Raw genomic sequence first — 57,671 nt, forward strand, 5'->3', positions numbered from 1 at the left:
GCGCAAATTGCGGCGCGTTACTGGCTGCATTACGCCGAGGGGTCGTTGATGCCCCTGCTGGTGATGAAACTGGTGTTCGGGCAGTTGGGTAAAAAACCGGTGCCCTGGCTGTTGCGCCCGGCCGGTAAGGCTCTGAGCGCCGGGATCCAGAAAGCCTGGCTGAACAAGCAGTTGAGATTACATGGGGATGTGATTGAACAGCACCTGAGTCAGCACCCTTACTTCGCCGGTAATCGTTTTAGCATCGCCGATATTCAGATGAGTTTTCCGCTGCTGGCGATGCGTGCGCGTACCGGCCTGCGTGATATGCCTGCCAGTCAGCACTGGCTGGAAGGGCTGGAACAACGCGCCGCCTGGCAGCGGGCGATTGAGCAGGGTGGCCCGATCAATTTCAGCCAATAATCATGTTGCGCAACCCGGCTATCATTTGGTTGCGCAACAAAAATGCGCATAAAAATTCCTATAATTTCCAGTCTGTTCCACTGAAACTCGCGCACGCCGGGGCAGCGAAACTACGTTGCATTTCTGTTATGCAATGAGGATTATCCTGTATCGATGCAGATTAGCAGTTGAAAATCTCAGGCCAATCACCGGATAATCGTTTGCCTTTTTTCTGAGTTCCCCCTTTTACGACCAGAAATACGCGACTACGTAAACGTTTGCGTTGTTTCTCCGTTGGAGAAACGTGCACCAGGATGGCAGGCAAACGTCAGTCGTGCGGCCACTCACAACAGCAAAAATTCAGAGGATTAATTATGTCTGGCGAATCTCGCCCGGCCAGTGGAAAACTGGACGGCTGGTTCAATATTTCAGCACGCGGCAGTAGCGTGCGTCAGGAAGTGCTGGCGGGCTTAACCACCTTCCTGGCGATGGTCTACTCCGTCATTGTGGTACCGGGTATGCTCGGCAAAGCGGGCTTCTCACCGACCGCGGTATTCGTCGCTACCTGCCTGGTGGCGAGTTTCGGTTCGATCATCATGGGGTTGTGGGCCAACCTGCCGATGGCGATTGGCTGCGCTATCTCGCTGACGGCGTTTACCGCCTTTAGCCTGGTGCTAGGTCAGCACATCAGCGTGCCGGTGGCGCTTGGTGCGGTGTTCCTGATGGGGCTGCTGTTCACCCTGATCTCGGTGACCGGCATCCGAGCATGGATTCTGCGCAACCTGCCAATGGGCGTAGCGCATGGTACCGGCATCGGTATTGGCCTGTTTCTGTTGCTGATCGCGGCTGACAGCGTTGGCCTGGTGGTGAAAAACCCGGCGGCGGGTTTGCCGGTTGAACTGGGCCACTTCGCCTCCTTCCCGGTGATTATGGCGCTGGTGGGTCTGGCGGCGATCTTCGGGCTGGAGAAGCGCCGTGTCCCTGGCGGCATTTTGCTGACCATTGTGGCGATCTCGATTGTCGGACTGATTTTTGATCCGGCAGTGAAATATCAGGGGCTGTTTGCCATGCCGAGCCTGAAAGATGCCAGCGGTCAGTCGCTGGTGTTCAGCCTCGATATCATGGGCGCGCTCAAACCCGCGGTGCTGCCGACGGTGCTGGCGCTGGTGATGACGGCGGTGTTTGATGCTACCGGCACCATCCGGGCGGTGGCCGGCCAGGCTAATCTGCTGGATAAAGACGGCCAGATCATCAATGGTGGCCGCGCCCTGACCACCGACTCTGTCAGCAGCCTGTTTGCCGGTCTGCTGGGCGCTTCCCCGGCGGCGGTCTATATCGAATCGGCGGCCGGTACGGCGGCGGGCGGTAAAACCGGTCTGACGGCGGTGGTAGTGGGTCTGTTGTTCATGGTGATTCTGTTTATGTCGCCGCTGGCGTATCTGGTGCCGGCGTATGCTACTGCTCCGGCGCTGATGTATGTCGGTCTGCTTATGCTCGGCAACGTGGCGAAAATCGATTTCAATGATTTCGTTGATGCCATGTCCGGCCTGCTGACGGCGGTGTTTATCGTGCTGACCTGCAACATCGTCACCGGCATTATGCTCGGCTTCGCGGCATTGGTGATTGGTCGCCTGTTTGCCGGTGAGTGGCGCAAGCTGAATATCGGTACGGTGGTGATTGCTGTGGCATTGGTGGCTTTCTACGCCGGTGGCTGGGCCATCTGACCTGAAATTTTCCTGAAATCCGAATTATTCGCTTTCCTTGTACTGCCGCACGTCGGGTTTTCCCGTCGTGCGGCGTTTTGTTTTACACTTTCCTGCGCAACAAACATCGCTTTAACGAAAATGATTCGCCTAAGGAAAGCATGGAAATCTTCTTTACCATTCTCATCATGACACTGGTTGTGTCACTCTCTGGTGTTGCGGCACGTATCTTGCCGTTTCAAATCCCGCTGCCGCTGGTGCAGATCGCGGCCGGTGCAATGCTCGCTTGGCCGACCTTTGGTCTGCATGTCGATTTTGATCCCGAACTGTTTCTGGTGCTGTTTATTCCGCCCTTGCTGTTCGCCGACGGCTGGAAAACACCGATTAACGAATTTCTGCATCACGGTCGTGAGATCATCGGACTGGCGCTGGTGCTGGTGCTGATCACCGTGGTGGGTATCGGCTATCTGATTTACTGGCTGGTGCCGGGTATCCCGCTGATTCCGGCCTTTGCGCTGGCGGCGGTGCTGTCACCGACCGATGCGGTGGCGCTCTCCGGTATCGTTGGGGAAGGGCGCATCCCGAAAAAAATCATGTCGATTGTGCAGGGCGAAGCCCTGATGAACGACGCATCCGGCCTGGTGTCTCTCAAGTTTGCTGTCGCCGTGGCGATGGGCACTATGGTCTTCACCTGGGGCGGTGCCAGCGTCGAGTTCCTCAAAGTGGCGGTTGGCGGCCTGGTGGCCGGGGTCGCGGTTTGCTGGCTGTATGGCCGCTCGCTGCGTCTGCTGAGTCGCTGGAGCGGTGACGATCCGGCAACGCAGACGGTGTTATTGCTGCTGCTGCCGTTTGCCTCCTATCTGATTGCGGAACACCTTGGTGTCTCCGGGATCCTCGCGGCAGTGGCGGCCGGTATGACCATCACCCGTTCCGGTATCATCCGCCAGGCTCCGCTGGCGATGCGTTTACGCGCCAACAGCGTGTGGCAGATGCTGGAATTTGTCTTCAACGGCATGGTGTTCCTGATGCTCGGCCTGCAACTGCCGGACATTATTGAAACCTCGGTGGCACAGGCCAACGCCGATCCCAATGTCGAGCTGTGGATGCTGTTCACCGACATCGTGTTGGTGTATGCCGCGCTGATGGTGGTGCGTTTTGGCTGGCTGTGGATGATGAAACGCGCCAGCCTGCGTTTCCTCAAGAAAAAGCCGCTGGAATTTGCCAGCTACTCCCTGCGCGAACTGCTGATTGCCTCGTTTGCCGGGGTGCGCGGGGCGATTACCCTTGCCGGTGTGCTGTCAATTCCTCTGTTCCTCAGCAACGGTGACCCGTTCCCGGCGCGCTACGAGTTGGTATTCCTCTCTACCGGCGTGATCCTGTTTTCGCTGCTGGTTGGTGTGGTGCTGTTACCCATCCTGCTGCGCGGCATGGAGAGCACCGATAAAGCAGGCCATCGACGCGAAATTCAAAGCGCGCGTGCCGCGATGGCCAGCGTGGCGATCGAAAGCCTGCAAAAGATGGAAGCCCGGCTGGAAAAAGACACCGAAGAAAACATCGATCCGGAGCTGTTGAAAGAGGTCAGCCTGCGGGTGATTGGCAATCTGCGCCGTCGCGTGGTCGGGAAAGAGGAGCTGGAGCAGGCGCTGTTTGCGGAGAACCTTGAACGCCGCTTCCGTCTGACGGCGATCCGCGCCGAGCGCGCCGAGGTGTATCACCTGCGCGCCACCCAGCAAATCTCCAACGAAACCATGCAGAAATTGTTGCGCGATCTCGACCTGCTGGAAGCCTTGCTGATCGAGAAAGAAGAGTAACCGCTGCGCCGCGAATCAGACTGAGATTCGCGGCGCATTATCCGGCCAGTGCTCACGACAGCAGGCAATCCACGCCTGAGCGCTACGTGACAAATAACTGCCTTCCCGCCAGATCAATCCCAGGCTCCACTTCAGCTCTGATTCCAGCGGCAGCCACAGCAGTGATTGCTTATCCAGCCGTTGGCAAATCGGTTCCGGCAGGATCGCCAACCCCATTTCCGCCTGCACCATCGCGGCGAGGAAGTCCCATTGACCGCTGCGCACCGCGATATTTGCCGTCAACCCAAGACGATGAAAGGCCTTCATTAACTGGCGATTGAGCGAAAATTCTTCGTTGAAAATCAGCAACGGATGTTCCGCCAGCTCACCCAGCCCCAGATGGGTACGATTGAGCCAGGGCGCGGTGCGCGGCAGCAAAACGCATAACGGATGGTGCATCAACTCCAGTGTATTCAGTGGCAAATCGGCGTCGACCGGCAGCGCCGTCAGCGCGATATCGAGGCTGCCATCCAGCACCGCCTGCTGCACCGTCAGGCCGCCAAACTCGGCGATTTTCAGTTCCACACCCGGATAACGACGGCGGAAGGCAGAGATGGAACCGGCAATTTGCATCCCCACCATTGGCGGAATGCCCAACCGCAGCTCGCCGGTCTTCAGTTGGGTGATGTCACCGATCTCAGCTTCCAGTTGGTGAAACTCCTGCAAAATCGCCAACCCACGCTGATAAACCGCCTGGCCGCTATCGGTAAGATGCAGCTTGCGACCGTCGCGCAGCAGCAGCGTGCAGCCCAGCTCCTCTTCCAGTTGGCGCAGCATTTTACTGATGGTGGGCTGTGTGACGTAAAGCTTCTGCGCGGCGCGGGTGAAGCTTTGTTGGCGCACCACTTCGGTAAAGTAGCGCAGGGCGCGGACGTCCATAGAAGTATTCCTGATTGGCATAGTTTGAATAATATTAATTCATTTTTTTCACACTCTGCCTGCGTTTTATACTGAACACCTGATTTATTTACGGGGGAGTGAGGAAAATGGCGTTCGCATTGAGTCCGCGCAGAACGGACATCCTGCAACGTATTTTCGTCCCGCTACAGTTGGTGCTGTACGTGGGATTGTTTATCGCCAGCGATAAACTGGTGGGTTGGCTGCATTTGCCGCTGCCTGCCAATGTCGTCGGCATGTTGCTGTTGTTGGTGTTGATTATGACGCGCGTGATACCGCTGCGCTGGGTGAAGGCGGGCGCTAACTGGCTGCTGGCCGAGATGTTGTTGTTCTTTGTCCCGGCGGTGGTGGCGGTGGTGAACTACAGCGATTTGTTGCGCAGCGAGGGTTGGCGCATCTGTCTGGTGATTGGCATCAGCACCCTGTTGGTGTTGGCGGCGACCTCGCTGGTGGTTGATCGCGTTTACCGTTTTGAAATGGCGCGTGCAGCGCGTAAGCAGGCGCATCATGAATGATCTGATCATTAGCCTGCTTTGTCTGGCGCTGACGCTGCTGGTTTATTACCTCAACAAACGTTTGTACCAGCGCTGGCGCACTTTGCTGCTGATGCCGTTGGTGATGACGCCGCTGGTGTTGGTGGTACTGCTGCTGATTACCCATGTGAGCTGGAAAGATTACATCGCCGAAAGCCACTGGCTGCTGTGGCTGCTTGGCCCGGCAACGCTGGCCTTTGCGGTGCCGGTGTATGAAAACCAGGAGATTATCAAACGCCACTGGTTATCGCTCAGTTTGGGGGTGGCGACCGCGACGCTGGTGTCGGTGTGCAGTTCGGTGTGGCTGGCGCGTTTGCTTACTCTGCCGGAATCTATTCAGCGCAGCCTGGCCGTGCGCTCCATCACCACGCCGTTTGCACTGGCGGCGGCGAAACCGATTGGCGGTCAGCCGGATCTGGTGGCGCTGTTTGTGGTGATCACCGGGGTGTTTGGCATGGCGGTAGGGGATTTTCTGTTCCTGCGTATCGCGATCAAACAGGGTGTGGCGAAGGGGGCCGGTTTCGGCGCTGCCTCGCACGGTGCTGGTACGGCGCGCGCTTACCAGATAGGTCAGCAGGAAGGGGTGGTTTCCAGCCTGGTGATGATGCTTTCTGGTGTGGTGACGGTGATCCTTGCCCCCTTGCTGGGGCATCTGATGTGGCAGGCGTAATCTGCCAAATTAACGGCCCGCAAGGGCCGTTTTGCATGTTGCTGTCATTCCTGTTTACGTAAAGCTTGCCAAATAAAGTTGTTTCCTGCCGCCTGGCTGTTTACCCTTTCCGCCGAATTGATTGTCCTTCATGGAGTGGAATTACATGTTAAAGCAACTTGTTACAGGAAGCGTACTGGGTCTGGCTCTGCTGAGCAGCGGCGCGCAGGCGATTGAGGGCAGTGTTGACGTGGGTGAACACACCACCAACCTCAACCTTGGCCTCGGTACCAACTCACCGGGTCTGTTCCTTAATGGCAACTGGCTGCGCAGCGATCATGATGGCAGCACTTACGGTTTGGGTCTGGGTTACAACGTTGATTTTGGTAACCTGCGTCTGGCTCCGACGGCGAAAGCGCTGTTTACCCACCCGGAAGATGGTAAAGACGGATTTGCCGTGGCACTGGGTGCGGGTGCGCAGTACAACTTCAATAGCATGTGGGGCCTGTATGGTGGCTACTACTATGCACCGGAATCCTTCTCTGATCATCTCGACAGCTACCAGGAAGTGTCTGGCGGCCTGAGCTTCACCCCGATCTCGCTGTTGAACGTACGTGTGGGTTATCAGTATATCGAGCTGAACAACAAAGGCAGCCGTAAAGACAACGTGCTGGCCGATGGCCCGTATGTTGGGGCGTCACTGCGTTTTTAATCCTCTGCGGTTAGAGTCATCTGCGCGTTGTGACCCTCACCCCGGCCCTCTCCCATAAGGGAGAGGGAGGTGTGCGATATGCCAGTTTTGCACGGACCATTCCCTCTCCCATAAGGAAGAGGGAGGGGTACCATATATTCCCTCTCCCATAAGGGAGAGGGAGGGGTACCATATATTCCCTCTCCCACTTGTGGGAGAGGGCTAGGGTGAGGGCGTCAGTGCGCTTTCCCCTGTGAAATCCCCACACCGGTTTGAGAACGAATAAACTGTCCACGGAAGCGTTGACGTTCAATGGCCCCCTGTTCCGAATGATCAGTAATGGAAAACAGCCAGGTGCCGATAAACGCGGCCAGTATTGAGAACAACGCCGGATACTCATACGGATAGATCGGCGCAGCATGCCCTAATACCTGCACCCAGATGGTGGGTCCAAGAATCATCAGCACCACCGCCGTCAGCAAGCCCAGCCAGCCTCCAATCATTGCGCCGCGTGTGGTCAGCTTCGACCAGTACATCGACAGCAAAATAATCGGGAAGTTACAGCTGGCCGCGATAGAGAACGCCAGGCCGACCATAAAGGCGATATTCTGCTTCTCAAACAAAATCCCCAACGCAATCGCTACGATGCCAAGCACCAGCACCGTGACTTTCGAGACATGCAGTTCCTCGCGTTCGGTGGCCTTGCCTTTGCGGATCACGCTGGCATACAGGTCATGAGAAACCGCAGAAGCCCCCGCCAGCGTTAACCCGGCCACCACCGCCAGAATGGTGGCGAATGCCACAGCAGAGATAAAGCCAAGGAACAGGCTGCCACCCACTGCATCCGCCAGATGGACTGCCGCCATATTGGTGCCGCCAATCAGCGCGCCGCTGGCATCTTTAAAGGCGGGATTGGCCCCTACCAGCAAGATCGCGCCGAAGCCGATAATAAAGGTCAGGAAGTAGAAATAGCCCATAAAGCCGGTGGCCCAAAACACGCTCTTACGCGCCTCACGAGCATCGGCTACCGTAAAGAAGCGCATCAGGATATGTGGCAATCCGGCAGTACCAAACATCAGGGCCAGTCCGAGCGACAGCGCTGAAATCGGATCTTTCACCAACCCACCAGGCTGCATAATGGCTGAGCCTTTCGGGTGTACTGCCATCGCTTCAGTAAACAGCGTGTTGAAGCTGAAACCTGCGGTTTTCATCACCATGACAGCCATAAAGGTGGCACCGAACAGCAGCAGCACCGCTTTGATAATCTGCACCCAGGTGGTCGCCAGCATGCCGCCGAACAGCACATACATCACCATCAGGATGCCCACCAGAATGACCGCGACATGGTAATTGAGGCCGAACAGGAGCTGAATCAGCTTACCGGCACCAACCATCTGCGCAATCAGATACAGCGCCACCACCACCAGTGAACCACAGGCGGAAAGGGTGCGAATGGGTTTTTGCTCCAGACGATAGGAGGCCACGTCAGCAAAGGTATAGCGACCAAGGTTGCGTAAACGCTCGGCAATCAGAAACAGGATCATCGGCCAGCCCACCAGAAAGCCGAGCGAATAGATCAGGCCGTCATAACCGGAGGTGTAAACCAGGGCGGAGATGCCGAGAAACGAGGCTGCGGACATATAATCGCCTGCCATCGCCAGCCCGTTCTGAAAACCGGTGATATTGCCGCCTGCGGTATAGTAATCGCTGCGAGAACGGGTACGTTTGGAAGCCCAATACGTAATCCCGAGGGTCGCGGCGACGAACACCACAAACATAATAATGGCGCCGTAATTGATGGGTTGTTTCTGCACCGCACCGGTAATGGCATCGGCGGCAAAGGCGCTGATGGGGGCGGCGGCGAGGAACAGTGGGAGCAGACGCTTCATGATTTCACCTCGCGCAGAATTTGTTGGGTCAGACGATCAAATTCACTGTTGGCACGCCAGACATAAATTCCCGTCAGCACAAAAGAGATCACAATCAGGCCGACGCCGATGGGGATACCTCGCGTGACGTTAGTGCCGGGATGGAGTGGCGTACCGAGCCAGGCGGGGGCGAAGGCGATCAGCAGGATAAAACCGACATATAACACCAGCATGATCAGGCTGAGCACCAGCGCAAAGGACTGGCGTTTATGCACCAGCTCCTGAAAGCGCGGATTGCTCTCGATTTGTTGCCACACAGCTTCCTGTTGGTTTACGGCTTCGTTCATCACAGTTTCTCCAGAGGCAAGGCAGGCAGTAACCTCACCGGAAAGTGATGTTAACTGACTGAATGTTCTAATTATTTAGTAAATGCGATGTTGACGAGTACGACGGAGGGCAGGGTTGACGATGCGGAGCCTGTGGGGACAGGCTGAACCGCATTGCCGGGTTATATTCGTAGCGGCGCGATTATCAGTACGGCGCGCGATAAATTGCGCCGCTACGTATTTATCAGATGACTATTTACGGCATTTTTATCGACTGTTTCTCTTCCAGTAATTTTTCTACCACGCCTGGATCGGCCAGCGTCGAAGTATCGCCCAGATTACTGGTATCACCGGTGGCAATCTTACGCAGGATACGGCGCATGATTTTGCCGGAGCGGGTTTTCGGCAGCGAGTCGGTCCAGTGCAGCACGTCCGGGGTGGCAATCGGGCCAATCTCTTTACGCACCCAGTTACGTACTTCGGTGTAGAGCTCTGGCGACGGCTCCTCGCCGTGATTCAGCGTAATGTAAGCATAGATCGCCTGACCTTTAATGCTGTGTGGAATCCCCACCACCGCCGCTTCAGCAATCTTCGGATGTGACACCAGCGCTGATTCAATTTCTGCGGTGCCGAGGCGGTGACCGGAGACGTTCAGCACGTCATCAACACGCCCGGTGATCCAGTAGTAACCATCTTCATCCCGGCGTGCGCCGTCACCGCTGAAGTAACGGTGCTTGAAGGTGGAGAAGTAGGTCTGCTCGAAACGTTCATGATCGCCAAACAAGGTACGTGCCTGGCCCGGCCATGAATCAATAATCACCAGGTTGCCTTCCGTCGCGCCATCCAGGGTATTGCCTTCGTTATCGACCAGCGCCGGTTGCACACCGAAGAACGGTTTAGTGGCGGAACCTGCTTTCAACTCGATAGCGCCCGGCAGTGGGGTGATCATGAAACCACCGGTTTCGGTCTGCCACCAGGTATCGACAATCGGGCAGCGGCCATCACCAATCTTGTTGTAGTACCACTCCCAGGCTTCCGGGTTAATCGGCTCACCCACCGAACCCATAATGCGCAGGCTGCTGCGGTTAGTCCCTTCAATCGCCTTGTCGCCTTCGGCCATCAGCGCGCGAATCGCGGTGGGGGCGGTGTAGAGCAGGGTCACTTTGTGTTTATCGACCACTTCCGCCATGCGGCTCGGCTTCGGCCAGTTCGGCACACCTTCAAACATCAGCGTGGTAGCACCACACGCCAGTGGACCATAAATCAGATAGCTGTGTCCGGTAACCCAGCCGACATCGGCGGTGCACCAGTAAACGTCTTCCGGATGATAATCAAAAACATACTTAAAAGTGGTAGCGGCATACACCAGATAGCCCCCGGTGGTATGCAGCACGCCTTTTGGCTTACCGGTAGAGCCGGAGGTATAGAGAATAAACAGCGGATCTTCGGCATTCATCGCTACCGCTTGATGCTGGTCGCTGGCACCTGCCATCAGGTCATGCCACCACAGGTCACGGCCTTCGCGCCAGCCGGTATCTTTACCGGTGCGTTGGAATACCACCACGTTCTTCACGCTGGTGACATTCGGGTTATTCAGGGCATCATCCACGTTTTTCTTCAGCGCAATGCTGCGTCCGGCGCGAATGCCTTCATCGGCGGTAATCACCAATTTGGCGTTTGAATCGATGATGCGTCCGGCGACGGCCTCTGGTGAGAAACCGCCAAAAATCACCGAATGCACCGCTCCGATGCGCGCGCAGGCCAGCATGGCAATCGCGGCTTCCGGCACCATTGGCATATAGATGGCGATCACATCGCCTTTCTTCACACCCAGGTTGCCGAGCACGTTGGCAAAACGACACACCTCAGCGTGTAACTGACGGAAAGTCAGGGTTTTGCTTTCGTTGGCGTCATCACCTTCCCAGATGATGGCAGGATGGTCGCCACGGGTTTGCAGGTGACGATCAAGGCAGTTGGCCGCGAGGTTGAGCGTGCCATCTTCATACCAGCGAATGGCGATATTACCCGGCGCAAAGGAGGTGTTCTTCACTTTGCTATAGGGAGTAATCCAGTCGAGAATTTTGCCTTGCTCGCCCCAAAAGGTTTCGGGATCGTCAACCGACTGTTGGTACATCGCTGCATATTGCTCTGCATTAATCAGGGCGTTCTCGGCAATCGCAGCAGGAACGGGATGCTTGTGAATTTGGCTCATGGCTGACCTCCTTGAAGATGTTAATCATATGTCAATCAATGGTTAATTGAAGCCCGGCCCTGCGGCTTTGTTTCGGTTTTGCAGACTGGATCACGGCCTAAGCCTGTGGGTATTCGTTTGGCAAATATCATGGAATCATCAGGCGCAGCAGGTGCTAACTCTGAGAAATTTCTGAACAAAATATCAGCAAACGCGCCCGGCTGCTTTTTACGCGATTTTGCATAGCTATGCGGAAAATTATCGAATTAAAACTTTTCATAACAGCGGGTTATGGTTTTCTCCCCGGATCAGCATTTTATGCTACAGCGCAGGATAAGAATTAAGCGAACCCGCCAGGGGTTGCATTTACCGTAGTGAAAATGGTACTTATCTCGCCCCTGGCAAGCCAGTATCCACTCAGGCTGCATCACAGGACACGTGCAAAATGTGCGCAAGGTAGTATCGGATGCAGTCCATAATAACCCTCTATTTTATCGGGCTTTTGCTCACTTCCCTGTGTGTTTCGTCTTCTGCTCCTTCGCAGCAGAGCAAAGGGGTTTTAACTGAGGAAAGTAACGCGTTATGAAAGGTTTTAAACTCAGCCTCGCCTGGCAGATATTGATTGCGCTGATTCTGGGCGTCGTGGTCGGTACGGTGTTGCATAATCAACCGGACGATCGTGAATGGTTAATCACCAATATTCTCAGCCCGGCGGGCGACATCTTCATTCATCTGATTAAGATGATTGTGGTGCCGATTGTGGTTTCGTCATTGATTGTCGGCATTGCTGGCGTGGGCGATGCGAAAAAACTCGGACGTATTGGCGTCAAAACCATTGTCTATTTTGAAGTGATCACCACCATTGCCATTGTGGTCGGCATCACGCTGGCCAACGTATTCCAACCCGGCAGCGGCATTGATATGTCAACGCTGGCAACGGTGGACATCTCTAAATACGAAGCCACAACGCAGGCGGTGCAGGGGGCACCGCACAGCCTGGTCACCACCATTTTGTCACTGATCCCGCAGAACATTTTTGCCTCGCTGGTGAAGGGTGACATGCTGCCGATTATCTTCTTCTCGGTGTTGTTTGGTCTGGGGCTGTCGTCTCTGCCTGCGGAACATCGCGATCCGCTGGTGGGGCTGTTCCGTTCGGTTTCTGAAACCATGTTTAAAGTGACGCATATGATCATGCGTTACGCACCGGTCGGCGTATTTGCGTTGATTGCCGTCACCATTGCTAACTTCGGCTTCGCCTCACTATGGCCGCTCGCCAAGCTGGTGTTGTTGGTGTATGTGGCGATTCTGTTTTTCGCCTTTGTGGTGCTGGGGGCGGTGGCGCGCTTCTGCAAACTGCGTATCACCACCCTGATGCGCATTTTGAAAGATGAACTGATTCTGGCTTACTCCACCTCCAGCTCAGAAACCGTGTTGCCGCGCATCATGCAGAAGATGGAAGCCTATGGCGCGCCGAAGGCTATCACCAGCTTTGTGGTGCCAACCGGTTATTCGTTCAACCTTGACGGCTCAACGCTGTACCAGAGCATTGCGGCGATCTTCATTGCTCAGTTGTATGGCATTGACCTGTCGCTGACCGATGAAATCATCCTGGTGCTGACGTTGATGGTGACCTCCAAAGGGATTGCAGGCGTACCGGGCGTCTCTTTCGTGGTGCTGCTGGCAACGCTGGGGAGTGTCGGGATTCCGTTGGAAGGTCTGGCGTTTATTGCCGGTGTTGACCGTATTATGGATATGGCGCGTACCGCGTTGAACGTGATCGGTAACGCGCTGGCGGTACTGGTGATCGCCCGTTGGGAAAACCAGTTCGACACCGAACAAGCCGCCGCTTACGAGCTTAAGTTACGTACGCAAAACGCTGCGTAACCTGCCTCTCATAAACCCGCCATCTGGCGGGTTTTTTTATTCCTGCGCCGGGCAAAACGGAAAAATTTCCCTTTCCACCAGGTGAATTAACAATTCAGTTTGATATATAGTTTCAAGAATAAATTATTCTCTTAGCGGAACCTGTATGAAAATCGATCTCAGCCAGATGATTACTGAGGGGCGTAACCCGGCCAGCCAACAGATTGATGAGCTGTCGACGGAAGCGATGCTGCGCGTTATCAATGACGAAGATAAGAAAGTGGCGCTGGCGGTAGAAGCGATTGTGCCTCAGATTGCCGAGGTGGTGAATGCCATCACCGCCGCCTTCAGTCAGGGTGGTCGTCTCATCTATTGCGGAGCGGGTACCTCAGGTCGTCTCGGGATCCTCGATGCCAGTGAATGCCCACCTACCTTTGGCACCCCGCGCAGCCAGGTGGTAGGGCTGATCGCCGGAGGTCACACCGCAATTTTGCAGGCGGTGGAAAATGCCGAGGATAATAATGAGCAAGGTGCGCAGGATCTGCGTGATATCCAGTTCAGTAGCAAAGATGTGTTGGTAGGCATCGCCGCCAGCGGTCGCACGCCTTACGTGCTGGGCGCCCTCGATTATGCCAAACAGGTGGGAGCTTTTAGTGCCGCCTTAACCTGCAACCCGAACAGCGCGATGGCGCAGGTGGCCGATGTGGCACTGACCCCAGTGGTGGGGCCGGAAGTGGTCACCGGTTCTTCGCGTATGAAAGCGGGCACAGCGCAAAAGCTGGTACTGAATATGTTGACCACCGGCGCGATGATCCGTAGCGGCAAGGTGTACGGCAACCTGATGGTGGATGTCGAAGCGACTAACCAGAAGCTGGTACAGCGGCAGATTAATATCGTTAAACAGGCAACCGAATGCGATGACGCTACTGCGCAGCAGGCGCTGGCGGCCTGCCAGGGACACTGCAAAACCGCGATTGTGATGGTACTCGCCGGTTTGCCGGCGGCAGAAGCACAAGCGCTGCTCAGCCACAACAATGGCTTTATTCGCCAGGCATTGCGCGAGGTGCCGTTGCGTTAATGGAAGGGGGCCAGCGTTACTATGCTGGCACCCGATCATTGCAACGTGGTGTGGATATCGACCCAACTGTCAGCCGGAATGTCGGTGTAGTCACCGAGGGCGGCGGTTATGGTGCCCTCAGAACCGTTCAGGGTGTATTTCAGCGCCCTGACACCAATCACAATCGTGTTGTAAGAATCAGACTCGATAGTCGCCGCCAGATTCTGGATGCCTGCTCCGCCTGCAATCACCGGATTACTGATTTTCCATAAAGATTTTTTCGTGACGATTGATGTGCCGATGATCTTATATTTTCCCGTCGCTTCTTTTGTCGCGGTCAACTTGCCGGACTGCGCGTAACCTCGATTAACCGCGCTAAAGTCATCGTTCTGTTTAAACGCATCCTGCACCGGCGATCGGGTCGCGGCGGCTATGGAGTCAGAGATGCGGATTACTGCCCCGGATGTTTTCACCACACGGCCATCATTAAGGGGGATATAGGTATTTGAGGTTAAAGAATTTTCTTCCTCAACATACACAATACCTTCAGGCTCTCTGTTCAGTGGCCCATCGCCCGCTTGATGAAGAACGACTTTCTCTTCCCCTGAATTTCCTGCCTCGGCATAGCGAAGTGGAATGAAGGTCGCACCTTCGTTACGGGCGGCAATTTTTGCGTAGACCGTTAACGTATTGTCTGACGTGTTGTAGACGTAGCCAAATTGCGTCAGGTTTGCGGTGTCGTGTCGGTAGTCCGAGGGATCGCGTAAGTTAGTGATGCGCAAGACATGCTTCACCGTCGCGGCATTGAGTGATGAGACAAAAATATCATTGCATTGAATCAGATAGGTATAGATTGACTCTGCCAGGGTTCCCCCGGAGATAAAAAATCCGGTGAAGTTCGGGCCTGAATTTCTTACACCGGTTTTCAGGGTGAATAACGTTACCCAACTGGGTTGGCTGAGCCAGGTTGTAGACTGCACATTTCCCTTCCTCAACGGCGCGATTAAATCCTTATCCGTTAAGGCACGCGGAGCAACCACGCCCGATCCCGCATAGGGAGTGCCGTAGTCGGTATATTGCCCCGGTCCGGCAATATACATGTCAGCTGAACCGTCGGCTTTGGGCAGAAAGATTAACGAGGAATGCAGCGTGTCATCTTCGGCACCGGAGAAGGGTAAGCGCAATATGCTGCCATTCCAGCCAGCGATACCTTGTCCATAGGGTTCACTGAACGGGATGGCCACTCTGGCCGCCGTGGGCTTTCCCTCTTTCGTGGCATACGTCTGGAGACGCCCACGTTCATCAATAATTAACGCCCCCCGGTTATCTGGCCCGCCAAACGTTAATCCAGCGATCCCTTTAGGGTCCGAAACGCCTTGTACGATATCAAACTGCCCGCGTTGCTTGACCCGGTCAAACACCGACGTTGTTCCACTGCCCGCCACTTGCTTGCCTTCGCCGGTAAAGAAACCGCCAACCAGTTCGAATCCATTCTCTTTGCCAATCTCAGTACGTAATGTGTCTGGCGCTGCCGTCGCGGGTAAGGGAGGGTGATTTATCCTGACATCACTGGAGTTGGATGCAGAACTGCGGTTTGAGAACAACGCCAGTAGTGTCGAAGGCACAATCCAGTTCAAAAGACGTCTTCTTGATAGAGTCATGATGTCTCACCGTCTGTTTATTATTACAACGCCGTCGGTTGCTGCTGCCAGCCAATGTTGTTGCCAGTGTTTCCCCATATATCCAGGCCGGTATTGGTTGTCCCGGTTTTAAGGGCGGGTGAATCGCTGGCGAGTTGCAGGATATTTTTTGCTTCCTTCATACCCGCCGGCGGCACGAGGGGGAGGGTAAAGCGGAATTTAGGATCGACATATTGCAGCTCGCTGGTGGAGACACCCGCCAGGGCGGCGGGAGCGGCGGATGACCAGGCTTCAGAGTAGAAGATGCAGTTTTTGAAGGCGTATTTGGTCAGCAACGTGCCAAATTCGGACACTTCCGCAGGGCTGATCAGATTGGAATTGTCACGGTGTTTCCAGTAAAAAATACAATTCTCCAGCGTCATGGCAAGGGCGGCTGGATTGTCCTCTTTGCGTGGGTTGCAGAAAAGAACATGGTCATTGGCCTGAGAAACGGTGTCAATAAACAGGCAATTTCGCACGACATTGTTATAGCAATACCAAAAACAACAGGCTTTTTTCCAGTAAATATCCTCGCTGCGTTGTGTTCGCGCGACGCCATCGTTATAGGAAACAATGTATTCAATCACGTTATTCACACAACCCAGGCCAAGGGTATGGTAGAGCGTATAGATGTCATCATTGAGCGGCTTATAACCGTTAGCATGATACCAACTGTTGGAGAAGGGACCCTGAACGAACATAAACGGTTTGGCATTATTGGTCAGATAACCCCAACGTAACAGGCAATGATTGCAGTGATAATCCAAATCTAACGCATAGCGATCGGGCGCGGCTGGCCCGGACCCATGCACCTCAAAATTCTGCCCGGTGGCGTAAGCGCACATGGTCATCCACAGCGGGACATCCGCACGGGCGGTGGTCCATGCATGGGGATCTTTTATCGGGTTATACACATTGGTACGGTAGGACGAGTAATAAATATTATCCCAGCCAGATTCCCATTCATCTCCACGAACATCACGGTTTTTATTTTTACTGGCCGCACCAGACAATAAGACACCGTAATTAACAATGTTGGTGAAAGAAACATCAAGAATACGTACCCCATAGCTTTTTCTTTGATCACCATAATAGGTATCAGGCTCTGAAAGATGGGGGTTGCCACGAATGAATATGCCGCAATTAATGTTATCGCCATAGATATCATGAATAAAAACTTTGTGGGCGATGTTTGTTGTGTCTTTAACGGTCAGGTGGATACATGCCACTTCTTTGGCGGGAGCGGAACCTGCTATCGCGGCCGGATCACCAATAAAGTTAATATGGTGAATTTCCAGATTGCAAATCCCATTGGCATCCCCTCTGAGCGAACCATACAAATAGCCACCGGTATGTTGTTCACCAGGGGTAGAGGAAAGCTGTAACGAGTTGATATTAAAATTCTGGAAAAGGGTATCAGTGTGACGTGTGGCAGCGTCTTTAGGATACCAAATCGGGTAAGCACCCTCACCATAGGATGTCAGAACACTCTGCGTGCCAGAACGATTTAAGAAAAAAGCCATTACATTCTGGCTGATATAGGACCAGTAGAAATGTGTGCCACGTTTAATTGATACGGTGACAGGATGGCTAACTCCGGATGAAATTACCTCATCCATCGTGCGATAAGGTTTTTCCAGGCTCCCGTTACCCGGAACCGTCGCTGAAGGATCAACATAGATAAACTTCATTCTGGGATACCTTTCAGGCTACACGCACCGCGTCTGATTGAAACTTACGAGTTTTAATAAAAGGTTTCTGTGCGACCACGTAGTGGTCATCAGCAATATTGGTCATGACAATGGCCCCTGCGCCAATCATGACATTGTGGCCAATTTCAATATCATCACCGAGGATGCAGGAGTTCACGCCCATAGAAACATTATCACCAATGATAAAATGTTTAGGGTACGGCAATCTATTCCCTCCGACGGTGCAGCATTGTCGAATATTGAAGTTTTTTCCAATCACGCAACCGCTGTTAATGATGACGGAGTAAGCATGCCAGATAACAAATCCATGACCGATCCTGGTCCGATAGGAGATCTCCACACCAAACATAAACTCGTTAAAGAACTTATGCAGAATAACAAAAGCCAGCGTGATGGGATAAAACACCCGCACCCGTTTAGCATGTAAAGAAGCCAGGCGGTACAGCAGTACAACCAGCTTGGATTTGATGCCAGGATTCATTTTAACTTCAGATAATGTCAGTTTGAGGCTACGAATGATGTTCGTCATGATTCACCTTACGCCGGATAGTCATTAATCCTGTTCACAGCAATATCCTGTAAGAACAAAATTTTATTATTTAAAAAATAAGTATGATGGGATGAAATTAAAAAATTAAATTTTGGCTCTGTCTACACGATACAGAAGCTCAAGAAATTTTTCTGGTGCGACGCGGGTAGATACCCTAACGAGAAAAGCCGCAAGGTTGTTAACTACCGAAGCCGTTTTCAATTTGCGTTTCAAATTAAAAAGAGAGACTTCACTTTTGATGTAGTTCAAACCCCTGCGTTTCTTTAACATGCCAGAGCCTGCCCGCACGTTCAACAGAATATCTGTTAAATTATGTGTTGTGTAATTTTCTGCGATTATTCTTAACCACAGATTGTAATCCTCCATAAATAGATGATGTTGATAACCTCCAACGTGATCCACTACGGATTTTCTAAACACGACACTCATATGATTAAACGGATTTTTGAACCGTGAGAAATGTTTAATGTCAGCGTGCAGTTCAGGTAAGCGTTTAAGCCGATGTTGACCTTCTTCATCAAATTCAATCACTGCGGAACCCAACAAGGCCACATCATTGTTTTCTGACATAAATGTCATTTGCCGCTGGAAACGGTGCGGCAGGCATATATCGTCGGTATCCATTCGGGCAATATATTCATATGAGCAATGTTTCATTCCTTCAGCCAGTGCTAATCCCAGACCAATATTTGTTTCCAGTTGCACCCGGTGGATGGGGAGTTTATCTTCCCAGCGTGAAACCACCTTTTCCAGTAAGGGTCCAACAGGTCCATCCATAACCAGAACTATTTCGGTTGGCTGAAGAGTTTGCTGTTCCAGACTACGAAAACAACTATCCAGGTTTTCAGCACTTTCTTTATAATATAGGGACATCAACACGGAAAAATGTTGTTGTAACATAAGTCACCTTTTGCTATGTGTAGAATAATTTAGATTTTTTGGTAAAGTTCGCTGTAGCTAAGTGCCATTTTTTTGGCTGAGTAATTTTTTAAATAATTATTTTTGGCGTTATCCGCCAGACTGGCTTTTTCATCGGACAGGTAGTACTCGTTGAGGCAGCAGATCAAACCATGCGTGGTTTTGTTAAATAAATATCCGCTTTTTTGTTCAAAGGCGTTATGTACCTCTTGATGAGGTTCGATATCTGAACAGATAAAGGTCTTTCCTGAAGCCATCGCCTCAATCAATGCTAATGGCAGCCCTTCGGCATGAGACGCTGAGATAAAACAATCAAAATCTTTATACACCGCATGCGGCTGGTCGGTACTGCCATGAAAAATAATTTTCTCATTGTTGAATTTTTGGCGCAGAAACGTTTCATCGCTACCTGCTCCAATAATATGCAGCTTTGCCATTTTCCCCTGGCACCAGCCACTGAAGGCTTCAAGAATTTGCTGAACATTCTTTCTTTTGTTAAGTACACCTAAATAAAAATAGTGGACCTCATTGTCATGATTCTGATGTTGTAGTGGACGCGGCTGCTCAACCCCATTGGGAATGGCGGTGACGTTATGCATCGCATGGTAATTGACGCAATGTTTCATCACCGCATAAGAACAGGCGACTTTATGAAAGTGGCGAATCATATAACGCCCGACCAGGCCTTCGAGCATGCCTTTAACGAATCCCTTGGTCTGGACAAAATCCACTTCGAAATAGTTATGTATCGTGGTGACTTGTGGTACAGAGGGGAACGATAAATAGTTAAATATATCCGAGACGGTACAGTGGCTATGAATAACCGAAAAGCCACCTTTACGGATAAATCTCAGTATCTGTAATATGGCGGTACGTTTGAAGACGGTGATTTTAGCCCGCGTGGCGAATTCCTCTTCCCTTTCACCACCATTCAGCGCCAGAACTTCAATATCATAAAACGCAGGCAGGTTTTTGATGATATTAAGGCATACGTTAACTGGTCCCGCATTTTTCAAACTTGGGACAATAAAAAGGATTTTATTTTTCATTTTTTGGGTCTTTTAATAGGGTAGTAAGGTTATCTGTGTTTTATCCAGTAGCCGTCATAATCAATATCATTGAGATATTTCTCAAAGTCCTGTTCATTGTAATTCAGCAGAAAAACCGGGCTGGTCCAGGCGTATGACCAGAGTCCACCCATCGTTAACGTCCTGCGTTGGGTATAAATATTGATAATCAGCAAGCTAAGTAACGCAAATACGACAAGATAGTTTCTGAGTAGCAGGCGAAATCTTGCCGAGTCAACTCCGGTTGAGAACAAATACACATAACAAATGCGGATCGCCAGCAAATATTGTGCAATGTTGAGATAACGCCCCATTGCGGTATATGAGACAGACATGATGAAACAGCAGGGAATGAAGAGGTTTAAAAACCGATCAAAACCTTTCACCTCTCCTTTGCTGAAAAGATAGAAAACGAAAGAAGCCAATCCGAGTGAACGGGTAATAATGGCGACCATAATGGTGTTGCTGTCATTGGGCGTTGCGCTAAAGCTACCATCAACATAACCCCCCATAGCATAGTCACCAATGCCCATAAACCCGATGCTGGGCAGAATTGAACGCAGTGCCACAGAACTCAGCAGCCAGAAGAAGATGCTTAACGGTAAGACAAATTTCTTTTCAACTTTAAAGAACAGGCTTGCCACGAAGACAAGAGAGACAAACACCATCGAAAAGTGCATCAGCAATGCAAGCAGCACAAATACACCGCAGCGCAGTTTGCTTCTGCTGAAGTAACAGGTAACGGCATAAATCATAAACACCAGTGCCGTACCGTAGCGGATACCCAGCACGAGGTTCAAAATATTCAGCGCCGAAAAAACCGTAAAATAGGTGAGGGCCAACCTGGTCGATGAGATCTCCCTGTTTTCTCTTTCCGAACTGTCTATCAATGTCACATTACGGAATGCAGCGAGTAACAAGTAACACATCACGCCACCGTAAAATGCCGGGATAAAAAAGAACGGAATATTCAGCAGCTGGAAAATCCAGCCATTAACATAAAGCAGGATATCGGTATGGGCACTGGCAATATCAGAAAAATGCGTACCTGGACCATAAGCATGGATTTCCAGATAGCGCCTGTAGAGATCCCCTAATGGCGGTATCTTGATCAGCAGAAAGAAATAGAACATCGACATCACCAGAAAGGGCAGTCGGTTCATCCCTTTTTTATCCAGAGATAAAAAGGAAAGTATCAACCCACCTATTGGAATGGTCATGCTCATTGCTAAGCTCAGCGGCATTAGCTTATTCATTCTCATCATCATAAGCGGACCTTTAGTGATTGTTTCTGAATGCTAATAAGCTTTCTGATTTTATGTCTGGCAAGGATCAGAAGATTATCAATGCTGGGGTGGTAGAAGAATTCTCTGAGATTAATTTCATCCTTTCTGTTCAGTTTGTCCTGAAAATAGAGCGAGTTCAGGTGCTGACGGCTCAGAGAAGGTTTATGTGTCGTAATAAATTTTTGATAACCCTGCCATGCCTTGCTGCCAGTGGTAATACGTGGGCGATCATCTTCAATATTAACGACATAGCTGGCGTCATCAATTCTGTAACATGAACCATACTGCATGATCATGCGATACCAGAGGTCATAATCTTGCCAGGCAGGAAAGTTGATATCAAAGCCACCAATGTTTTTCATCATGCGGGTTTCGATGAATACCTGGTTACCCACCCAATTTTTAAATCCCATCATATTTAGTGTGATGTCACCGACATAACTCTTCCATTTTTTCTCAATGTGACGATTTTTGAAGATCATGTTGGCGCAAAGAAATGATTTATTCAGTCTCTGGCTGGCAGTGACAAAATTCGCGATTCTGCTATGCAGAAAATAGTCGTCATCATCCAGGCCAGTAATAAATTCACCTTTGGCGATGGCTATGCAACGATTACGCGCATAACAGGCTCCCATCGGGACATCATTTCTAAGATAGATAATGCGGCCATCCCGTTTTTTCATCTCCGCAATCACCATTTGGGTATTATCAGACGAACCATCATCACAAATAATAATTTCCAGGTTTGTATAGGTCTGGTTTTGAACCGATGCTATGGCACGTTTAACCAGTGACGAGCGATTGTGGGTTGGAATATAAATCGTCACTAAAGGTCGTGCTGCGTACTTAGCATTCATAATGCTGATCTCCTGGGGAATAGAATGGACATTCCACTTCGTGTGAAATGTTAAAGTTAATTAAGTGCGTAGCTACGCGTGAATAATTATTTTATCCTTGCCTGGCGGACTCATAAGTATATTGGATATTGCTGTAACGGTAATATCCATAGGAACGAAGTTTGGTCCCATTCAGAATACATCCATTAATATGAATACCGTTGCGTTCAAAACGACGCTGACTGATTTCAACTTCCTTGAGGGTATTTTTTTCGCAGCGTACTACCAGCATGGTCGTTCCGGCGTAGGCACCAATAATCTCCGCGTCCGTAACGGCCAGCACCGGGGGCGTGTCTACCACCACTAAATCGTAATTTTTCTCAGCCCAGCGCATCAGATCACCAAACCGTCGGCTCATCAGGAGTTCGGTAAAACCCTGGTCAAGGGTGCCACGACCAATAAAGTGCAGATCATCGCTGATGGTTATTGGCTGGATTGATTCAATGGGATACTTCGCCGCCAGAATATTTGATAATCCTGCTTTTTCCTTAACATTGAAAATATGATGCGCGGTGCCTCTTCTTAAATCAGCATCAATCAGCAGCACTTTCTTCCCTGTTTGCGCCATCACCGCACTGAAATTGGTGCTGATGAAGGTTTTCCCCACACTGGCGCTGGCGCCTGAAATCATCAGAATGTTGTTACGTGCTTCCAGCATGGAAAAATGTATATTGGTTCTCAAACTACGCAACGCTTCAATCGCCAGATCCGTGGGGTTTTCCCGCAGAAGAAAGGCTTTTGCCATTTTGTAGATGTTCTTCTTATTACTTTTTTCCAGCCAGGGTGAAAACGGAATGCTGGAATAAACGGTCATTCCCTGTTCTTCTAATTCCTCTGATGTTTCCACCGCTTTATCCAGTACAAATCGGATAAAAATCACATTTATCGACACTAAAAGGCCAAGCAACAAGCCTTGAATAATGATGAGGTATTTATTCGGTGAAACCGGTTCAGGATCATCAAGCGGATGGTCAAGCACGCGCGCATTGCCAATTGCACTGGATACGGCGATGTTCAGTTCCTGTTGTCTGCTCAGCAAGTGCATATAAAGTGTTTGTCCGGAATCAACATCACGGGTCAGGCGTAATATTTCCTGCTGCACGGCGGGCATCGCCGCTATCTTCTCTTTCAACCCATCTCTTGCTGCCAGCAGCGTCTGGCGTTTATCCAGCAGCGTTTTATACATCGGATGATCTTTGGTATAGAGCTGTGAGATGTCAGCTTCGTTGATGGTCAACTCATTGAGTTGATTATCAATATCTACCGACTGGTCAAGCACCGATTGCGCTTCCAGCGGCAGATCGACGGTGCCGTTTTTTTCTCTGGCAGCATTCAGCTTATCTTCATTACGGTCTAACTCACTGCGCACTTCGGGGAGCTGCTGGTTCAAATACACCAGGCTGCGACTATCCTGCGCAACCTGCTCGCTAATATTCTGGTGAAGATAATGTGAGGCGATATTATCCAGCACCCGCATGGTTTCGTGTTGATCTTCTCCGGTCAACGTCAGTCTGATCATGCTGCTATTGATATCCGGGTCCTGCGCGCTCAGCTGATGTTGAAGCCTGTTGATTGCGTTCAGTCTGGAGAGATAAGTCGCAGTGAATTGCGTCCCCGGCAGCGCGTTGATGCTGGCAACCAGGATTTGCATGCCTGCGTGCGCAAAAACTTTGCCGGTTTCAGCCACAAAGGAGGCATTGCCCCAGTTAATCTGATAATGGCGGCTATCCAGCACCGTTAATGTCACCTGCTCGCTGTTGTCGTCAGTGGTGCCGGGTAAAAAAAGTTGGCTGACGTCAATTTCACCCGAAGATTTTCCTGTCAACGTTGCCAACGCTGAACCAATAATCGGCATGTGCTTCGGCTCAACCACCACCTGCAAATTAAGGTCGTCAACCGTCGCACCGAGGATATGGCGTGATTGCAGTAATTTCACATCGATAGCTGACACCGGTTTGCCATCAGGCAGCGGCGTACTGTTCTGATTAGCCAGAATAGCGTTGGCACGTTGCGGCTCTAACTGAATCAGTGCATTGGCCTGATAAACGACGGGCGTCAGTAACGTATAGACCCACGCCATCAGCATAAAACTGACGGTGATAACCAGTATCAAATAGCGGGACTCGAGCAGTTCCGCGAACAGTCGACTGGTATCGACCCCCTCTTCGTCATCCATTAGCATGTTTACAACCGGTTTCATGGGCATGGTTTTTATCCTGTTATCTTTGTACAGAAGTTACAGGCATAGCCCGCGCCAGATGATCGACGGAGAGAGACGACACTCAGATTGAATGTGTATGCGCTGCTGTAAAGTAGTCATATAAAATAAATCCAAAAAATAAAAAATGGGCTATTGGTTTTACGTTCTTGATACAAGGATTTTAAAAATTAAAAATTTCCCGGAAAATTTTCTGTCGTAAGTGTTATTATTTTCTTTCATCCATATCAATAGCGAAAACGACTCATTTTTACCGATAAGAAACTATCGCGCAGTTTGTCCAGCGCGCGCCATTTACTGGTTATCCCTTGCGACTGCACCAGGGCATAATTAAGTGAGTTAACAACCTGTATGGCAATATTGATCTGCTCCGTTTTCAACAAGTCGAGTCGACTGAAAAAACCAGTATCACAACCGTTTAATGCAAACTGGCTGTCGAATACGCCCATATTTCTTGCTGAAAACTTCTCGATTAATGAGCGATAGATCACCAGACCTAACCCCAATGATTTAACCGTGCTCTCGGTGTTGATGTTGAAACCGTCGGCGGCTTTACACACCGCTTCATTAATAATTGGATAATAAACCCGGCCATCGACACGCCCACGAATACTTGGGATTTGTAAGTCCACGCCTTGCTTATGGTAGCGATCAAGACGTTTTATATATTCTTTGTTCAGAACACTGTCATCATCGCAAAAAATAAAGCGGTCATAGCTTGCATTTTTGCTGATAACATTATTGCAGACTTCGCCCAATGGCAGATCACCAATTGACTCTTTAATGTCGACATTATTGACACAAAAGCCCAGGGTATGAATGAAGTCTTTATCAAATCGCAGCGGATTCGGTCCCCGATTGATGATCAGGAGATCGGTATCGGCACAAGATTTATTCATCATGCCATTAAGAACGCGTGAGTCTTTATAATTTTTACCGCTTAAAATTACAACGAAGATTGTTTTACGCATAGGAAAACCTTTAACCATTGAGTTTAGCGTTTAAAAACACCCTGGTTACACAGAGGGCATTTTCATTGACTCAGTCTTGTTATCCTTTTTTTCATCTGCATAGGCGTAATTATATTGACTATATCCATAGACATAATAATTGCTTGCCTTATTGAGCACGCTATTAAGAATGCATCCTTTGATTTCCACCCCCACATGTTCGAAGCGTTTGATACTGACCTGCACTTCTTTGATGGTGTTGACCTCAAATCGCGCAACCAGCATGGACGTGCCTGCATAGCGTCCAATGATTGCGGCATCGGTGACTGCCAGAATCGGCGCAGTATCAACAATCACCAGATCATAATTATTCGATGCCCAGGTTAATAAAGCTTCAAATCTCTTATGCGAGAGCAATTCTGCCGGGTTCGGAGGAATGCTTCCGTGTGATATAAAATCGAAGCCAACACCAGGGACTTTCTTATCTAAGTCAACCACGTTGACCTGACCAGAGATAATGTCTGACAACCCTTTATTCCCACGATGATTAAACAGCTTATGGGCATAGCCTTTACGCATATCGGCGTCAATAAATAACACCCTCTGACCTGACTGAGCGACCACTGCCGCTAAGTTGCTGGCAATAAATGTCTTACCGACGTTTTGCGTGGCGCCAGAGATCATTAACACGTTGTTTCTGGCTTGCAGCATCGCAAAGTAAAGGCTGGTGCGCAGACTGCGCAATGCCTCAATCGCCAGGTCAGCAGGGTTTTCAATTGCCAGGAACTTGCTCCCCACAACCGACTTTTTGCTACCGAAGCGTTTCACGCCTTGATTCTGCTTATTCAACCATTCGGACACCGGCACATTGGCATACACACTCACCCCGATGTGCTCCAGTTGCTCAGCTGATGCAATTGTCCGACGCAATAACATCTTCCCGGCAACCAGTATCAGCGAGAAAATAAATCCGGCGACCAGGGCCGTCACCACCATATTTGTTCTTTGCGGCAGAACAGGAGACGGCTGCGTCACAGCGGTGTCAATAATATGCACATTACCGATGATGCTTGATCTCGCCACGCCCAGCTCTTGCTGACGGTTAAGTAGCTGCATGTAAATAGCACGTCCGGAGTCCACATCGCGGCTCAGACGTTCAACTTGCTGCTGGGTGGCCGGCATCGTGGAAATACGCTTGTTCAGATCGTCGCGCTCCTGTAATAACGTCTGGCGCTTGTCCAGCAACGTTTTATAGGTCGGGTGATCTTTGGTATATAACTGTGAAATTTCAGATTCACGAAACGTCAGTTCATTCAGCTGACTATCCACATTCACCACTTGATCAAGCACGGCTTTCGCCTCCAGAGACAAATCCACCGAGTCTACCTGGCGACGGTAAAGATTCATTTTGTCTTCTGCTGCATCGAGATCACTGCGTACCTGTGGTAATTGCTGATGCAGAAAATCGAGGCTGTTAGTATCCTCAGCCCGTTGCCGGGCAACGTTCTGTTCTAAATAGTTCTCGCTGATTACATTCAGGATCGATGCGGCTCTGGCTTTGTCATCACTGCTCAATGTCAGCAGCAGGATCCCGGTTTTCTTGCCCTGATCCTCGACATCAAAGTTATCCAGCAGGCTGGCAATAGCCGCCTGGCGTGAAATATATTTCACGGTGAATTTCGTCCCCGGTTGGGCATGCATGCTATCGACATTCAGTAACATGCCATCGCGGGTGATCGGGCTACCGACGTTGCCATAGAACTGGACATTGCCGTTCTCGACAAGGAAACGCTCGTTATCCACAACGGTTAAGGTAATGCGCGGCGGGGTTTCATCTGTACGTGGCAGATACAACTGACTGATGCTGAGTTTTCCCGGCACCTCTCCCGTCAACCTTGCCCATCCACGGCCAAACAGCGGAAAATATTGCTGGCTAATGACAGCCTGTAAGTTCAAATCATTAACGGTCTTGCCGAGGATCATGCGCGATTGCAGCAATGCGATCTCGGGCGCGGAGACGGGCTCGGTATCCGGCAGCATTGGGCTGATGTTATTCAGCAACGCATTCCCCTGCTTTTGCTCAATCTGAATCATCGCATTCGCCTGATAAACCGGCGTGACGAACAGTGCATAAACAATCGCAAACAGGGTAACGACACTGGTCACCGCGATAATCAATTTACGATGATCCAGCAGCCCACCGTAAATGCGCCCCAAATCGATCTCTTCTGATTTGGCGGTGACGATTTTATGTTTAATAGTGGTTGTCATGCCATGATTCCCGTGAAATCCACCAGTGGGCCTTGCAGCCCAACAATTACCGGCCTGAGCAATAAATTGATAAACAGCATCAAAAGCTCCGCGATAGCAGTACATCATTACTGCCAGTACGGTATGGATATTTTCAATTTCGTCTTATCTGCCAGTGGTACGTCCCTGTTGGAGAACCATGCTGTTGTTGCAGTGGTTAAATAAATAAATTTTAATTGCTCGCTGTTTCTCTATTTATTAATGGCCCTGAATGTGGCTAAGCGAACAGAATATCATTTAATAATAATCCATTAATATTCATCATATTACACAAAAACGGCCTCTGGTGTGTGTCTGTAGCCATAAATCGCTAACTTAACGTAAAAATGTGATGCATCGTTATTATTTTTTTGATGAATGTAAATCTTAATTTGGTCTTTAGGCAGTTAAAAAACAGCTGCTGCCCGGGTGAATTTCTTACAAGAAAACATCTTTGTCATGCTTAGTAATATCTTCCAATTGGGGGCAAAGGAATATAGCTAATTTCCTAAAATGCGCGTGGCTTTGATTGAATGACAATCTCATCTAAGATTTTGGCTATTCATTTTAGATTGGCATATTATTTCTGCTAAAGAATAAAAATATTACCAGGCGATATAGTTAAATTAATAAGCTGCCGTTTTTATTGAGATGATTTTTTTCCTGCGTGCGTGGTCTTAGGATTTTAGCCATTTGGTCGGAAGGCATTAAAGGCATTTTCTCACGGCCGTATTGCACTCCGCACGGCGGTTTCGTGTGTTGGGAGTTCAGTAATTATCTTATAGAAATTGTGATGCAGAGGTGTTAGGCCGTGTTTTAACAGGAACTTAAAGCCAGGGTTGGCAGAGGCCAGGTAATATGACCAGCCATAACCAGTGATCTGAACCTGAATGATTAACCTGACGACTGAGTCTGTTTATCGGGTTCAGGGGTATTCGCTATTCCTGACTGGACCGGAAAATAATGTTTTTTGCCGGGAGCAGAAAAACATAAAGGGGAGTGGCACTGGAACTACGCGATTTATCGTCCGTCTTTCTGGCGAGGGGGCTGTCAATATCAGCGCGTGGCCAGGAGGGGAAACTGATTTTTATGATAAAACATTGATTTTATTTACTCTAAATAAAATTTTATTGATTTATCCCTCTGTTAAAGCACACCGCAGCGCTTCTCCCCCGTGGGGTCTGACTCTAAAATTATAAAGCCACGCTAAAGTCAGGACCATTACCTGCCGAAAATATAAAAAAGCGTTATCAATACTTCACCCTCTGCGGGCCTTGCAAGGACTGACTCATGCGTAACAACCAGCCCATCACTCAGCGCGAATACGTCTTCGACGATCATGCCACATTGATGTCCACCACCGATCTCAACAGCTATATCACCTACGCCAACGACGCTTTTATTGAAGTCAGCGGGTTTAGCCCGGAAGAGGTCAATGGTCAGCCACATAATATGGTGCGCCACCCGGATATGCCGCCAGAAGCCTTTGCGGATATGTGGGCAACGTTAAAGCAGGGAGAACCCTGGACTGCGCTGGTGAAAAACCGCCGCAAAAATGGCGATCATTATTGGGTGCGTGCCAATGCCATTCCGGTGGTGCGTGAGGGGCAGGTTCAGGGTTATATGTCGGTACGTACCAAACCGACATCCGAGGAGATCCGCCAGACAGAAGCGCTGTATCGTGATTTCCGCGAAGGGCGTGCCAAAGGGCGGCGCTTCCATAAGGGTTTGATTGTGAGCCGGTTTAGTTCGGTGCTGAAAACCCTGCCACTGCGCTGGCGGATTCGTTCCACCCTCGCGGCGTTGTTGCCGCTATCGGCGTTGAGTGTCTGGTTACTGGGGATGGCCCCGCTGGCCATCGGTTGTTTTACCGGCGGTATGGCGGTGTTGCTGCTGCTGGCTTGTTTGTGGCTGGAACAACAGATTTCCCGCCCGATAGAACGCATGTGCCGTCAGGCATTGAGCGTGGCGACCGGTGCCAGCCATAAAGTGGAGCAGATGGATCGGGTAGATGAAATCGGCGTCACGTTGCGTGCCATCGGCCAATTGGGGTTGATGTTCCGCTGGTTAGTGGATGATGTCAGCGGTCAGGCGATTAATGTACTGAGCGCCAGCGACGCCATCGCGCGCAGTAACGATGAATTGAGCCGTCGTACCGAACAGGCTGCGGCTAACGTGCAGCAAACTGCCGCCACCATGAACGAGATGACTGCGACGGTAAAAAGTAATACCGAGACTGCCAGCGAGGTGAATAACCTCTCCGTCAACACCAGCCAGTCGGCGGTGAAGGGCGGCCAGGTGGTTCAGGAGATGGTGGGGATGATGGCTGAAATAGCGGACAGTTCGAAGCGTATCGCCAATATCACCAGCGTGATTGATAGCATTGCCTTCCAGACCAACATCCTCGCCCTGAACGCCGCAGTGGAAGCGGCCCGAGCCGGTGAACAGGGGAAAGGGTTTGCCGTGGTAGCCGGTGAGGTGCGTAATCTGGCACAGCGTAGTGCCACCGCAGCCAGTGAGATTAAAAATCTGGTGGAAACCAGCGCCAGCCGCGTGCAGTCGGGAAGTGCGCACGCTGATGCTGCCGGGCGCACCATGCAGGACATTGTTGAACAGGTGCAGCACGTTACCACGCTTATCGCGCAAATCAGTGCCGCCACCGCAGAGCAATCCACCGCGCTGAGTGAAGTGAGCGGGGCGGTAGAAGATCTTGACGATATTACCCATCAGAACGCAGCGCGGGTGCAGGAGGGGGCGGAAGCCTCGGGCCGTATGGCACGTCAGGCGAACCGCCTGGTGGAAGCGATTAGCGTTTTCCGTTAGACATCGGGCAGCATCTCCCGTCGGGCGCGCAAAGCGCCTGGCGGTTGTCCGACAATCCGTTTAAACGCCCGGCTGAAGGCCGCCAGCGAACCGTAACCCAGATGAAAGGCGACGCTTTCCATCGCCTCGCCCTCGTTGACGATACGCTGCACCGCCAGCCGCATACGCAGTTCGGTGAGGTAGCGCAGGGGCGTCATTCCGGTCGCCGACTGAAAGCGTGCAGCAAACACCGAGCGTGAACTACCGGATTCACGCGCCAGTCGTTCGACAGTCCAGTTTTCCCCCGGCGCACGATGCATGGCGGCCATCGCCAGGCTGAGACGCGGATCGCGCAACGCCTGCACCAGGCCGCTGCCCTTACCACAGCCATTCTCCACCCAACCACGCACAATCTGCGCCGCCACCACATCCGCCAGCCGGGACAAAATCCCGGCAAAACCCGCCTGGCGTTGGCGCGTTTCCCGCTCCATCGCGTCGAGAATGGGCTGGATTTCCGGGTATTGCGCCAACAGCGTGCTGACCAGCATCACATCCGGCATGGTGTGGACCAGTGGCTGCATGCCGCCCAACTCAAACGCCATGCAGGCACTGAACAGCACGACATCGGTGTTGTCCACGCACTCCCCTTCAGCGCCGTCAATGGCACACACGCTGGCGCAGATCGGTTTGCTGGTAAAGGTACTGATCGGTTCGCACTCTACCTCTTCGCTGGAGATCAGCGCATGCGGTCGGCCATGTGGGATCAACAAAGCGTCACCCGCCTGAAGGGGATAGATCGTCCCGGAGGCAGAACGGATCAACAGCGATCCACGCCCGACAAAATGCAGCTGCGCCCGACCCGGCGCGTCGTCATAACGCAGACCAAACGGGGCGTTAAGGGCGATACGTTGGTATTTGACGCCATACAGGCGCATGCCCATCAGCAGTTCGCTGGTCAGATCTTCATAGCGGCTCATACGATTCCAGACGAATTATCAAAAAACAAAGTTTTTGTATCATAGATCGTCTTGCTGTTGCTCACTATGCTCACATTTTAATTTTTTGTGATGGGGATCGCAGATGAGCCTGAATAGTGATGTCGTCGAACAGAGTTTGCCGGTAGAGAAACCGGCCTGGGGGGCGGTATTTGCCATGGCTTTTGGCGTATTCGGCCTGATTACCGCCGAATTTTTGCCAGTAAGCCTGCTCACGCCGATTGCCGATGCATTGCAGGTCAGCGAAGGGCAGGCCGGACAGACGGTGACGGTCACTGCGCTGGTGGCGCTGCTGACCAGCCTGGTGATCGGCAATATCACCCGTCGTCTCGATCGCCGGATGGTGATGCTGGCGTTTACCCTGCTGCTGATTGCCTCGGCGTTGCTGGTGGCGTTTGCTCAGGACCTTACCATGATCCTGCTGGCTCGCGTGCTGTTGGGGATGGCGATTGGCGGTTTCTGGACGTTATCAACCGCCATCACCATGCGTCTGGTGCCAGGTGAGCAGGTGCCGCGTGCATTGTCGATTGTGTTTAGCGGGATTTCACTGGCGACCATTATCGCGGCCCCGATGGGTAGCTACCTGGGTGGGCTGATTGGCTGGCGTAATATCTTCCTGCTGACCGGGGCGTTGGGGATACTGGCGCTGTTCTGGCAGTTCTTTACCCTGCCTGCTATGCCGCCGGAGAACAAGGCGCGTAGCGGTGGCGTGCTCGACCTGCTGCGTCGTAGCGTGATGCGCTGGGGCATGTTGGCGGTGATCATGATGTTTACCGGTCACTTCGCCTTCTTTACCTATCTGCGTCCGTTCCTCGAAAGCGCGGCCCAGCTCAACGTCAACCAACTGTCTCTGGTGTTGCTGGCGTTTGGCGTAGCAAACTTTTTTGGCACATCGCTGGCGGGTTATCTGGTGACGCGCAGCGTGTCGTTGACGTTGAGTGGCATGGCGCTGGTGATGAGTGTCACCGCGTTGGTGCTGGTGAGTTTTGGCGGCGTGTCCTGGCTGGTGGGGGCGGGTGTCGCGCTCTGGGGCCTGGCGTTTGGCTCGATGCCGACCGGCTGGTCCACCTGGATTTCACGCGCTGTGCCGGATGATGCCGAATCCGGGGGCGGATTACTGGTCGCCACCATCCAACTGGCGATTACCGTCGGTGCTGCCGCCGGTGGCTGGATGTTTGATTTACAGGGAGCTGGCGGCGTGTTCCTCTCCAGCGGTGTACTGATGCTGCTGGCGGCGATCACCATTTTCACCCGCGTGCGCCATCACGGTTAGGTAATGAAAACCACGCGATACATCGCGTCGCTACAAACTGCACCTGTCTGTAGCGGCACGATGTATCGCGCACGTTAACCTTCACCAATCACAGCGATAAATCCTGCCTTTTAACCAAAAGGCAGATTATTAACACTCTGCATAAAAGCTAATCATATCGTGCTTTTTATATTCAGTTTATTTGAATGATATCCGCAAATCTCTCCGCTTTTTGTTGATCAATTTCCCGCCTATTATATCTCTCAACAAGGCGATGATGCCTTACCTAATCAAACGTTGACCGAGGAATTGACCATGAAATCTATCAAAACTTTTGCTGCTGTTGTTGCCCTTTCTGTTCTGCCGTTCGCCAGCTTTGCTCAGAGCGTGACCGCTACCGCTTCTACTCTGGACGGTGCTGAAGCGAAAATCGCTGCTCAGGCACACGAAGCTGGTGCTTCATATAAAGTGACCGAAGCCAACTTCAACAACGGCGTGCACATGACCGCTGAACTGACCAAATAAGTCGGTTAACAATCTGTGCTGACAGGGCGCCTCCGGGCGCCCTGGCCGCGTTTAAGCAGATAAAATCCTGTCACTTTCCCTCGCAAATGATTACTATTCGCAAAAACTAATATCCTTCGTCGCCCGCCTCGGGCTGCTTTTAACTATCTGGTTGCAATGTCGGGCTTTCATTCACTGCCGTGAGGCGGTGGTTTTGCTATGGAGAAGTCATGAAAGCGAATAAAACTGTGCAGTGGGTGCTGCGTCCACTGTTTCTGGCAACGGCTCTGTTCTCTGGTTCTGCTGCTCTGGCAGCTGATGCGCAGGAACTGAATCAGCCGATTTCTAAAGGTGCGTATGAACTGGCGTTCAGCAACAGCGATAACGCGCTGTTCCTCGCGACGTCACAAAATGCCACCAATGAAAAAGGCGGCACTGTCTATCGTCTCGACCCGCAAAATCTGGCGGTGAAGCAGACCATCGACACCGATCTGAAAGCCTTCGGTGCCACCATCAATACCAAAACCAATACCCTGTATATCGGTAATACCGTGAATGCGGCGGTGACGGCTATTGATGCCAGCACTGGCAAGGTGCTGAACACGTTGGTGCTGGATGCGCGCAAACGCAGTGAAGATGTGCGCCCGCTGCAACCGCGTGAGCTGGTGGCCGATGCGGCAACCGACCGCGTGTATATCACCGGCCTCGGACCGCAAAGCGTGGTATGGGTGGTGGATGGCAAAACCTTGCAGTTAGTCAGCACTGTGCCGAACACCGGCAAAATGGGGACCGGTCTGGCGCTGGATTCCGCTGCACAGAAACTCTACGTCACCAACGGTGATGGCGAGCTGGTCACCATCAATACCCGTCTGAATGCGATTGAAAAACGTCAGAAAATTGATGCGGAGAAGGATCACTTCTTCCTGAATATCGCGCTGGATACCAAAGGCCATCGCGCCTTCCTCAGCGACTCCAAACAGCCGCAGGTGCTGGTGCTGGATACCCGCACTCAGCAGGTCATCCACAAGATCGATGTACCGGAATCGCTGGCGGTGCTGTTTAACGCTGACCGTGACGAACTGTATGTGACGCACCGTAAAGCAGGTGAGATCAGCATCATCGACGCCAGCAGCTACAAGGTGAAACGCACCGTGAAAGCACCGGGCCTGCCGAACAGCCTGGCGCTGTCTGCCGACGGTAAAACGCTGTTTGTCAGCATCAAGCAGCCGGGTTCCCGTAAAGAGCCACCGAAAAATCCGGACAGCGTGCTGCGTATCGCATTGTAAGAAGGATCCGTAGCGGCGCGATAAATCGCGCCGCTACAAGGATGTTATTCAGACTCCGCCGCTTCGCGCATCATCTCTTCGTGCGGGATATCCTGCAAAATCTGCTCAAAACTGCGCAGACGTTTGTAGATCGACATCAGCTCAACCAGCGTTGACCATGAGGTGATCAGATACTGGAAAGATGAACGTACCTGGTCAAACACGTTGGTGATTTGGTTGAGTAAACCGAGCGTGATGGTGCCCGCGACAATCGACGGAAACAGCAAAAACAGCCCGAACACATTATCCACCTGCAAGTAGAGAATGCGGGTAATGTTGAAGTACAGATAGTGGAAGTAGAGGCGGAAATAGTTGAAACGCACGCGACTAAACAACTCGGTTACGGTTGGCGGCGAGGCGCGCGAGGCGTCATCTTCGCCGTAGACCAGTTCCTTACGATAGGCGGCTTCCACTCGTTGGTTACGGAACTCCAGACCTGGCAGCTTAATCCCCACCAGTGCCAGCAGGCCGGTGCCGAAAATTGACCACAACACGGCGGCGATCACCAGCGCATAAGGGATATTGCCCAACAGCGGAATATCTTTCACATGATGTGACAGGGCGATCAGCACCGGCAGGAAGGCAATCAGCGTCATGATCGCCTGAATAAAACTCACCCCCCAGTCTTCAAGCGTGCTGGCGAAGCGCATGGTGTCTTCCTGCACACGCTGTGCGGCACCTTCTACATGACGCAGGCGCTGCCAGTTGTGCATGTAGTAGTTGTTCATCGCGGTGCGCCAGCGGAACACCCAGTGGCTGATAAAGAATGAGTTCATCACGCCAATCACCACGGCGATTAATGCAATGCCTAAAAAGGCGATAACCTGCTGGTAAAACTCACCGATCTGCACCGATCCCGCTTTAGTTAACGCTTTCTGGATCAAATCGTAAAACGGACCGTACCAGGCATTCACCGCCACGCCGACCTGTACGCCAAACCAGGTGACAAAGATGATCAGCGCGGAACCCCACACCGACCAGCGTTGCCACGGGTGGTTATCGACGATGCGCCAGGCAATGGCAAACAGCGCCACCACCAGCCAGTAATAGCCGTAAAACCACAGTTGGCTGGCGGCGATAAAACGCAACGCATTATCGGGCAAAGGTTTACTCATCGCTGCGGCGATGTTGGGCCACATTGCCGGTAAATCGCTGGCGAAGCCAAACCAGGCAAAAATCGCCATCAAACTCCAGATGGCAGCCGAGCTGAAAAACAGCGCTGGCCGGGGAAAATAGGACTTAAACATAGACACTCCGCTGTGATCAGATCCCTTTATACCGTTTTGGGGACTTAACTGTCTGTAGGCTGTTGTATCAGACAATGACAATGTCGCGCCTGCGGTGTAAAGCAGCTGCGCAAAATGTTAATTAATTTGTGCGAATTTGTTTCCTTCCGCTAAATCTTTGTCAGCATCGGTGTTACACTGCGCGCAATGTTACCGGTAACGGTGGCGCTGTATCCTTAAGCCCGCACATAAAAATCATTACAACGCAATTAGTTAACCTTTCATGCCACATTATATGCGGCACTGAGGCAATGTCATGTCAGAACACAAAAATGGTCACACGCGCAGGGACTTTCTGCTGAGAACCATCACTCTGGCGCCAGCAATGGCGGTTGGAACCACAGCGATGGGCGCACTGGTTGCGCCAATGGCTGCCGGTGCAGCAGAGCAACAGGGTGCGCCGCAAAAAGCGCGCGATTATCAGCCCACCTGGTTTACCGCAGAAGAGTTCGCGTTGATTACCGCCGCAGTGGCGCGGCTGATCCCCAACGATGAACGGGGGCCTGGCGCGCTGGAAGCCGGGGTGCCGGAGTTTATCGATCGCCAGATGAACACCCCGTACGCCACCGGCAGCAACTGGTATATGCAGGGGCCGTTCAACCCCGATCTGCCAAAAGAGCTGGGTTATCAGCTCTCGCTGGTGCCGCAGCAGATCTACCGTCTCGGTCTGGCGGAAGCCGATAACTGGAGCAAACAGCAGCACGGCAAAGTGTTTGCTGAGCTGAGCGGTGAGCAGCAGGACGCGCTGCTGAGCGACTTCGAAAGCGGCAAAGCGGCGTTCACGCAACTTCCGGCCAAAACCTTCTTCTCCTTCCTGTTGCAGAACACCCGCGAGGGTTACTTCAGCGATCCCATCCACGGTGGTAATCAGGGCATGGTGGGCTGGCAGCTGATCGGCTTCCCGGGTGCCCGTGCTGACTATATGGATTGGGTGGAACGCGGTGAACGCTATCCGTTCCCGTCGGTGGATATTCGCGGGGAGAGAGCGTAAGCATGGCAAATGAACTGAAGAAAGTGGATGCGGTGGTGGTGGGTTTTGGCTGGGCCGGTGCGATCATGGCGAAAGAGCTGACCGAAGCCGGATTGAACGTGGTGGCGCTGGAGCGTGGCCCACACCGCGACACCTATCCGGATGGCGCGTATCCGCAATCCATTGATGAACTGACCTATAACATCCGTAAAAAGCTGTTCCAGGATCTGTCGAAAAGCACCGTCACCATTCGACACGATGCCTCACAAACGGCGGTGCCGTATCGCCAACTGGCGGCGTTCCTGCCGGGCACCGGTACCGGCGGCGCTGGCCTGCACTGGTCCGGCGTGCATTTCCGTGTCGATCCGGTCGAGTTGAATCTGCGCAGCCATTACGAAGCGCGTTACGGTAAAAAATTCATTCCGGAAGGCATGACGATTCAGGACTTCGGCGTCAGCTACAACGAGCTGGAACCGTTCTTCGATCAGGCCGAGAAGGTGTTTGGCACTTCCGGCAGCGCCTGGACCATCAAAGGTAAGCTGGTGGGTAAAGAGAAAGGTGGCAACCCATACGCGCCCGATCGTTCCAGCGACTTCCCGTTACCGGCGCAGAAGCGTACTTACTCCGCACAATTGTTTGCTCAGGCGGCAGAAGCGGTGGGATATCACCCTTATGATATGCCGTCGGCCAACACTTCTGGCCCGTACACCAACACCTACGGCGCGCAAATGGGGCCGTGTAACTTCTGCGGTTATTGCAGCGGCTATGCCTGTTACATGTACTCCAAGGCTTCGCCCAACGTGAACATCTTGCCTGCGCTGCGTCAGGAGCCGAAGTTTGAGCTGCGCAACAACGCTTACGTGCTGCGCGTCAATCTGACCGACGACAAAAAACGCGCCACCGGTGTGACATACCTCGATGGTCAGGGACGTGAAGTGGTACAACCCGCTGATCTGGTGATCCTGTCGGCGTTTCAGTTCCATAACGTGCATCTGATGCTGCTGTCCGGTATCGGCCAGCCGTACAACCCCATCACCAACGAAGGCACGGTAGGCCGTAACTTTGCTTATCAGAACATCTCGACGCTGAAAGCGCTGTTCGACAAGAACACCACCACTAACCCGTTTATCGGTGCCGGTGGCGCAGGGGTGGCGGTGGATGATTTCAACGCCGACAACTTCGACCACGGTCCGTATGGTTTCGTTGGCGGTTCGCCGTTCTGGGTTAACCAGGCGGGCACCAAACCGATTTCGGGTCTGCCGACGCCGCAAGGCACTCCGACCTGGGGCAGCAAGTGGAAAGCGGCGGTGGCGGATACCTATAACCATCACATCTCGATGGATGCCCACGGTGCGCACCAGTCGTATCGCGCCAACTACCTCGATCTCGATCCTAACTACAAAGATGCCTACGGCCAGCCGTTGCTGCGTATGACCTTTGACTGGCAGGACAACGACATCAAGATGGCGCAGTTTATGATTGGCAAAATGCGCAAAATCACCGAAGCGATGAACCCGAAGATGATCATCGGCGGCGCGAAAGGGCCGGGTAGCCACTTTGACACCACCGTGTATCAGACCACGCACATGAGCGGCGGCGCGATCATGGGTGAAGATCCGAAAACCAGCGCAGTGAACCGTTATTTGCAGAGCTGGGATGTACCGAACGTCTTTGTCCCGGGCGCGTCTGCGTTCCCGCAGGGACTGGGGTACAACCCGACCGGAATGGTGGCAGCGTTGACTTACTGGTCAGCTAAAGCCATCCGTGAACAGTATCTGAAAAACCCCGGTCCACTGGTGCAGGCATAAGGAATTCATTGATGTTTAAAAACATTTTGGCCCTGGTGCTGGGCACGCTGTCGTTCGCCGCGCTGGCGGATGATCAGGCAAATGATGCCCTGGTGAAACGGGGTGAATATCTGGCGCGTGCCGGTGACTGCGTGGCTTGTCACAGCGTGAAAGGTGGCCAGCCTTTTGCCGGTGGTCTGCCGATGGCGACCCCGATTGGCACCATTTACTCCACCAATATCACCCCGGATAAAACCAGCGGGATTGGTGACTACAGCTATGACGATTTCCAGAAAGCGGTGCGTCATGGTGTGGCGAAAAACGGTGATACGCTGTATCCGGCGATGCCGTATCCGTCTTACGCGGTGGTGAGCGATGAAGATATGCAGGCGCTCTATGCCTACTTTATGCACGGTGTGGCACCGGTCGCGCAGGCCAATAAAGACAGCGACATTCCGTGGCCACTGTCGATGCGTTGGCCACTGGCTATCTGGCGTGGCATGTTTGCGCCGGATGTGAAAGCGTTCCAGCCTGCCGCGCAGGAAGATCCGCAGCTGGCGCGTGGGCGTTATCTGGTGGAAGGGTTGGGCCACTGTGGTGCCTGCCATACGCCGCGTAGCATCACCATGCAGGAGAAGGCGCTGAGTAACGATGATGCCCACGATTATCTCTCCGGCAGCAGCGCACCGATTGACGGCTGGACGGCCAGCAACCTGCGTGGTGACAATCGCGACGGTTTAGGCCGCTGGAGCGAGGACGATCTGCGTCAGTTCCTGCGCTATGGTCGCAACGATCACACTGCGGCTTTTGGCGGCATGACCGATGTGGTTGAGCACAGCCTGCAATATCTGAGCGATGAGGATATCGCGGCGATTGCCCGTTACCTGAAGTCGCTGGGGGCGAAAGATGCCAACCAGGCGGTGTTTAAGCAGGATGACACCGTCGCGCAGGCGTTGTGGAAAGGGGATGACAGCCAGCCTGGCGCGTCGGTGTATGTCGACAGCTGTGCGGCCTGCCATAAAACGGACGGTAGCGGCTATCAACGCTTCTTCCCGGCGTTGCGGGGCAACCCGGTGGTATTGGCGCAAGATCCCACTTCGCTGATCCATATCGTGCTGACGGGCGGAACGCTGCCGGGCGTGCAGGGTGCGCCAACGGCGATCACCATGCCGGCCTTCGGCTGGCGTCTCAACGACCAACAGGTGGCGGATGTGGTGAACTTTATTCGCGGCAGTTGGGGGAATGGTGCCAAAGCCACGGTGACGGCGAAGGATGTCGCGTCGTTACGTAAGGATGAGACGGTGCAGGCTCATCAGGGTAATGCGGATATTAAGGTGCTGGAGCAGCAGTAGCAGCGAAGGTGCTGATTTCGTTCGCCATAGGCACCGGCAGTTGCAGCTCGCCGGTGCGGCGACCGAGCAAAGGGTGCCTGGCCGCACCCTTTGCAATCCCGGGCCTCGCGCCAGCCTCCCTCGCCGCTACGCGGTGCTTTTTGCGCGATAAATCGCGCCGCTACAACTGCCGACGGACCGGCGGCGATTCGCTCCTGCTCAACGCCGCCTTTCGCCGCATCCATGCGGCTCATCCTGGCAGCATTCACTCGCTCAGCGAGTCCGGATGGCGCCCCACCCGCTGCTGTACACCTTTTCTTCTCGGTAAAATCATCACTGCTGTCTGCGCGATAAATCGCGCCGCTACGTTACGTGCGGTTATTTGTAGCGGCGCGATTTATCGCGCAATGAGCCAGGGATGGCGAATCCGCGCGGTCCGGGTGGCCTGAGTGATAAGCGAGGGGACAGCGCGATGCGCTGCGCGAGGACGGCGCAGGGCGCGGATTGTTAAGGCCCGCGCCTTCGGGCCTTAACCCGTCCGCCTGCACGGCGGTGCTGAAACTGCCAAATGCCTGGCGGGCGGAACCTCCCCTTAAATATTCTCCAAATCAATCCCACGCGTCTTCGGACCGTAAATCCCCACCGACAGCATCACCATCAACATACTCAACACGATAAAGGCAATCACCCCTTCGCTTCCGGCATATTGCAGAATCATGCCAATCAGAATGCTACTGAACGCGGTTGACAGGCGGCTGAAGGAGTAGCAAAAACCCACCGCGCGGGCGCGAATGTGCGTCGGGAAAATCTCAGTCTGATAAGCATGGTAACTGAAGGTCAGCCAGGCGTTGCTGTAGGTAATCAGGAAGCCACAGATAATCATCAACACCGGGTTGGTCATAAAGGCGAACAGGGTGCCGAACACCACCGTCATCAACGACGACAGAACAATCTGCCACTTGTTCTCCAGCTTATCGGCGTAGCGGCTGCAAATCAGCGAACCCAGCGGGTACGCCAGGGTAATGAAAAACGCATACAACAGGCTGTGCGTCACCGTGGCCCCTTTGCCGGACAGCAGCGCTGGCAGCCAGTTGCCAAAGCCAAAGAAACCAATCGCCTGGAAGAAGTTCATCACCACCAGCATCAGGGTGCGCTTACGATACGCCGGCGCCCAAATCTCACTGAAACGGCCTTTCTTCGGCAGCTGCGCCGCCGCATCGCTGTCGGAAAAGTCTTCTCCCGGCGCAATGCCGCAGCGTTGTTCCATTGCACTCAGGACGCGATGCGCTTCCTGATGCCGTCCCTGTTGTGCCAGCCAGCGCGCTGATTCCGGCAGGTTCTTACGAATAAACCAGATCACCAGCGAGCAGAGCGCGCCAGCAATCACGACCCAACGCCAGCCTTCCAGACCGAGAATGGTTTGCGGCACCAGCCACCACGACATCAGCGCCACCGCCGGAACCGAAAGAAACTGAATAAAGAACGAGAAGGCGAAAGCACGGCTACGCAGCTGGGTCGGCACCCACTCGGAAAGATAGGTATCGATGGTCACCAGCTCAATGCCGAGGCCAATCCCCACCAGAAAGCGGCACAGGATAATCATCTCGGCGCTCTGCTGGAACGCCATCAGCAGCGAAAATGCACCGTACCATGCCAGTGCACACATAAAGGTCAGGCGGCGGCCAAAGCGGTCTGCGTAGGGCGCGAGCAGGCTGGCACCGACAAACAGGCCAAGGAACGTGGCCGAGGCAAAAGCGGCCTGATCGGCAATGCCGAACACGCCCGCGCTACCGGTGTGGAACACGCCCGCCGCCAGTAGCCCGGAGCTGATATAGCCGGTTTCGAACAGATCGTAGAGTTCAAAGAAGCCGCCCAGTGCCAGCAGCGTAATAAAACGCCACAGGCCAGCGGAAGAGGGGAGCGCATCAATGCGTCCAGCTAAGGTGCGGCGATCCGCAGCGATAAAATCGCCAGCCATCCCTGTGGTGCAGGCTGTTGTCATTTTTGTGTGAACCTCGGTATGACGGTGTTTGCAAAACTCGCGAACGGCGGAGATTGGTTTTAAAAATAATTAACCGTTAGCAAGCGAAGGAATAGCAGAATAATCAATTACGCCCAGGTTGCCGAGAGGTGAGGCGGTGAGATTTTAGCAACGTACGTTGCAAATCACGTAAGTGTGATCGCCGTCCCTGGCGATGCGATTAATGCAGGCTGGGATAGACGCCCGGACCGATCGGTAAACCGAGTGCGTACCAGACCACCAGCAACACAATCCAGGTGGCGAAGAACACCAGCGGATAGGGGAAGATCAGCACATAATAGGTGCCAAGTTGCGCATCTTTCTGGTAGCGCTGGAGGAAACCCAGGAACAGCGGCAGGAACGGTGACATCGGGGCCAGCGGCAGCACTGCCGAGTCAGCGATACGGAAAATCATCTGCGCAAAGGCCGGGTGGAAGCCGAGCAGCATAAACATCGGCACAAACACCGGGGCGAGAATCGACCAGATGGCGGAACCGCTGGCGATAAACATACACAGGAACGCCGACAGGAACATCAGGCCAAGAAACGCCGGTGCGCCGCTGATTCCGGCACTTTCCAGCATATCCGTCAGGCCAATCGCCATAAACTTACCCATGTTGCTCCAGTTGAAGAAGGCGACGAACTGTGACAGCGGAAACACCATCACAATAAAGCCCGCCATACTCTTCATCGGATCAACCAGCAATTGCGGAATATCATCCGCGCGGCGGATCTGTTTGGTCACCGCGCCATAGGCAATCGCCACCACAAAGAAGAACAGGATGATGATCGGCACGATGCCCTGAATAAACGGCGACGGGATAATGCCGCCGGTTTTCGGGTTACGCAGTGGCGCGTGTTCCGGCACCACCAGCAGCGCCATCAGCGCGATAAACACCAGCGCGGCGATACCTGCGGCTCGCAGGCCGCGGTTTTCCAGTGCGGTCAGTGGCGGCAGACGATCCTGGTGGCCACCGTTCCAGGCGGGCAGACGCGGCTCGATAAACTTGTCGGTCAGCACCGCTCCGGCAATGGTCAGCACCACCACCGATGAAGCCATAAAGAACCAGTTATCGATCACGCTGACGTGCACCGTGTCGCTCACCGCTTTGGCGGCCTCGGTGCTGATACCCGACAGCAGCACATCGGTGGTGACAATCAGCAGGTTAGCGGTAAACCCGGACGCCACACCGGCGATCGCCGCCAGCAAACCCGCTACCGGATGACGTCCCACGGCGAGGAAGATCAGCGCGCCGAGCGGCGGCATCACCACCAGCGCGGCATCGGAGGAGATGTGGCTGAAGAAGGCAATAAACAGCACCATATAGCTGGCGTAGCGACGGCTAACGCGTGACGCCATCTTGACCATCAGCGATTGCAGCAGACCGACCTTTTCTGCCAGACCGGCACCAATCACCAATGCCAGAATCGAACCCAGCGGGGTAAAACTGCTGAAGTTCTTGATGATATTGGGCAGGATCCACTGCAACCCGGCCACACTCAGCAGGTTATTGACCCGCACCAGCTCGCCGTTGGTCGGATTCTTCACCGCCAGATCCAGACCGCTGATGATGGCCGTCGCGACCATCAGCACCACAATCAAATAGACGAACAATAAAAAAGGGTTCGGTATTTTGTTACCGACCCGCTCAATCCAGCTAAACAGCTTCCCTGGGCTGCGATTCTCCGTGGTGACTTCCATCGGCATTTCCTCGTCTCGTTATGTTGTATCTGCGTAAAAATTTTATTGTTTTGGGTACGACTACCCGCGCCTGCATGGGCGCGGGTTTATTATCAGGATGCCAGTTTTGACGGTTTTACCCCTGGCGGAATCGGGCATTGATAGGGTTGCTCGCTGCGTACGCGGATAAACTCGTCGCGGCAGCGTGCCAGAGCGGCATCATCGGTCAACAGGGTCAGCGCCGTGGCGGCCAGTACTTTTGCCGCCAGGCACATACCTTTGTGGGCGATAGCGGTGCGACCCTGCGCCACCAGTTGCCAGGTATGCAGCGGCGTACCGAAGGCAAAACACGGCGCGAAGCACTGCGCGGTGGGTGTCACCCAACTGACATCGCCCACATCGGTGGAGCCATACAGCAGCTCACGCGTTACTGCATACGGGGCAACGTCATCCATCAGCACTTTGTCCCCCAGCGCCTCGCTCCAGGCAACTCCGGCTTCACCGCCGGTGCGTGCCGCGTTGAGTCGGGCGTTGCGCAGATCATCTTTGGTTAAGGTGGCGCGGATCTGCGTCGCAAAGGCCCGCTCTTCGTCGTTGTAATCCGGCAGGCCAAACTGATGCAGATAACCCTCCATCACCGCTTCCAGCGCGCGGTTGGGAACGTAGTTGGAGCAGGCTTTATCGAAGCGCACCGTCATTTGTGTGTCGGTCATCAGCGCTGCGCCTTTGGCGATATTGATCACCCGCTGATAAATATCCTGAGCCTGGTCGAGTTGCGGCGCGCGAATCAGGTACAACACTTCGGCATCAGCCTGTACCACGTTGGGAGAGACGCCGCCGGTGTTGGTGACGGCATAATGGACGCGCGCTTCCTGCACGATATGTTCACGCAGAAAGTTCGCGCCGGTATTCATCAGCGTGACGGCGTCGAGGGCGCTGCGCCCCAGATGTGGCGAGTTGGCCGCGTGCGCTGCCACCCCTTTGAAGTGGAACGCCGCCTGGATATTGGCAAGGGTGCTGAGGTTAAACATGCCGCTGAAACCTTCCGGGTGCCAGGTCACTGCCGCATCAACATCGTCAAACAACCCTTCGCGCACCATATAGGTTTTGCCGGAACCGCCTTCTTCGCCGGGGCAACCGTAAAAACGCAGCGTGCCGCGCTGGCCGTGCTCTGCCCACCAGGCCTTGATGGCGAAGGCGGCCGCCATCCCCGCCGTGCCCAGCAGGTTGTGACCGCAACCGTGGCCGTTGCCGTTCTCCACCAGCGGCTGCGGCTCAGCGCAGGCCGCTTTCTGGCTCAGACCGGCCAGGGCATCGAACTCACCCAGAATGGCGATCACCGGTTTACCGCTGCCAATGCTGGCGATAAACGCCGTTTCGATACCCCCCACGCCGCGCTCGACGCTGAAGCCTTCCTGCTCCAGTGCATCGGCCAGTAACGCCGAGGATTGCGTCTCTTCAAAACGGGTTTCTGGCACATCCCAGATGGCGTCGCTGATGGCGCTGAAGCGCGCCTGATGTTGATTGATGTAGTGATCGATAAAGTCAGGATGGCTCATGACTGGACTCCGAACTGTGCCCCATTCAGTGCCAGCGTGGCGAGGGTTTGTACCGCCACCGCCATGATGCCTTCATCGAAATCGAACTTCGCGTTGTGGTGGCCTGCCGCCAGCTCGCAACCGAAAATCACGTAGGATGCCTGACCGCCGCGCTGCTGCACTCGCTCCAGCATATAGGTGGCATCTTCGGAACCGGCGGCCTGCTTTTTGGTGTCGATGACTGAGTCGAACAGCCCCAGCGCTTCTGCCTGCTGGTGGATAAACGCGACCCACGGCTGGCTTGGGGTGCAGCTACGTGCGCCGCCCATCAGTTTGACGTCGGATTCAACGCCGTACATCGCTGCGGCACCGGCAATCACACGCAGCGCCTGCTGATAAATATCGTCGTTCACCTGGTTACTGACGCCGCGCGTCTCAACCTTCATCAGCGCAGTGTCGGCCACCACGTTGCGGCCGGTCCCAGCCTGTAACACGCCGACGTTAACACGCGCTACGCCGCCGCTGTGTTGCGGCAGGTTGTGCAGCGCCAGCGTGGCCTGCGCAGCGGCCAGCAGGGCGTTGCGTCCCTCTTCCGGGCGACCACCCGCATGGGCTCCCACCCCGGTGAATTGCACATCGAGTTTGGTGGTGGCGAGGAAGCTGTCGCTGCCGCAAACGATTTCGCCGGCAGGCACGCCGGTGCCGAGATGGATGGCGGTAAACAGATCCACATCATCCACTACACCCGCTGCCACCATGGCTTTCGCGCCGCGTACGCCCTCTTCGGCGGGCTGGAAAATCAGTTTGATGGTGCCGCTCAGTTGGTCTTTCATCGCCATCAACACGTTGGCGAGGCCAAGGCCGATGGTGGTATGGCCGTCATGACCGCAGGCGTGCATCATGCCTGCATTGCAGGAGGCAAAGCCTTCGCGCTGCGGCAGGTGATCGGCGGCGGTGCTTTCATTGAGGTCGAGCGCGTCCATATCGACGCGGAAGCCCATCACCGGGCCAGGGCGACCGGTTGCCAGGGTGGCAACTATGCCACAGAAGCCGCCGGAGAAATGGCGGAGCCACTGCGGTAGCGCCCCCTGCTCCAGGGCGCGCGCTTCCTGTGCCGCCAGTACTGCGGCTGAAGGCAACCCCATACGCGCATCGGCATCCACCACTTCACGGCCCAGTTGCAGTTGATAACCAAGACGATGCAGCTCCTCGGCAACCAGGGTGGCGGTACGAAATTCCAGCCAGCCCGACTCAGCAAACTGATGCAGGTCGCGTCGCCAGCTTTGCATTTGTGGTACCAGGGCGCTGACGCGGTCGGAAAGGGTTTTCATCGGCATATCCTTTATGTTGGTTTTTTATGCATTGTCCCGAATCTACACAATGGTATTGGCGCGCATAAGATGCGAATATCTTGTGCCTGATAAACAACGGTTATCACCGAGTAACTATGCCTGCTAACTTAAAATTGCATCAGCTCCGCGCCTTTGTTGATGTGGCCCGCCAGGGCAGCATCCGCGCTGCCAGCCGTCTGTCAGGCGTATCGCAGCCTGCGCTGACTAAGTCGATCCAGGAACTGGAATTGGTACTCGGCGCGCGTTTATTTGAACGACGCCATCAGGGCGTTACCCTGACCGATATTGGTGATAACTTTTTTCGGCATGCCAGCCTGGTACTGGAAGAACTGCGCGTCGCGCAGGAAGATATTCAGCAGCGACTGGGGCTGGCGGGCGGCAGGGTGAATATTGGCGTCGGCGGCAGCATCGCGCGTACCGTGATGCCGCAGGTGATCAATCATTTTCACCGCGAATATCCGCTGGTAAAGGTGCGTATCGTCGAAGGCCAACTGGTGGCGATGGTACATGAGCTGCGCCAGGGGGAGCTGGATTTCACCATCAACACTTACGACCAAAGCCATCTCGATCAGGAACTGACCTACGAACGACTGATGGAGCGAGATTATCAGGTGGTGGTGCGTAAAGGTCATCCGATGGCTCATGCACGCTCGCTGGCGGAGTTGCAGCATTGTGACTGGACCATGCCGACGCCGCAGGGCAGCTATTATCGGCTGCTGCACGATATGTTTGGCGAGCGCGGCATGGCACCAAAAATCGTCGTCACTTGCGAAACCTTTATGGCCTGCACCAGCCTGGTGGCAAAGACCGATTTCGTCAGCATTATCTCGCGAGATGTGATTGAAGACCCAACCCACGGCGGCCAGCTGGTGGCGCTGGAGCTGGATGATCCGTTACCCAAGGCAAACTTTTATCTGATTCAGCGTAAGGACACGGCGTTGACGCCGATGAGCGCCTATATGGCGCAGCTGTTCCGGCGCTATTGTCAACAAAGGTAAGAGTGCGGCCCGGCTCGCGTCCTGTTTGGCTGGCAGCCACTACACTTGGCATCGGGCGTTCACTCTGGAGAACCGACCATGCAAATTACCCCTTATTTGTTTTATGACGGCCGCTGCGAAGAGGCCATCGCATTCTACCTTGAGGCGACTGACGGCGAGTTGCTGTTTAAAATGACCTTTGGCGATATGCCGGAGACGGAATCCACAGAAGGTTGTCCTTCCGGGATGACCTTTCCGCCGGAACATATCATGCACGCGCACCTGCGCATCGGGCAGGGCGAAATTATGTTGAGTGATGGGAATCGTGAGGCGCATTACAACGGCTTTGCAGTGAGTCTCTCCACGCCAGATGAAGTGCAGGGCAAGCGTTGGTTTGATGCGTTGTCTGCCGGCGGGCAGGTGACAAAAAGCTGGGAGCCGACGTTCTGGGCGAATGGTTTTGGCATGTTCACCGATAAGTTCGGTGTGCCGTGGATGGTGAATGCTTACAAACCAAGAATTTAGTCACCGATGTTACCCCGTAGCGGCGCGATTTATCGCGCAATTCGGCGCTGTGCCGGAAAACATTGCGCGATAAATCGTGCCGCTACGGATGAAGGTGGCGTTAGCTAAGTTAGAAGTTATAACCCACAACCAGGTAGTAACCCCAGCCGGTTGATTTCACTTCAAACGGACCATTGCCGAAGTTCAGCTCCTGGCCATCAGCCCACTGTCCACCGTTGTGGAAATAACGCGCCACGGTAGAAACATGCCAGTGGTCGTAGTTCAGCGACAGAATGTGGCTGGATGCAATCGAGTTGCTGGTACGTGATGGACCGGTTTCGTCACGCAGATCGGAACCCCAGTCGAAGTTGGTGAAGCCGATATAGCTCAGCTTACCGCCCCACAGGTCGGTAATCGGCACAAAGTATTTCACCTTGAAGCGATAGCCATCCCAGCTGTTTTCGTTGGCGGCACCGTAGTTCTGCCACTGGTATTTCGCGTACACGTTCAGCGACAGGCCCACATCGGAATGGGTGTCGATATCGGTGCCCAGACCCATATACCAGGTGTTCTGGCGCTGCGACGCGTTGCGGCCCATGTCGTAGATGTAGTTGTTGGCGAAGTACCACTCTTTAAACGGACCAAACGCCAGGCTGGTACCGGTCAGCTTATCGATGGAGAAACGCGGCTCAATTTCCATGAACAGCGGCGAACCGTGGTCGAAAATACCGTTAGCGTTGCTGTTGCCCACACCGAAGAAGTTGGTCAGGTCGGCGTAGCCGTAGAAATCAAACCAGTCCTTTTTGGCAAAGGCTTCGTATTCCAGATACACGTCGTTATTAAACTGTGGTCCGAAACGGGTGTGATAACTGCCCACCACGTTGACGCTCTGATGCCACCAGTCGGAAAGGTATTGCGGGTTGCTGTCTGCTGCTTGGGTCGCGCCGGTCCAGCTGCTGGCCAGTAAGGCCCCTGCTATCAATGCTTTATATTTCATTATCGTTAACCACATGCTCGTGATCGTCGCAAAAATGCGCGATCGGTGTCAGTCGATCCCAGGGGTGGGCGGTGAATTGTTTTAAGCCGGTCTGAGCTGCCGGTTTTTAAAGCTCGCGTAGGGTGCCTGTATCAGTCCGATAGAAAATAGATTTTGATCACGTTTGTCAAAAAGTGTTGCAATTCCATTCACCAAAAATGAGAGTTATGTCACATAAATGTCATGGATCGAACGGAACCCCGCAACCGTTTACGTTGTCGCGACGCGTTGCAAAATGCTTATGGGGGAATCGGATGTAGCGGAGCGATTTATCGCGCATCTTTTTGCGTGGAGGGGCACAGCACAAAAAAACAGCGCGATAAATCGCGCCGCTACGGATGAGGAGCAGGAATAAACAGCGCCGTTACGGATGAGAGACAGCTATTAAGGGAGGGTAACTCGCACCTGCAAACCGCAAATCTGACCCTGCGGATTGAGGCAGTTCGACAGTGCCACCTGCATACGGTGTTTTTGCGCCACGCTGCGAACAATCGACAGCCCAAGGCCGCTACCCTGGGCCTGCACATCAGGCGAGCGAGTGAAGCGGTCAAACGCGCGTTCGATAAAGCCTTCCGGCATACCCGGCCCGTTATCAACAATATCCACCACGGTGTGATTGCCGACGCGATGCAGCAGCACATCCACCAGGCTGCCTTCGGGGGTGTGCAGCATGGCATTACCGATCAGGTTGTCAAACAGGCTGCGTAAATCGGAACGACTGGCCTGGATGCGGTAGTGGGCAGTGCCGTTAAAACCGATATCAATCCCGCGCTTATCGGCCACCACCATCAGCTGCTCGATACTCTCCTTCAGCAGGTCTTCCAGCTCAATATTTTCTACCGTGGCGACCACCGACTGATCTTCCTGGCGCGAGATGTTCAGCAGCTGTGTCACCAGATGGCGGGTACGGGTCACGCCCGCTTCCAGTTGATCAAACTGACGGCTGGCCTCGCCCGGTTGAATATGCTGGCGTAGGTTCTCCAGCTGCAACGTCACGGCGGTGACCGGCGTGCGCAGTTCGTGGGCGGCATCTTCGAGGAACTGGCGCTGTGACGACCAGGCAGCACGCAGTTTATCCAGCAGCGAGTTATAGGCGGCAACCAGCGGCAGGATTTCGTCCGGTAAGCCATCCGGGGGGACGCTGTCGGGATGCAACATCTCCTGGGCGGCAATCTGGCGCGAGGCCACGCGTAAGTCGCGCGTAATGGCGCGCACCACCAGCCAGATCACCAGCAGCGAGAGCGGCATCATTAAAATCAACGGAATAATGGCTGACAGTGCGCGCTTCACCATCACGCTTTTCATATAGCCGATGTTGTAGAGCACCTGAATGGCAGCGATTTCACTGCCGGGTTCGCCGGGGCGATTGAAGACACGCCAGTCGCAGTCTTCACAATCTCCGATCTTAACGTCACTCCAGCCTTTTTTATTTTGCAATGGCGCATTCAACTCCGGCCAGGAACTGGCGCGCAGCTGCTGATTGTCATCCCACAATTGCACCACATAGGCGCTTTTGAGTTTATCGGCGTTGAGCATCAGCGGCATCAGGGCAGGAATGCGTTTGCTGCTGGCCCAGGCATCGGCGATTTTTGCCAGCTGATCGTCCTTCATAGTGCCGATCATGTCGCCGTAGCAGCTGTAAAAATAGGAGGTGACACCACCGATCATCGCCAGATGCATCAGCAACAGGGTAGTCAGCAATTTATTACGCAGGGAACGCATAAACGTGAAGGGTTTCATATTGCAGGGACTCGCCACCCCAGGCCGCGCACGTTGCGAATCACTTCGTTATCCAGCTTGCGGCGCATGCCATGAATTAAGACATCAACCGCATTGCTGGTGACTTCTTCGCCCCAGCCGTAGATGCGGTTTTCCAGTTGTTCGCGTGAAAGAATGGCGCCCGGACGCTCCAGCAGCGCATAAAGCAGGGCGTATTCACGCGCGGTAAGTTGCTCACGCTGCCCTTTATACAGCACTTCACGCGTCATCATATCGAGCTGCACGTCGCCGCTGCCTAACAGGGAATCCGCCGCACCGTGACGACGTCGGGTAATCGCTCGCATTCGCGCCAGGACCTCTTGTAAATCAAAGGGTTTTAGCAGGTAATCATCGGCACCGCTGTCGAGTCCCTGAACACGCTGGGCCACGGTATCACGCGCGGTCAGCACCAGCACCGGCGTCATATCGCCACGGGTACGGGCGCGGCGTAGGACATGGATGCCATCTTCCCGCGGTAAGCCCAGGTCGAGTAACACGCAGCTGTAGCCGCCTTCAGTCCAGGCATTGGTGGCAAACACGCCATCCCGTACCCAGTCCACCGACCAGCCAGCGGCCTCCAGCGCCTGCTGCAAGTTCGCGCCAATCATTTCATCATCTTCAACCAGCAGCACACGCATGATGCCCTCCCAAATGTATGAACAAAGTGTAGCGCTGGAAAATTAGCGCAGAATTACACCCGTTTTCCCCTTGCTAATTCTGCGCTAATTTTCCGCTAATTAAGGGATAAATTTAACGCGCTAAAGTGGCTTCACTGGACATCACGTCGTATCAGGAGGAGCCATGAATCAGAGTCAATTTATCCGCAGTTTGCTGGACTGGATAGAAGACAACTTAGGACACGATTTGCATCTGGATGAAGTCGCACGCCGTTCCGGGTATTCCCGCTGGCATCTGCAACGTCTGTTTCGTCAGCACACCGGATTTTCACTGGCTGAGTACATTCGCCAGCGTCGGTTGACCGAATCGGCGTTGACGTTACTGAACAGTGATGAGGCGATCCTGCAAGTGGCGATGAGCTACGGCTTCGACACGCAGCAGGCTTACACCCGCACCTTTAAAAACTACTTCCGCGTCACACCGGGTCAGCTGCGTCGTCAGCGCCGTGTCGAACCGGATCGTCTGTTATTTCCGCTGGCGGTGGCCAGTTGAGTCGCCAACCTGATTTCCCGTTGCCATGTGGGCGCGGGAAATCAGGTGCTATTCCGCACTAATCCTTTTAAGCTGCTGTTCTCCCTTACTCTGCCGGTTATGGACAATGGACAACAGCGACAATCTCACCGCCATGATGCTGTTTGCGCGCGTGGTTGAACGGCAAAGTTTTAGCGAAGCAGCCCGCACCCTCGGCGTATCAAAATCCTATGTCAGCCGTGAAATTGCCCGGCTGGAAGTACGCCTCGGCATCAAATTATTGCAGCGCACCACGCGTAAAGTGGCATTGACGGAACTTGGCCAGGCCTATTATCCCTTTTGCATCCGCCTGATGGATGAGATGCATCGCGCTGATGCCTTTGTCCAACAGGTGCATCAACTGCCGACCGGCAACGTGCGTTTGCAGGCACCGGTGACCTTTGGCTGCCAGTGCGTGGTGCCGACGTTAAACCGCTTTATTCGTCGCCATATCCATATCAATGTTGATCTTGAACTGACCGATCGTGTCAGTGAAGACCTTTCGAACCTCGCGGATGTGGCGATCGTCATTCGCGCGCGCGCACCAGAAACCCCTGATTATCGCGAATTGAGCACCATTGACTGGGGCTTGTACGCCGCGCCTGATTATCTGGCCGCGCATCCGGTTATCGATCATCCCGAAAAGCTCACGCGCCACGATTTGTTGCTGTTCCACGGCCCAGCCCACACCGCTGCGCTACCGTTTCGCCGTGATAAGCAGCGGCTGGCGTTGGATGTTCGTAGTCGCTTCCGTGCCAATAACAGCATGGCATTGCTGAATGCGGCGCTGGCAGGCACCGGTATTGCCTATCTACCGGCTTATATGACGCGTGAAGCGTTGGCGCAGGGGGATATCGTGCAGGTGCTGCCGGAGTGGCAAATGGATCGCCTGCACAGTTATCTGCTGCTGAAAACGCAGCCAGAACCCTCCTCGCCAGTGACGTTATTGTGCGATGCGCTGATCACCGCATTGGGTGAGAACTGATTGTTGCATTTTGGCAACAATAGCGCGCTGCGTGGCAAATATCCCGGTCGCTCTGTTATCGACACGATACCGCTGTTAGCCTGAATGTCAGCTTAAAACAGGGATATCATCATGCAGCAACCTCCAACGGCGTTAGCGCCTGAACAGCAACACTGGCGGCGAAATTTGTTCGTCTGCGTACTCGGTTCCTTCAGCACCATCGTGGCGATGACGCTTCTGCTGCCGTTTTTGCCGTTGTATGTACAGCAACTCGGGGTGCAGGAACCGGCAGCGATTGCACGCTGGTCGGGGGCGGCCTATGGCGCTACCTTCCTCAGCGCTGCGCTGACTGCGCCGCTGTGGGGCAAGCTGGCGGATCGCTATGGTCGCAAACTGATGCTGATCCGCGCCAGCCTGGGGATGGCGATTGCCATGTCATTGATTGGTATGGCAACCGCGCCCTGGCAACTGGTGGCGTTGCGTCTGCTGGCTGGTTTGCTCGGCGGCTACGCATCCGGCTCCACCATCCTGGTGGCGGCACAAACGCCGAAAGAGCAGACCGGCTGGGCGCTGGGTATGCTGTCGTCCGGTATTATGGCGGGTAATGTGGTGGGGCCGTTACTGGGCGGCGTGCTGCCGCCGTTGATCGGCATTCGTCATACCTTTTGGCTGACCGGTGCGGTGATTTTTCTCGCTTTTCTCGCCACCACTTTTTTGCTGAAAGAAGCGCCGCGTCAGGCGAAAAAGGCGGTGCAGAGCAGCAGCGCCGATGAGAAAGCGGTGAACCTGCCGGTGGTACGTTTGATGTGGTTATCCGGCATGTTATTGATTTTCGCCAATATGTCGATTGAACCGATTATCACGCTGTATGTCGGGCAGTTTGTCAGCGGCGACCACGCGATTACCGTCACCGCCGGCCTGGTGATGGCAGCCGCTGCACTCGGCAGCATTCTTTCTGCACCACGTCTCGGACGGCTGGCCGACCGTATCGGTCATGGCCGGGTACTGATTTATGGTTTGATTGCATGCGCGTTGCTGCTGATTCCTCAGGCGTTTATTACCGCAGCCTGGCAACTGGTGGTGCTGCGTTTTCTGATGGGGATGGCCTTGGGTGGGCTGATGCCGTGCGTCACGGCGTTGATTCGCCACAATGTGCCGCAAACCCAGGTGGGGAAAATGCTGGGATACTCAACGTCGGCGCAGTATGTCGGTCAGGTGAGCGGCCCGTTGTTTGGCGGCTTTGTCGGCGGGGCTTTCGGCATGCGGCCAGTGTTTCTGGCAACCTGCGTGATTATGGCGTTGTGTGCGGTGTTGAATGCGCGGGTGCTGCGGAAGCATTGATGCGTAGCGGCGCGATTTATCGCGCGCCTTTAAAACTGCGCGATAAATCGCGCCGCTACGGTTTTGAATGCATAAAACAGGCGGACTGAGTCCGCCTGTTTTATTTACGCTATTTATTGTCCGGCAGTGCGTAGGCAATCACATAATCGCCCAGCTTGGTGCCAAACGAACCGTGACCACCGGCAGCGATGACAACATACTGCTTGCCATCCATTTCGTAGGTCATCGGCGTTGCCTGGCCGCCTGCTGGCAAACGTGCCTGCCACAGCATTTCACCGGTGTTGGTGCTGAAGGCACGCAGGTAGTTATCTGCGGTCGCACCGATGAAGAATACGTTACCGGCTGTGGTGATCGGGCCGCCGAGCATCGGCATACCCATCTTGAACGGCAGCGGAACCGGCGCGCTATCGCGAACCGTACCAATGCGTTTTTTCCACACGGTTTCGTTGGTTTTCAGGTCAACGGCAGAGACATAGCCCCACGCCGGTTGTTTACACGGCAGACCAAACGGTGACAGGAACGCGTTCAGCTCCACGCCATACGGCACGCCGTACTGCGGCTGGATACCGGTTTCGGTGCCAGAACCCCCTTCCGCGCCTTTCGGCGGCTCGATCGGGTTGCCCGGACCGCGCGGAATCAGTTTGGAGACGAACGGCAGGGCCATCGGGTTAGCGATAGCGATCTGGCGATGCGGATCGACCGCAATGCCGCCCCATTCGAACATACCGAGGTTACCCGGGAACACCAGCGTACCCTGCTCAGACGGTGGGGTGAACGGACCGTCATAGCGCAGACGCTTGAAGATCACGCGGCACACCAGCTGGTCGTACATGGTCGCGCCCCACATATCCTTATCAGTCAGATTCTGCTTCGGACGGAAGGTCAGTTCTGAATAAGGCTGAGTCGGAGAAACGTGGTCACCTTTCGCTGCGCCCTGCGGAACCGGGGTTTCCGGTGCCGGAACAACTGGCTTACCGGTGCGACGATCCAGCACAAAGATGTTACCGGTTTTCGCCGGAGCATAAATCACCGGTACGGTGTTGCCATCTTTGTCAGTGATATCGGCCAGCGTCGGCTGTGACGGCAGGTCCATATCCCACAGATCGTGATGCACGGTCTGATACGACCACACCAGCTTACCGGTGGTGGCGTTCAGCGCCAGTACGCTGCTCGCATAGCGCTCCTGTTCTGGTGTGCGGTTACCGCCCCAGATATCCGGGGTAGACACGCCCATCGGCAGGTAAACGATATCCAGTTTCGGATCGTACACCGCCGGCGCCCAGGAGTTAGGCGAGTTCATGGTGAAGGTATGTTCATCATCAGGAATCGCGTTCGGATCTTTCGCGCCCGGATCGAACACCCACAGCAGTTTACCGGTATTGACGTCAAAGCCACGGATGGCACCAGACGGCTCACGGGTTGAGTAGTTATCCGTCACCGCACCGGCAATCACAATGGTGGTATCGGTGATGATCGGTGGTGAAGTCGGCTCATACTGGCCTGGGGTCAGCACCGGCTGTTTGTGTTGCAGATCCAGCTCGCCGTTGTTGCCGAAAGCAGCACAACGCTCACCGGTTTCCGCATCCAGCGCGAACAGACGACCATCGTTTACCGGCAGGTAAATGCGGCGTGAGCACAGCGCAGGCTGGGTGCCAGACGCATCAGCAGCGGCCGGAACTTCGTGGTAAGAAACGCCACGACAGGTTACGTGCTGGAAGGTCGGGTTCGGCTTCAAGCCTGGATCAAATTTCCACTTCTGCTTACCGGTTTTCGCATCCAGTGCAAACAGGATTTGGTGCGGTGAGCAGAGATACAGGGTGTCGCGGATTTTAATCGGGGTCACTTCATCAGTGATTTCACCCGGATCGTTTGGCGTCTTCAGGTCACCCGTCTGGAACTGCCAGGCAACTTGCAGATTTTTCACGTTATCTGCGTTGATCTGCTTCAGCGGTGAGAAGCGGGTGCCTTGCTGGTCACGCGCGTAAGCAGGCCAGTCGCCATCGGCGATGTTGCTCAGCGGTTGTGCCTGCGGGGCATTGGCTTCGGTGGCTGGCAGAGTGCCATTCAGCTCTTGCGGATCGTGGAATACTGCCCACGCCAGCACCAGCGCACTGGCAACCAGGGCGATGCCCATAATGCCCAGCGCACCTTTTCCGGCGTTGTTGAGTTTGCGATACACAAACGGCAACACCAGCCAGACGCCAAAAATCACCAGCACGTCAGTACGCGGTGCCAGCGCCCAGAAGTCGAAACCGACTTCCCATACGCCCCACACCAACGTAGCCAGCAGCAGCAAGGCGTACAACACCAATGCTGAACCGCTACGACGCCACAGCAGAATAGCGGTGATTAACATAACCACACCGCCAATTACGTAGTACCAGGAACCTCCAATGGCGGCTAACCACGCGCCGCCAATCAGCATAAACGCCCCTGTCAGCAGTGCGAACAGCACTGTCAGGAAACGAATTACGCCAAAAGATGAGGAATTTTTCCCCATAATGTTGACCTCTTTTTTCGCCATAAGACTAAAGGAAACAACGCGTTGCGCCGAATCCCGATATAAGGTACGAGGTGATGTAAATGTCCACTCCGGAACGCTTCCGTGACGCCTGATGATCCCTTTGCGTTAAATTTTATCTTAAAAACGTTAACAGGTTTGATCTTTTTCAGCGCTTTGGACTTCAGAATGGGGAATGACACAACATTTTATAAGGGTATTACCGGTAACATGCCCGAATTGATCGGGCTGTTTTTGCTGAGCGCGCTATTTTGTGTAACCGTTTACACTTCAAATAAATCGCTGCTGGTGCGTTGTTCCTGCCAGCCACTGATATGTAATCGAGCATAGCACTCATCCGTCAGTGTTAAAGTCGGGGTGCGTAATATCACCTCTGCTTCTCTTTCCCGGAAGGCAGAGAGGAGAAAGGGAAAGCTGAACTTGAGATAATTTTCGTTGAAAAAAACATGGGTCAGCACAATGCCGCTGAAGGGAAATTCCTCAATATTTCGCCACTGGGTTCTCGGTGTCGCTACATCGTAGAGCCAGAAACTAAAATCCTGTGCCAGGGACTTTAGGGCGGGACCATTCTGCTGCAACGCCTCATAGTTAATGGCCAGTCGGACATTGTCTGATCGCAGGCAGGAATAATTTTCTGGTGTCTGTAATAAATCCGTAAGCCTATTTCCCTGTAATGGGGTAATTATTAACGCTGTTTCATCAAAAAATTGGTTATGTAAGGAAACTATGTTGCGATCGTTAAGTGATGCATGACTATTCTGCCCAGAATTTATAAGGGGTGATGAATAGCAAGCGCCGGTTATCCTGCCATCGAAGCGGCGGATACGCTCAGTAACATAAGGGTTGTATGAACTGTTTTCCATTTATCTCTATAAATATATTAATTAACTGGAAGGGTTTATTTATAATAAAAATGGTGCGACTGCTGCTGTGAACAGTTTTCTAATATAAAACGTTTCCTTTGT

46 protein-coding genes (1 of these 46 cut by a window edge) are annotated in these 57,671 nt (G+C 53.5%); 21 read left to right on the forward strand and 25 right to left on the reverse strand.

Annotation, left to right across the window (positions count from 1 at the left end; genetic code table 11):
• The 3 genes from AC6I8T_RS01790 to AC6I8T_RS01800 all read left to right on the forward strand — a co-directional run.
• A protein-coding gene (locus AC6I8T_RS01790) for a glutathione S-transferase family protein (protein WP_208725482.1) crosses the window boundary here: on the forward strand, window positions 1–402 show its 3' portion. The gene continues 264 nt to the left of window position 1, outside the view; only the last 402 of its 666 coding nucleotides appear in the window; its start codon lies beyond the left edge, outside the window; the stop codon is at window positions 400–402.
• A 353-nt stretch (window positions 403–755) separates the two neighbouring features.
• Entirely contained in the window at window positions 756–2,105 is a 1,350-nt protein-coding gene (locus AC6I8T_RS01795) for an NCS2 family permease (RefSeq protein WP_497833453.1), read from the forward strand.
• A gap of 140 nt (window positions 2,106–2,245) precedes the next feature.
• Window positions 2,246–3,895 (forward strand): Na+/H+ antiporter, encoded by a 1,650-nt coding sequence (locus tag AC6I8T_RS01800; protein ID WP_021184108.1) that lies wholly within the window; start codon window positions 2,246–2,248, stop codon window positions 3,893–3,895.
• A 15-nt stretch (window positions 3,896–3,910) separates the two neighbouring features.
• Here AC6I8T_RS01800 and AC6I8T_RS01805 read toward each other — a convergent pair whose 3' ends face one another.
• On the reverse strand, window positions 3,911–4,813 hold the full coding sequence (locus tag AC6I8T_RS01805) for a LysR family transcriptional regulator (RefSeq protein WP_021184109.1): 903 nt from the start codon (window positions 4,811–4,813) through the stop codon (window positions 3,911–3,913).
• A 107-nt stretch (window positions 4,814–4,920) separates the two neighbouring features.
• Here AC6I8T_RS01805 and AC6I8T_RS01810 point away from each other — a divergent pair, with 107 nt between their 5' ends.
• From AC6I8T_RS01810 to AC6I8T_RS01820, 3 genes are all read left to right on the forward strand, one after another.
• Entirely contained in the window at window positions 4,921–5,346 is a 426-nt protein-coding gene (locus AC6I8T_RS01810; protein ID WP_021184110.1) for a CidA/LrgA family protein, read from the forward strand.
• Window positions 5,339–6,034, forward strand: a complete 696-nt coding sequence (locus AC6I8T_RS01815; protein WP_021184111.1) for an LrgB family protein — start codon at window positions 5,339–5,341, stop codon at window positions 6,032–6,034. The genes AC6I8T_RS01810 and AC6I8T_RS01815 overlap by 8 nt, the downstream gene beginning before the upstream one ends.
• 145 nt (window positions 6,035–6,179) lie before the next feature.
• On the forward strand, window positions 6,180–6,725 hold the full coding sequence (locus AC6I8T_RS01820) for a YfaZ family outer membrane protein (protein WP_208724622.1): 546 nt from the start codon (window positions 6,180–6,182) through the stop codon (window positions 6,723–6,725).
• A 215-nt stretch (window positions 6,726–6,940) separates the two neighbouring features.
• Here the strand turns inward: AC6I8T_RS01820 and actP are convergent, their stop codons facing one another.
• From actP to acs, 3 genes are all read right to left on the reverse strand, one after another.
• Window positions 6,941–8,593, reverse strand: a complete 1,653-nt coding sequence (gene actP, locus AC6I8T_RS01825; protein ID WP_021184113.1) for a cation/acetate symporter ActP — start codon at window positions 8,591–8,593, stop codon at window positions 6,941–6,943.
• Window positions 8,590–8,919, reverse strand: a complete 330-nt coding sequence (locus tag AC6I8T_RS01830; RefSeq protein ID WP_208724623.1) for a DUF485 domain-containing protein — start codon at window positions 8,917–8,919, stop codon at window positions 8,590–8,592. Before AC6I8T_RS01830 ends, actP begins: the two co-directional genes overlap by 4 nt.
• A 235-nt stretch (window positions 8,920–9,154) precedes the next feature.
• Window positions 9,155–11,110: an acetate--CoA ligase gene (gene acs, locus AC6I8T_RS01835; protein WP_208724624.1), complete on the reverse strand. Its 1,956-nt coding sequence runs from the start codon at window positions 11,108–11,110 to the stop codon at window positions 9,155–9,157.
• Between the two features lie 561 nt (window positions 11,111–11,671).
• Between acs and gltP the strand changes: the two genes are divergently transcribed.
• Window positions 11,672–12,973 carry a glutamate/aspartate:proton symporter GltP gene (gene gltP, locus AC6I8T_RS01840; RefSeq protein WP_021184117.1) on the forward strand — a complete coding sequence of 434 codons (1,302 nt, stop codon included), beginning with the start codon at window positions 11,672–11,674 and terminating at the stop codon, window positions 12,971–12,973.
• A 145-nt stretch (window positions 12,974–13,118) separates the two neighbouring features.
• Complete coding sequence (gene murQ, locus AC6I8T_RS01845) at window positions 13,119–14,030, forward strand: N-acetylmuramic acid 6-phosphate etherase (RefSeq protein WP_208724625.1); 912 nt, start codon at window positions 13,119–13,121, stop codon at window positions 14,028–14,030.
• Between the two features lie 35 nt (window positions 14,031–14,065).
• Here murQ and AC6I8T_RS01850 read toward each other — a convergent pair whose 3' ends face one another.
• The 10 genes from AC6I8T_RS01850 to AC6I8T_RS01895 form a co-directional block, all read right to left on the reverse strand.
• Complete coding sequence (locus tag AC6I8T_RS01850) at window positions 14,066–15,646, reverse strand: hypothetical protein (RefSeq protein WP_244634010.1); 1,581 nt, start codon at window positions 15,644–15,646, stop codon at window positions 14,066–14,068.
• A 47-nt stretch (window positions 15,647–15,693) separates the two neighbouring features.
• Window positions 15,694–17,379 carry a hypothetical protein gene (locus tag AC6I8T_RS01855; protein WP_497833454.1) on the reverse strand — a complete coding sequence of 562 codons (1,686 nt, stop codon included), beginning with the start codon at window positions 17,377–17,379 and terminating at the stop codon, window positions 15,694–15,696.
• A gap of 13 nt (window positions 17,380–17,392) precedes the next feature.
• A complete protein-coding gene (locus AC6I8T_RS01860; protein ID WP_208724628.1) occupies window positions 17,393–17,929 on the reverse strand; it encodes a serine acetyltransferase in 537 nt (178 codons plus the stop codon).
• A 105-nt stretch (window positions 17,930–18,034) separates the two neighbouring features.
• Window positions 18,035–18,850, reverse strand: coding sequence for a glycosyltransferase (locus tag AC6I8T_RS01865; RefSeq protein ID WP_208724629.1), 816 nt, complete (start codon window positions 18,848–18,850; stop codon window positions 18,035–18,037).
• 29 nt (window positions 18,851–18,879) lie between these two features.
• Window positions 18,880–19,917: a glycosyltransferase family 4 protein gene (locus tag AC6I8T_RS01870; protein WP_208724630.1), complete on the reverse strand. Its 1,038-nt coding sequence runs from the start codon at window positions 19,915–19,917 to the stop codon at window positions 18,880–18,882.
• A gap of 29 nt (window positions 19,918–19,946) precedes the next feature.
• Window positions 19,947–21,203, reverse strand: a complete 1,257-nt coding sequence (locus tag AC6I8T_RS01875) for an EpsG family protein (protein ID WP_208724631.1) — start codon at window positions 21,201–21,203, stop codon at window positions 19,947–19,949.
• The gene (locus AC6I8T_RS01880; RefSeq protein WP_208724632.1) at window positions 21,200–22,078 is read right to left on the reverse strand and encodes a glycosyltransferase; all 879 of its coding nucleotides are present in this window, start codon (window positions 22,076–22,078) and stop codon (window positions 21,200–21,202) included. Before AC6I8T_RS01880 ends, AC6I8T_RS01875 begins: the two co-directional genes overlap by 4 nt.
• 91 nt (window positions 22,079–22,169) lie before the next feature.
• Window positions 22,170–24,323 carry a polysaccharide biosynthesis tyrosine autokinase gene (locus tag AC6I8T_RS01885; protein WP_208724633.1) on the reverse strand — a complete coding sequence of 718 codons (2,154 nt, stop codon included), beginning with the start codon at window positions 24,321–24,323 and terminating at the stop codon, window positions 22,170–22,172.
• 239 nt (window positions 24,324–24,562) lie between these two features.
• Window positions 24,563–25,306 (reverse strand): hypothetical protein, encoded by a 744-nt coding sequence (locus AC6I8T_RS01890; protein WP_497833455.1) that lies wholly within the window; start codon window positions 25,304–25,306, stop codon window positions 24,563–24,565.
• Between the two features lie 45 nt (window positions 25,307–25,351).
• The gene (locus tag AC6I8T_RS01895) at window positions 25,352–27,556 is read right to left on the reverse strand and encodes a polysaccharide biosynthesis tyrosine autokinase (RefSeq protein WP_208724635.1); all 2,205 of its coding nucleotides are present in this window, start codon (window positions 27,554–27,556) and stop codon (window positions 25,352–25,354) included.
• A gap of 908 nt (window positions 27,557–28,464) precedes the next feature.
• On the opposite strand from AC6I8T_RS01895, the gene AC6I8T_RS01900 reads away from it, so the two are divergent.
• Together AC6I8T_RS01900 and AC6I8T_RS01905 are read left to right on the forward strand one after the other, a co-directional pair.
• Complete coding sequence (locus AC6I8T_RS01900; RefSeq protein ID WP_208724636.1) at window positions 28,465–28,773, forward strand: hypothetical protein; 309 nt, start codon at window positions 28,465–28,467, stop codon at window positions 28,771–28,773.
• Between the two features lie 91 nt (window positions 28,774–28,864).
• Window positions 28,865–30,397 (forward strand): methyl-accepting chemotaxis protein, encoded by a 1,533-nt coding sequence (locus AC6I8T_RS01905; protein ID WP_208724637.1) that lies wholly within the window; start codon window positions 28,865–28,867, stop codon window positions 30,395–30,397.
• Here AC6I8T_RS01905 and AC6I8T_RS01910 read toward each other — a convergent pair.
• Window positions 30,394–31,353, reverse strand: a complete 960-nt coding sequence (locus AC6I8T_RS01910) for an AraC family transcriptional regulator (protein WP_208724638.1) — start codon at window positions 31,351–31,353, stop codon at window positions 30,394–30,396. The genes AC6I8T_RS01905 and AC6I8T_RS01910 overlap by 4 nt on opposite strands.
• A gap of 103 nt (window positions 31,354–31,456) precedes the next feature.
• Between AC6I8T_RS01910 and AC6I8T_RS01915 the strand changes: the two genes are divergently transcribed.
• From AC6I8T_RS01915 to yncE, 3 genes are all read left to right on the forward strand, one after another.
• Complete coding sequence (locus tag AC6I8T_RS01915) at window positions 31,457–32,644, forward strand: MFS transporter (RefSeq protein WP_208724639.1); 1,188 nt, start codon at window positions 31,457–31,459, stop codon at window positions 32,642–32,644.
• 294 nt (window positions 32,645–32,938) lie between these two features.
• A complete protein-coding gene (locus tag AC6I8T_RS01920; RefSeq protein WP_013507539.1) occupies window positions 32,939–33,148 on the forward strand; it encodes a YdgH/BhsA/McbA family protein in 210 nt (69 codons plus the stop codon).
• 209 nt (window positions 33,149–33,357) lie between these two features.
• Window positions 33,358–34,413 (forward strand): 7-bladed beta-propeller protein YncE, encoded by a 1,056-nt coding sequence (gene yncE, locus AC6I8T_RS01925; RefSeq protein WP_208724640.1) that lies wholly within the window; start codon window positions 33,358–33,360, stop codon window positions 34,411–34,413.
• Window positions 34,414–34,457: 44 nt separating this feature from the next.
• On the opposite strand, the gene sbmA is transcribed toward yncE, so the two are convergent.
• On the reverse strand, window positions 34,458–35,699 hold the full coding sequence (sbmA, locus tag AC6I8T_RS01930) for a peptide antibiotic transporter SbmA (protein ID WP_021184133.1): 1,242 nt from the start codon (window positions 35,697–35,699) through the stop codon (window positions 34,458–34,460).
• A 295-nt stretch (window positions 35,700–35,994) separates the two neighbouring features.
• On the opposite strand from sbmA, the gene AC6I8T_RS01935 reads away from it, so the two are divergent.
• The 3 genes from AC6I8T_RS01935 to AC6I8T_RS01945 are packed head-to-tail and all read left to right on the forward strand — an operon-like array spanning window position 35,995 to window position 39,847.
• Window positions 35,995–36,729, forward strand: a complete 735-nt coding sequence (locus tag AC6I8T_RS01935; RefSeq protein ID WP_036626341.1) for a gluconate 2-dehydrogenase subunit 3 family protein — start codon at window positions 35,995–35,997, stop codon at window positions 36,727–36,729.
• Window positions 36,730–36,731: 2 nt separating this feature from the next.
• Entirely contained in the window at window positions 36,732–38,516 is a 1,785-nt protein-coding gene (locus AC6I8T_RS01940) for a GMC family oxidoreductase (RefSeq protein WP_208724641.1), read from the forward strand.
• An 11-nt stretch (window positions 38,517–38,527) separates the two neighbouring features.
• Window positions 38,528–39,847, forward strand: coding sequence for a c-type cytochrome (locus AC6I8T_RS01945; RefSeq protein WP_021184136.1), 1,320 nt, complete (start codon window positions 38,528–38,530; stop codon window positions 39,845–39,847).
• Between the two features lie 571 nt (window positions 39,848–40,418).
• Here the strand turns inward: AC6I8T_RS01945 and AC6I8T_RS01950 are convergent.
• The 4 genes from AC6I8T_RS01950 to AC6I8T_RS01965 all read right to left on the reverse strand — a co-directional run bounded on the left by AC6I8T_RS01950 (window position 40,419) and on the right by AC6I8T_RS01965 (window position 46,396).
• Complete coding sequence (locus AC6I8T_RS01950) at window positions 40,419–41,828, reverse strand: MFS transporter (protein WP_021184138.1); 1,410 nt, start codon at window positions 41,826–41,828, stop codon at window positions 40,419–40,421.
• Between the two features lie 199 nt (window positions 41,829–42,027).
• Entirely contained in the window at window positions 42,028–43,548 is a 1,521-nt protein-coding gene (gene abgT, locus AC6I8T_RS01955; RefSeq protein ID WP_021184139.1) for a p-aminobenzoyl-glutamate transporter, read from the reverse strand.
• Between the two features lie 92 nt (window positions 43,549–43,640).
• Window positions 43,641–45,086 (reverse strand): M20 family metallopeptidase, encoded by a 1,446-nt coding sequence (locus AC6I8T_RS01960; protein WP_208724643.1) that lies wholly within the window; start codon window positions 45,084–45,086, stop codon window positions 43,641–43,643.
• Window positions 45,083–46,396: an amidohydrolase gene (locus tag AC6I8T_RS01965; protein WP_208724644.1), complete on the reverse strand. Its 1,314-nt coding sequence runs from the start codon at window positions 46,394–46,396 to the stop codon at window positions 45,083–45,085. Before AC6I8T_RS01965 ends, AC6I8T_RS01960 begins: the two co-directional genes overlap by 4 nt.
• 116 nt (window positions 46,397–46,512) lie before the next feature.
• On the opposite strand from AC6I8T_RS01965, the gene AC6I8T_RS01970 reads away from it, so the two are divergent.
• On the forward strand, window positions 46,513–47,415 hold the full coding sequence (locus AC6I8T_RS01970) for a LysR family transcriptional regulator (RefSeq protein WP_013507549.1): 903 nt from the start codon (window positions 46,513–46,515) through the stop codon (window positions 47,413–47,415).
• Between the two features lie 78 nt (window positions 47,416–47,493).
• Window positions 47,494–47,919: a VOC family metalloprotein YjdN gene (yjdN, locus tag AC6I8T_RS01975; RefSeq protein ID WP_021184142.1), complete on the forward strand. Its 426-nt coding sequence runs from the start codon at window positions 47,494–47,496 to the stop codon at window positions 47,917–47,919.
• Between the two features lie 109 nt (window positions 47,920–48,028).
• On the opposite strand, the gene AC6I8T_RS01980 is transcribed toward yjdN, so the two are convergent.
• The 3 genes from AC6I8T_RS01980 to AC6I8T_RS01990 form a co-directional block, all read right to left on the reverse strand.
• Complete coding sequence (locus AC6I8T_RS01980; protein ID WP_208724645.1) at window positions 48,029–48,895, reverse strand: nucleoside-specific channel-forming protein Tsx; 867 nt, start codon at window positions 48,893–48,895, stop codon at window positions 48,029–48,031.
• Window positions 48,896–49,318: 423 nt separating this feature from the next.
• A complete protein-coding gene (locus tag AC6I8T_RS01985; protein ID WP_208724646.1) occupies window positions 49,319–50,674 on the reverse strand; it encodes a sensor histidine kinase in 1,356 nt (451 codons plus the stop codon).
• On the reverse strand, window positions 50,671–51,330 hold the full coding sequence (locus tag AC6I8T_RS01990; RefSeq protein ID WP_021184146.1) for a response regulator: 660 nt from the start codon (window positions 51,328–51,330) through the stop codon (window positions 50,671–50,673). Before AC6I8T_RS01990 ends, AC6I8T_RS01985 begins: the two co-directional genes overlap by 4 nt.
• 163 nt (window positions 51,331–51,493) lie before the next feature.
• Between AC6I8T_RS01990 and AC6I8T_RS01995 the strand changes: the two genes are divergently transcribed.
• The 3 genes from AC6I8T_RS01995 (at window position 51,494) to AC6I8T_RS02005 (ending at window position 54,185) form a co-directional block, all read left to right on the forward strand.
• Window positions 51,494–51,862: a helix-turn-helix domain-containing protein gene (locus AC6I8T_RS01995; RefSeq protein WP_013507554.1), complete on the forward strand. Its 369-nt coding sequence runs from the start codon at window positions 51,494–51,496 to the stop codon at window positions 51,860–51,862.
• Window positions 51,863–51,968: 106 nt separating this feature from the next.
• Window positions 51,969–52,865: a LysR family transcriptional regulator gene (locus tag AC6I8T_RS02000; RefSeq protein WP_208724647.1), complete on the forward strand. Its 897-nt coding sequence runs from the start codon at window positions 51,969–51,971 to the stop codon at window positions 52,863–52,865.
• A gap of 111 nt (window positions 52,866–52,976) precedes the next feature.
• Entirely contained in the window at window positions 52,977–54,185 is a 1,209-nt protein-coding gene (locus AC6I8T_RS02005; protein ID WP_208724648.1) for an MFS transporter, read from the forward strand.
• Between the two features lie 109 nt (window positions 54,186–54,294).
• On the opposite strand, the gene AC6I8T_RS02010 is transcribed toward AC6I8T_RS02005, so the two are convergent.
• Complete coding sequence (locus tag AC6I8T_RS02010) at window positions 54,295–56,685, reverse strand: glucose/quinate/shikimate family membrane-bound PQQ-dependent dehydrogenase (RefSeq protein WP_036626384.1); 2,391 nt, start codon at window positions 56,683–56,685, stop codon at window positions 54,295–54,297.
• 284 nt (window positions 56,686–56,969) lie between these two features.
• Window positions 56,970–57,569 (reverse strand): hypothetical protein, encoded by a 600-nt coding sequence (locus AC6I8T_RS02015; protein WP_497833456.1) that lies wholly within the window; start codon window positions 57,567–57,569, stop codon window positions 56,970–56,972.
• Window positions 57,570–57,671 lie beyond the last annotated feature (102 nt).

This window comes from Pantoea sp. X-Soil-OKNW-556 (assembly GCF_059730695.1).

Coding starts and splice junctions, on each gene's coding strand:
- AC6I8T_RS01795 (WP_497833453.1), top strand. CDS start 756: ATGTCTGGCGAATCTCGCCCGGCCAGTGGAAAACTGGACGGCTGGTTC.
- AC6I8T_RS01800 (WP_021184108.1), top strand. CDS start 2,246: ATGGAAATCTTCTTTACCATTCTCATCATGACACTGGTTGTGTCACTC.
- AC6I8T_RS01805 (WP_021184109.1), bottom strand. CDS start 4,813: ATGGACGTCCGCGCCCTGCGCTACTTTACCGAAGTGGTGCGCCAACAA.
- AC6I8T_RS01810 (WP_021184110.1), top strand. CDS start 4,921: ATGGCGTTCGCATTGAGTCCGCGCAGAACGGACATCCTGCAACGTATT.
- AC6I8T_RS01815 (WP_021184111.1), top strand. CDS start 5,339: ATGAATGATCTGATCATTAGCCTGCTTTGTCTGGCGCTGACGCTGCTG.
- AC6I8T_RS01820 (WP_208724622.1), top strand. CDS start 6,180: ATGTTAAAGCAACTTGTTACAGGAAGCGTACTGGGTCTGGCTCTGCTG.
- actP (WP_021184113.1), bottom strand. CDS start 8,593: ATGAAGCGTCTGCTCCCACTGTTCCTCGCCGCCGCCCCCATCAGCGCC.
- AC6I8T_RS01830 (WP_208724623.1), bottom strand. CDS start 8,919: ATGAACGAAGCCGTAAACCAACAGGAAGCTGTGTGGCAACAAATCGAG.
- acs (WP_208724624.1), bottom strand. CDS start 11,110: ATGAGCCAAATTCACAAGCATCCCGTTCCTGCTGCGATTGCCGAGAAC.
- gltP (WP_021184117.1), top strand. CDS start 11,672: ATGAAAGGTTTTAAACTCAGCCTCGCCTGGCAGATATTGATTGCGCTG.
- murQ (WP_208724625.1), top strand. CDS start 13,119: ATGAAAATCGATCTCAGCCAGATGATTACTGAGGGGCGTAACCCGGCC.
- AC6I8T_RS01855 (WP_497833454.1), bottom strand. CDS start 17,379: ATGAAGTTTATCTATGTTGATCCTTCAGCGACGGTTCCGGGTAACGGG.
- AC6I8T_RS01860 (WP_208724628.1), bottom strand. CDS start 17,929: ATGACGAACATCATTCGTAGCCTCAAACTGACATTATCTGAAGTTAAA.
- AC6I8T_RS01865 (WP_208724629.1), bottom strand. CDS start 18,850: ATGTTACAACAACATTTTTCCGTGTTGATGTCCCTATATTATAAAGAA.
- AC6I8T_RS01870 (WP_208724630.1), bottom strand. CDS start 19,917: ATGAAAAATAAAATCCTTTTTATTGTCCCAAGTTTGAAAAATGCGGGA.
- AC6I8T_RS01875 (WP_208724631.1), bottom strand. CDS start 21,203: ATGATGATGAGAATGAATAAGCTAATGCCGCTGAGCTTAGCAATGAGC.
- AC6I8T_RS01880 (WP_208724632.1), bottom strand. CDS start 22,078: ATGAATGCTAAGTACGCAGCACGACCTTTAGTGACGATTTATATTCCA.
- AC6I8T_RS01885 (WP_208724633.1), bottom strand. CDS start 24,323: ATGCCCATGAAACCGGTTGTAAACATGCTAATGGATGACGAAGAGGGG.
- AC6I8T_RS01890 (WP_497833455.1), bottom strand. CDS start 25,306: ATGCGTAAAACAATCTTCGTTGTAATTTTAAGCGGTAAAAATTATAAA.
- AC6I8T_RS01895 (WP_208724635.1), bottom strand. CDS start 27,556: ATGACAACCACTATTAAACATAAAATCGTCACCGCCAAATCAGAAGAG.
- AC6I8T_RS01900 (WP_208724636.1), top strand. CDS start 28,465: ATGATTAACCTGACGACTGAGTCTGTTTATCGGGTTCAGGGGTATTCG.
- AC6I8T_RS01905 (WP_208724637.1), top strand. CDS start 28,865: ATGCGTAACAACCAGCCCATCACTCAGCGCGAATACGTCTTCGACGAT.
- AC6I8T_RS01910 (WP_208724638.1), bottom strand. CDS start 31,353: ATGAGCCGCTATGAAGATCTGACCAGCGAACTGCTGATGGGCATGCGC.
- AC6I8T_RS01915 (WP_208724639.1), top strand. CDS start 31,457: ATGAGCCTGAATAGTGATGTCGTCGAACAGAGTTTGCCGGTAGAGAAA.
- AC6I8T_RS01920 (WP_013507539.1), top strand. CDS start 32,939: ATGAAATCTATCAAAACTTTTGCTGCTGTTGTTGCCCTTTCTGTTCTG.
- yncE (WP_208724640.1), top strand. CDS start 33,358: ATGAAAGCGAATAAAACTGTGCAGTGGGTGCTGCGTCCACTGTTTCTG.
- sbmA (WP_021184133.1), bottom strand. CDS start 35,699: ATGTTTAAGTCCTATTTTCCCCGGCCAGCGCTGTTTTTCAGCTCGGCT.
- AC6I8T_RS01935 (WP_036626341.1), top strand. CDS start 35,995: ATGTCAGAACACAAAAATGGTCACACGCGCAGGGACTTTCTGCTGAGA.
- AC6I8T_RS01940 (WP_208724641.1), top strand. CDS start 36,732: ATGGCAAATGAACTGAAGAAAGTGGATGCGGTGGTGGTGGGTTTTGGC.
- AC6I8T_RS01945 (WP_021184136.1), top strand. CDS start 38,528: ATGTTTAAAAACATTTTGGCCCTGGTGCTGGGCACGCTGTCGTTCGCC.
- AC6I8T_RS01950 (WP_021184138.1), bottom strand. CDS start 41,828: ATGACAACAGCCTGCACCACAGGGATGGCTGGCGATTTTATCGCTGCG.
- abgT (WP_021184139.1), bottom strand. CDS start 43,548: ATGGAAGTCACCACGGAGAATCGCAGCCCAGGGAAGCTGTTTAGCTGG.
- AC6I8T_RS01960 (WP_208724643.1), bottom strand. CDS start 45,086: ATGAGCCATCCTGACTTTATCGATCACTACATCAATCAACATCAGGCG.
- AC6I8T_RS01965 (WP_208724644.1), bottom strand. CDS start 46,396: ATGAAAACCCTTTCCGACCGCGTCAGCGCCCTGGTACCACAAATGCAA.
- AC6I8T_RS01970 (WP_013507549.1), top strand. CDS start 46,513: ATGCCTGCTAACTTAAAATTGCATCAGCTCCGCGCCTTTGTTGATGTG.
- yjdN (WP_021184142.1), top strand. CDS start 47,494: ATGCAAATTACCCCTTATTTGTTTTATGACGGCCGCTGCGAAGAGGCC.
- AC6I8T_RS01980 (WP_208724645.1), bottom strand. CDS start 48,895: ATGAAATATAAAGCATTGATAGCAGGGGCCTTACTGGCCAGCAGCTGG.
- AC6I8T_RS01985 (WP_208724646.1), bottom strand. CDS start 50,674: ATGAAACCCTTCACGTTTATGCGTTCCCTGCGTAATAAATTGCTGACT.
- AC6I8T_RS01990 (WP_021184146.1), bottom strand. CDS start 51,330: ATGCGTGTGCTGCTGGTTGAAGATGATGAAATGATTGGCGCGAACTTG.
- AC6I8T_RS01995 (WP_013507554.1), top strand. CDS start 51,494: ATGAATCAGAGTCAATTTATCCGCAGTTTGCTGGACTGGATAGAAGAC.
- AC6I8T_RS02000 (WP_208724647.1), top strand. CDS start 51,969: ATGGACAACAGCGACAATCTCACCGCCATGATGCTGTTTGCGCGCGTG.
- AC6I8T_RS02005 (WP_208724648.1), top strand. CDS start 52,977: ATGCAGCAACCTCCAACGGCGTTAGCGCCTGAACAGCAACACTGGCGG.
- AC6I8T_RS02010 (WP_036626384.1), bottom strand. CDS start 56,685: ATGGGGAAAAATTCCTCATCTTTTGGCGTAATTCGTTTCCTGACAGTG.
- AC6I8T_RS02015 (WP_497833456.1), bottom strand. CDS start 57,569: ATGGAAAACAGTTCATACAACCCTTATGTTACTGAGCGTATCCGCCGC.